Here is a 57,671-nt window from a genome sequence, read left to right on the forward strand (position 1 = left end):
CGAGCGCTTCGTTTGCCGAAGCCCAAAGCCAACCGCAGCGGGCCTGGCCCTGAGCCGGAGATAGCGAAACGCAGGCCAGGGATGGCCTGCGCCGGCGAGTCAGCCATGGATGGCTGACCGAGCCTGGGAGCCATCTCCGGCTCAGGGTCAGGCGGGTTGGCGAAGTCGGCTTTTCGCGACCCTTCGCATCGCGCCGGAGGACTTCACCGCCTCGCGCGTCGGCGAAGAGGCTTGGAACTGTCTTGGCTACAGACGCGCACCGGCGTGCCGCGCTTGTCCGTTCACGGGGGCTGGCGCAGGATGCGCGGCATGACGACATCCGCAGCTGCCTCGCCCCGCGTCGATTTACCCACCTGTGTCATCAACTGCGCGCTGTACAACGCTGAGGGCAAGGTCCGCGACCTGACCCTGGACGAGATCAGCGATGTGCTGGCGGTGGAAGACGGCAGCTTCGTCTGGGTCGGCCTGTACGAGCCGGAAGAATCGGTGCTGCAGAAGCTGCAGGAAGAGTTCGACCTGCACGAGCTGGCCATCGAGGATGCGCGCAAGGCGCATCAGCGGCCCAAGGTCGAGGCCTATGGCCACGCGCTGTTCCTGGCCGCTCATACCGCCCAGGTGGTCGATGAGAAGATCCGCTACGGCGAAACCCAGGCCTTTCTCGGCCAGCGCTTCCTGATCACCGTGCGCCATGGCGCGTCCTTGTCCTATGCCGAGGTGCGCCGACGACTGGAGCGCGAACCCGGCATGCTGGCCGAAGGTCCGTCGGTGGGGCTGTACGCGGTGCTGGATTTCATCGTCGACAACTACCAGCCGATCATGCAGGAGTTCCGCGACACGCTCAGCCGGCTGGAGAAGGACATCTTTTCCGACGAGTACAAGCGCAGCGTGGTCACGCGCCTGTACGACCTCAAGCGCGAACTGACCTACATGCGCCTGGCCGTGGGGCCGCTGCAGGACGTGCTGCTACAGCTGGTGCGTGGCAGCAGCCCGCTGGTGCCCGAGGCGATCCGCCCCTACCTGCGCGACGTGCACGACCACGCCCTGCGCACCAACGACGCCATCGACGCGCTGCGCGACATGCTGGGCACCGCGCTCAGCGTCAACCTGTCGATGGTGACTCTGGCCCAGGGCGAGGTGGTCAAGCGCCTGGGTGCCTGGGCGGCGCTGCTGGCCGCCCCGACCCTGATCGCCAGCTGGTACGGCATGAACTTCGCGCACATGCCGGAAACCCAGACCCGCTATGGCTACTGGGTGCTGATTGCTGGCGTGATTGTCATCTGCGTGGGCCTGCACCGGCTGTTCAAGCGCGCGCGGTGGCTGTGACCATCGATGTTGCAGCGCCGCACTAGACCAAAGTGCTACCGCGCGTAACCGGAATATGCGTTGACCCGTTACACGCATGGGTAGACCCTTGTCGCAGTTTCCAAGGGGCTACTCCATGAAAGGGTTCTCGAAGATCGCCTGGGCCGCGCTGGCGGTACTGGGTGCGTTCTGCCTCGGCACCGTGGCCTTGCGGCAAGGCGAGACCGTCAACGCGCTGTGGATCGTGGTGGCCGCGGTGTCCATTTACCTCGTCGCCTATCGCTACTACGGCTTGTTCATCGCCAACAAGGTGATGCAGCTGGACGCCACCCGCGCCACGCCCGCGGTGCTGCGCAACGACGGCCTGGACTTCGTGCCCACCAACAAGCATGTGCTGTTCGGCCACCACTTCGCCGCCATCGCCGGCGCCGGCCCGCTGGTCGGCCCGGTGCTGGCCGCGCAGATGGGCTACCTGCCCGGCATGCTGTGGCTGATCTGCGGCGTGGTCCTGGCCGGTGCGGTGCAGGACTTCATGGTGTTGTTCATCTCCAGCCGCCGCGACGCGCGCTCGCTGGGCGATCTGGTGCGCGAGGAGATGGGTCAGGTGCCTGGCACCATCGCCCTGTTCGGCGCCTTCCTGATCATGATCATCATCCTGGCGGTGCTGGCGATGGTGGTGGTCAACGCCCTGGCCGAGAGCCCCTGGGGCATGTTCACCGTGGTGGCCACCATGCCCATCGCGGTCATGATGGGCGTATACATGCGCTACATCCGCCCAGGCAAGATCGGCGAGATCTCCGTGGTCGGCCTGATCCTGCTGCTGGGCGCCATCTGGGGCGGCGGGCAGATCGCCGCCTCGCCGACCTGGGGCCCGGCCTTCACCTTCAGCAAGGAAGCCATCGTCTGGATGATGGTCGGCTACGGCTTTGTCGCCTCGGTGCTGCCGGTGTGGCTGCTGCTGGCGCCGCGCGACTACCTGTCCACCTTCCTCAAGATCGGCACGATCGTCGCCCTGGCCATCGGCATCCTGGTGGTCATGCCCGACCTGAAGATGCCGGCGCTGACGCAGTTCGGCTCCTTCGGCAGCCCCGAGTACGGCAAGGGCCCGGTGTGGGTGGGCGGCCTGTTCCCGTTCCTGTTCATCACCATCGCCTGCGGCGCGGTCTCGGGTTTCCATGCGCTGATCAGCTCGGGCACCACGCCCAAGCTGCTGGCCAACGAGCGCCACATGCCCTACATCGGCTACGGCGGCATGCTGATGGAATCCTTCGTGGCCATCATGGCGCTGGTCGCCGCGGCCATCATCGAGCCGGGCGTGTACTTCGCCATGAACTCGCCGCCGGCCATCGTCGGTGGCGATGTGGCCACGGTGGCCGCCAAGGTCACCGAGTGGGGCTTTGTCATCACCCCCGACGTGTTGGAAGCCACCGCCAAGGAGATCGGCGAGAGCACCATCCTCAACCGCGCCGGTGGCGCGCCGACCCTGGCCGTGGGCATCGCGCAGATCCTGCACAGCGTGCTGCCGGGCGAGGACACGATGGCCTTCTGGTACCACTTCGCCATCCTGTTCGAGGCGCTGTTCATCCTGACCGCGGTCGATGCCGGCACGCGCGCGGGCCGCTTCATGCTGCAGGACCTGTTGGGCAACTTCGTGCCGGCCCTGCGCAAGACCGAGTCCTGGGGCGCCAACATCATCGGCACCGGCGGCTGCGTGGCGCTGTGGGGCTACCTGCTCTACACCGGCGTGACCGACCCCTTCGGCGGCATCCGCACCCTGTGGCCGCTATTCGGCATCTCCAACCAGATGCTGGCCGGCATCGCGCTGATGCTGGGCACGGTGGTGCTGTTCAAGCTCAAGCGTGACCGCTATGCCTGGGTGACCATCATCCCGGCGGTGTGGCTGCTGCTGTGCACGACCAGCGCCGGCCTGATCAAGATCTTCGACGACAACCCGGCGCAGGGCTTCCTGGCCCAGGCCAGGAAGTTCCAGGACGCCATCGCCTCGGGCACCATCACCGCGCCGGCCAAGGACCTGGGCCAGATGCATCAGATCGTGGTCAACGCCTACGTCAACACCGGCCTGACCGCGCTGTTCCTGTTCGTGGTGGCCGCAGTGCTGGTGTACTCGGTCAAGACGATCCTGGCCGCGCGTCGCAGCCCGCAGCGCACGGACAAGGAGACCAAGTACGTGGCGCTCGAGCCGCACCAGATGGCGGACCTGTAATGGGGACCCAGCTGGTTCCGGTCGGGCAGTTCCAGGCGCACCGCCGCGTGTGGCGGCGGCTGGTGCAGACCGCGCGTCTGTGCTGCGGCATCCCCGACTACGACAACTACGTCCGCCACGTGCTGGAAAAGCATCCGGACCGCACGCCGATGGACTACAAGACCTTCTTCCGCGAGCGGCAGGAAGCCCGCTTCGGCGGCGGCAACGGCTTCCGTTGCTGCTGAGGGCTCGGGCCTGCAGGTGCATCACGACAACGGCGCCGCAAGGCGCCGTTGTCGTTTGACTTAACCGCGCATGCAGTGCGGCCTTGGCGGTTCATGCGGCACCTGCGCCCTCCGCTAGAGTGGCGCCTGGTATAACGGCGATTCAAGGAGAACACGATGCGCAGGCGACTACTGGCACTCACCCTGTGTGCGATCACGGTTTCGGCCACCGCGGCCAGCGCGCGATTCGGCAATCGGCTGGTGACCACCGGCGACAGCGCCGGCAAGGTCAGCCAGGTCGCGGGCACGCCTAACCGCGTGGTGCCGCTGGAAAACAAGTTCAGCGCCAACATCGGCGAGCGCTGGGAGTACGACCAGGAACGCAAGACCATCCAGATCGTCTTCCGCGACGGCAAGGTCGTGGATATCCAGGAGGTCTACGACTGAGGGGCGCGCCCCGCGTTAGCACTCTTGGGCGTACATCGTGCGGCGTACGCCGCCGCCAATGACCCGCTGCACCGTATCAGTGTTGCGTCAGTGTCGCGAAAGGCCCTGCCTTCGCAGATGGAGCATGCCGCGGACGCAACTCGCCCGCCTGGGCATGACATGGCATCGGTAATCGACGTCGATCACCCGGCACCGGCCATGGCGCGCAGGCCGATACCCACCAAGTACGCCAGCACGGTGCCGGTGGCATAGCCGAGCGCGCCCAGCAGCGCGCCCACGGGCGCCAGTGCCGGGTGGAACACCGCCGCCACCACCGGGGCCGAGGCCGGGCCGCCGATATTGCTCTGCGAGCCGATGGCGAAATAGAAGAACGGCACTTTCAGCAGCTTGCCCAGGGCCCAGAGCAAGCCGATGTGCACCAGGATCCAGATCAGCCCAAGCAGGAACAGCCACGGGCGATCCAGCAGCGCGGCGATATCCATCTGCATGCCGATCGAGGCGATGAGGATGTAGAGCAGCAAGGTGCCGATCTTCGAGGCCCCCGCCCCATCCAGCGTGCGGGCGCGGGTGGTGCTGAGCGCCAGGCCGACGCAGGTGGACAACACCACGACCCACACGTACGGCGTATCCAGGCTCATCTGCCGCGCCCAGGCGAAGTTGGCGCCCAGCCAGCCGGCCAGCGATGGGGACATCGCATGCGCCAGGCCGACCACGCCGAAGGCGATGCCGACGATGAGCATCAGGTCGGCCAGCGTGGGGATGCGCTCGTGCTGGGCCTGGTAGGCCGCCAGGCGCTGCTTGAGATCCTCGATGGCGCCGGTGTCGGCGCCGGAACGCGCATCGATGCGCTTGGCGCTGCCGGCCAGGAACATCAGCACCGCCATCCACACGTAGCCGATGCCCACATCCAGCACCACGAACTGGCCGAAGGTGGTCTCATCGACTTCGAATACCTCCTTCATCGCGACCATGTTGGCGCCGCCGCCGATCCAGCTGCCGGCCAGCGCGGCCATGCCGCCCCAGGTGTCGCCTGCGACGGTGGCGGGATGGATCACCCCCATCAGCCAGAACGCGACGAAGGCCCCGATCATCACGCTGACCGAGGCGCCCAAATACATGGCCAGCAGCTTCGGCCCCAGCTTCAGCACGCCCTTGAGGTCGATGGTCAGCGTCAGCAGCACCAGCGCGGCCGGCAGCAGCACGCGGCTGGCGATGGGGTTGTAGAGCTGGCTGTTGGCGCCGTCGATCAGGCCCAGGCTGTTGTAGAGGCCGGGCAGGAAATAGCACAACAGCAGGGGTGGCACCACGCCGTAGAACTTCGCCCAGAACCCGCTCTTGCGGGAGGAGGTCCAGAACACCAGCGCCAGGGTGGCGGCAATGAGTCCGAACAGGACGATGTCGTTCTGGATCAGCGCGGAAGACTTGGGCACCACGACCTCGGGTTTTCTTGGACTGCAGCGACGAAATTACCCGACCTGCCCTGCGCACGCATCCGCGCGCAGGGCAGCGATCGCCCGGGCCCGCTTCCTTATTGTCCGATGTGCTGCTTGAGCCAGTCGTTGACCGTGTCGTGCCACAGCACGCTGTTGGCCGGCTTGAGCACCCAGTGGTTCTCGTCGGGGAAGTAAAGGAACTTGGACTCCACGCCCTTGCGCTGGGCCGCGGTGAAGGCCGCCAGCCCCTGCTCGACCGGGATGCGGAAATCCAGCTGGCCGTGGATCACCAGCATCGGCACGGTCCAGTCCTTGACGTGGTTGACCGGGTTGAACTTTTCGTACTTCTCGACGTTGTCCCAGGGCGTGCCGCCGTTCTCCCATTCGCTGAACCACAGCTCCTCGGTGCTGTAACCCATCATGCGGTTGTCGAACACGCCATCATGGTCGACCAGGCACTTCCACGGCTTGTTCCAGTTGCCGGCCATCCAGTACACCATGTAGCCGCCGTAGCTGGCGCCCAGCGCGCAGGCCTTGTCGCCGTTGAGGAACGGATACTTGCTCTGCGCCGCCGCCCAGCCCTTCTGCAGGTCTTCCAGCGGACGGTCGCCCCAGTGCTGGCTGATCGCATCGGTGAAGGCCTGGCCATACCCGGTGGAGCCGTGGAAATCGATCATCACCACCGCATAGCCCTGCCCTGCGTAGGTCTGCGGATTCCAGCGGTAGCTCCAGCCGTTGCCGAAGCTGCCCTGCGGGCCGCCGTGGATCAGGAACGCCACCGGATAGGTCTTGCCTTCCTCGTAGTTCCACGGCTTGACCACATAGCCATGCACGGTCTCGTTGTTCCAGCCCTTGAACTGGAACTGCTCGGCCTGCCCGAACTTCACCTCAGGCAGCAGTTCGCTAGCGCTCTTGGTGATCGCGCGCATCTGCGCGGCTGCGTCGGCGCCGCGATCGCCGACCTGCGAGGTGAACAGCTGGTTGCCGGTCTGCAGCGAGTTGGTCATCACCGCCAAGGTGCCGCCCTTGACGTCGAATTCGGCCACGCTGCTGCCGCCGACGAGCTGCGACACGCTGCCGGTGGCGATGTCCACCTCGAACAACGGGTGCTGGCCCAGTTCCTGCGCCGGGACGTAGAGCGTCTTGCCATCGGCCGAGACCTGCAGGCCGTCGGCCGAGCGGTCCCACTTGGGCGCGATCTCGCGCGACTTGCCCGAGGCCAGGTCCAGCGCCATCAGCCCGAAACGGTCGGCCTCGAAGCCCGGGCGTTTCATCGCGCGGTAGTACAGGGTCTTGCCTTCGGCGCTGAACACCGGGCCAGCGTCCCAGGCGGGGTTGGAAGCGGTCAGGTTGACCGGGCGTGCCTTGCCGGCCGCATCGAGCCGATACAGGTCGAAGTTGGTCGACCAGGGCTCGTCGTTGCCCGGCGCCTTGCCGTGCGGCCGGGGGATGCGGACGCTGGCCACGAGGGTCTTGCCATCGGGCGACCAGGTGTAGTCTTCGCCACCGCCGAAGGGCTTGCCCGGCACGTCGCCGGCGAGCGTGGCGCTGATCGCCGTGGCGCCCACCACCGGCTGCGCACCGGCCGCCGGCAGCGGCGCGACGAACAAGGTATTGCGGCGGCCGTCGTTCCAGGTATCCCAGTGCCGCACGAACAGCGCATCGTGGACCACGCCGGAGGCAGGCTTCTTGCCGTTGGCTTCCACGCGCTTGGCGGTGCAGTCCAGGTCGGCGCCGCAATCCTGGTAGACGCTGGCGCTGAAGGCGATGCGGTCGTCCTTGGGCGAGACGTGGTAGCTGTCCACATCCACGGCCATGCCGGTCAGCGCGCGCGGTTCGCCGCCGGCCAGCGGCATGGCGTAGAGCTGCTGGCTGCCGGACTTGGCGCTGAGGAAGTACACCGTGCTGCCATCGGCCGACAGGCTGGGCGAATTGACGTTCCAGCCTTCCGGCGTCAGCCGGCTCGGCGGGGCCAGGTCGCGCGTGCGCAGGTTGCGCTGCCACAGGCTGGTGGTGGCCTTGCTGCCATCGGGCTGCACCTCACGCTTGGCGAAGATCACCACAGCGCCGTTGGGCGTGAGCACCGGCGAGGACACCCGCTCCAGGGCCACCATGTCGCGCACAGTGAAGCCACGCGATTGCGCCGCGGCCGGCAGGGCCGACAGCACGGCAAGCGCCAGGGTGGCAGGAATGGCAAGACGCTGGGACAGCTTCATCTGCAGGCTCCGCAAGACGATCGGGAAAGCCGCCGATGGTAGGCCGCGGCCCGGATCGGGGCAAAGGCCTGAAGTCACAGGCCAACGTACGAGCCCATCAGACGCGGTGCGCGTTCAAGTCTCTTGTGGGAGCGGATTCATCCGCGAAGAGGCTTGCCCCGGGGCACTACGGGCTGAGTGCCTGAGCATTTCACGGCGGGGTTCGCCTGAAAGTCGATCTGCTGCGGATCACCTCCCTGGCGGCGCGGAACCGCTCTGTCGACCATGTGACAGGTACCTCGCCGAAATGAGGAACGGTGAGAACTCCCCGAGGCGATCTGGATGGTCGCAAAAAGCTGGCTCCGCTACTTAGCCCGGGCCCGAGCCGGGCATGGCTCCTCGGCTCGGTCAGCCATCCATGGCTGACTCGCCGCCGCGGGCCATCCTTGGCCCGCTTTCCGCCATACCCGACTCGGGCCCGGGCTCGCGACCTGATGGTTTTGGACTGCTTCCAAGAAAGCATCTCGCCTGAGGCGTGCAGCGTCGAGCCGGCGGTGGGTAGCTGCGGCAAGCGAGACAGTGAGCCAAGCGCCTGGATGCCCTGACCGAGGGAAGAGCGGCCACCGCCCTCCGGATGCTGCCGCTCCGAAGCCGCGATCCCCACACGCCTCGCGCCTCTCTCCCGTCTTCACGAAGAAGCGCCACAAAAAAGGGCGACCCGCGGGCCGCCCTTTCAATCTCGCGCCGAACGGACGATCAACGCTTACGCGCCCTGCTCACCCTTCCTGCCGGTGCGGTACAGCAGCCAGCCGACCAGGAACAGCAGGGCCAGGCCGAGCCACTGCGCGGCCGGCAGATGGAACGGCAGCGCCAGCGCGTCGGCACGCCCGGTGACCACGATGGGCACGGCGATGGCGATCCCCATCAGCGCCTCGCCGGTGATCAAGCCCGCGGCGAACAGCACGCCAGGCTTGTGCACGCGGTCGCGGCCCTCCTCGTCGTCGGCGCGCACCTTGTGGAAACGCTCGACCAGGTGCGAGATCAGGCCGCCCAGGAACACCGGCACCATCAGCTCCAGCGGCAGGTAGATGCCGATGGCCGCGGCCAGCACCGGCACGCGGAAACGGAAACCGCGCGCCTTCAGCCAGCTGTCGAAGGCGATGATGACCGCGCCCAGGACCGCGCCGATGCCGATGAAGGTCCACGGCAGCGCGCCGCCGAACAGGCCCTTGGCCACCGAGGCCATCAGGTTGGCCTGCGGCGCGGCCAGCGCGTTGGGATGCAGCTCGGACTTGACGCCGATGCCATAGGCGGTCGCCAGCAGGTTCAGCACCGGCGCCATGATCAGCGCGCAGGAGAAGGCGCCGATGCCCAGCATCAGCTGCTGCTTCCAGGGCGTGGCGCCGACGATGTAACCGGCCTTGAGGTCCTGCAGGTTGTCCCCGCCCACTGCCGCCGCACAGCACACCACCGCGCCGATCATGATCGCGGCCACCGCGCCCAGCGGCGCGCCGCCGCTGCCGACCGGCATCAGCCCATCCTTGCCCAGCAACAGCACCAGCACCGCCGACGCGAACAGGATGGTGGAGATGGTGATGCCCGAAACCGGGTTGTTGGACGAGCCGATCAGGCCGGCCAGGTAGGCCGACACCGACACGAACAGGAAGCCGGCCACGATCATGATCAAGGTCATCGGGATCGACACGTGCCACTGGCCGACGATGGCCTGGTACAGCGCCAGCAGCGGCAGGGTGAAGGCCACCAGCGCCACCAGCATCCACTTCATCGGCAGGTCGCGCTCGGTGTGGGCCAGCACCGGGCCACCGCTCTTGCGCGCGGCGGCAAAACCGCTCTTGATGCCGCCCAGCAGGGACTTGCGCAGCGAGATCAGGGTCCAGATGCCGCCGATCAGCATCGCGCCCACGCCCAGGTAGCGCATCTTCGCGCCCCAGATGGCGAAAGCCGCCTCGGTCGATGAGGCGCCAGCGATGGACGCTGCCAGCGCCGGGTCCGAATCGACGAAGAAGGCCTGGTACAGCGGGATGGCGATATGCCAGGTCAGGATCGAACCGGAGACCACGACGATGCCGACGTTGAGGCCGACGATGTAGCCCACGCCCAGCAGCGCCGGGGACAGGTTGGAGCCGATGAACGCGGTGACCCTGGACCCGCCGACGTAGGCCGAGGTCGCCCAGGCATCGGGAATCAGGCGCAGGCCGCTCTCGGCGGCCAGCTTCACGAAGGCACCGATCACCGCCGACACGCCCAGGATCTTCAGGCCCGGGCCGGGGTTCTCACCGGCCTTGAGCACTTCGGCGGCCGCCTTGCCCTCCGGGAACGGCAGCGGATCCTCCACGATCATCGAGCGCCGCAGCGGCACCGAGAACAGCACGCCCAGCAGGCCACCCAAGCCGGCGATGCCCAGCACCCACCAGTACTTGAAGTCCGGCCAGTACCCCATGATCACCAGCGCAGGGATGGTGAAGATCACCCCGGCGGCGATCGACGAGCCGGCCGAGGCACCGGTCTGGACGATGTTGTTCTCCAGGATCGATCCACCGCCCAGCACCCGCAGCACACCCATCGAGATCACCGCGGCAGGAATGGCGGTGGCGATGGTCAGACCCGCGAACAGGCCCAGGTAGGCATTGGCGGCGGACAGGATCACCGCCAGCACCACGGCCAGGACGACCGCGCGAATGGTGAGCTGCGGAGGGGAAGAGGCGGACATGCGGGCACCAGGGCGAACAGAATCGGACAACGCTACCCCAAGCGCTTGGGCGCGGAAAGTGGCCGCCGGGACTGGCGCGCACGCCTGGCTATACTCGCGGCGATGAATCCGGGAGCTTCCTCGTTGGCCCACAGTGCTGCTGCCTCTGCCCGCCACGGCGACTTCCTCGGACACCCCAAGGGCGTCTACGTGTGCTTCTTCACCGAGATGTGGGAGCGCTTTTCCTTCTATGGCATGAAGGCGCTGCTGCTGCTGTATCTCACCAAGTACCACCTGTTCGGCGATCGCGCCGGCCTGGACCTGCTGGGGGCCTATGGCGGCCTGGTGTACTGCATCCCGGTGATCGGCGGGCTGCTGGCCGACCGCTGGCTGGGCATGCGCAAGGCGGTGGTGTTCGGCGGCGTGCTGCTGGTGCTGGGTCACATCGGCATGGCCTTCGAGGGCACGGCGGCCACGCGCATCGGCGGCACGCTGGTGCGCGACGAGCGCGCGCTCAACATCACCTACCTGTCGCTGGCGCTGATCATCATGGGCGTGGGCTTCCTCAAGCCCAACATCTCCACCATCGTCGGCAAGCTGTACCCGGAGGACGACCCGCGCCGCGATTCGGGCTTTTCGCTGTTCTACGCCGGCATCAACCTCGGCTCGCTGTTCGCCTCGCTGGTGTGCGGCTACATCGGCGAGGCCTATGGCTGGAAGTACGGCTTCGGTGCGGCCGGCATCGGCATGCTGGCGGGGCTGGCGATGTTCCTGTGGGGCCAGCGTTATCTCGATGGCCACGCCGAACCGGCCGACCCGGACGCCTTGCGCGCCTCGGTGGGCGGGCTGCGCCGGGAGTGGCTGATCTACCTGCTGGCCATCGTCGGCGTGGTGCCAATCGCCTGGCTGATGTGGGCCGCGGCCAATGGGGCCTTCGCGCTGGGCGGGGACGTGTCGTTGGCCCTGCTGCTGATGCTGGTGGTGCTGGGCGGCGTGCTGCTGTGGTTCGCCTGGTTCACCGGCACGCGCTGCACGCCGCAGCAGCGGCGGCAGATGTGGGCGCTGATGGCCTTGATCTTCATGGCGCTGGTGTTCTTCACCCTCTACGAGCAGACCTATGGCTCCTGGGTCACCTTCACCGACCGCCTGCTGACCAAGGACCTGGTGCCGGCACTGGTGATCCGCCAGGGCACGCCGCTGCCCTGGTCGATGCTGTCCCTGTTGCTGGCGCCGGCCGCCTTCGTCCTGGCCGCGCGCATGTCCGAGCGCGCGCCGGGGTCTTCCGCGCCCAAGCGGATGTTCGGCGGCGCCATCGCCCTGATCCTGGTGCTGCTGGTGCGCGACTGCCTGGTGCTGCCGCAGACCGCCGGCTCGCTGACCTACCTGGGGGCCTTGTTTCTGGTGCTGCTGGCGCCGCTGTTCGCCGGGCTGTGGGCCTGGCTGGACCGACGCGGGCTGGACCCGTCCAAGCCGACCAAATCGGCCTGGGGCCTGGTGCTGGGCGGGCTGTCCTTCGTGCCGCTGGCCCTGGCCGCGCAGCAGGTGGGCAGCACCGGGCAGCTGGCCAGCGTGTGGTGGCTGGTGGGCGCCTACCTGGTGCTGGAGATCGGCGAGATGTGCCTGTCCCCGGTCGGCCTGTCGGCGGTGACCGAGCTGGCGGTGCCGCGGGTGATGAGCCTGATGATGGGCGCCTGGTTCCTGGCTACGGCGTTCTCCGAGACCCTGGCCGCGCTGTTCGGCAAGCTGGCGGCCATCGAGGTGCCGGAGGGCGAGACGCTCAACCTGGCCGACGCCGCCGCGCGCTACGCGCACCTGTTCTGGCTGCTGATGTGGATCGGCATCGGCTGCGGCGTAATTGCGATGCTGGCCGCGCCGCTGCTGCGGCGGCTGATGCAGCCGCACCGCTAGCCCGCTGACTGACCCGCCGGTCGCGCAACACGTTTTTGGCGCGCGATCGGTCCGCGGCCTGTCCTGCGCCAGCGCGCGCCACTCAGACGTGTGGGCGCTGGAACTTGCCAGCCTCAGTCCGGCTTTGCGGCCACCGCGCCGGTGCGGCCGATGTGACGGTCCAGGAACGCCAGCAGCCGTGTGTAGAAGGCTTTCTGATGCTCCTGGGTGTAGAAGCCGTGGCCCTCGGTCGGGTAGTACAGCGTCTCCACCGGCACCCCGGCCGCGCGCAAGGCCTTTTCCATGCGTTCGCTGTGCTTGATCGGCGCCACCTCGTCCTCGCCGCCGGCCGCCAGGAACACCGGCACCTTGATGCGGTCGGCCAGCAGGTTCGGCGAGACCGCGGCCAATTCCGAGGGTTTGCCGACCCAGTCGTCGGCCCAGTTGCCCAGGCGCACGCTGCGCTTGGAATCTTCCTTGACCATCATCGGCAGGTCGTACACGCCCACGTAGCCGGCGGCGCAGCGATAGAGAGCCGGCTCCTTGGCCGCCCCCATCAGCGCGGCGTAGGCGCCGTAGCTGGCGCCGTAGATGCAGATGCGGCCGGGGTCGGCGATCTTCTCGGCGATGGCCCAGCGCGTGGCGTCGGTCAGGTCGTCCTGCATCGCCAGCCCCCAGCCCCGGGCACCGGCCTGCAGATAGGCCCAGCCATGCTGGCCCGAGCCGCGATAGTTCAACTGCAGCACCGAGTAGCCGGCTTGGGCCAGCAGTTGCACTTCCTGCGCGAAACCCCATTGATCGGCGATGCCGAAGGGTCCCCCGTGCGGCAGCACCACCAGCGGGCCCGCGGCCGTGGCATTGGTCGGACGCGTCAGCAGGCCGTGCAGCTGCATCCCATCGCGCGCCTTGAAGGCAATGGTGCGCATGGGGGCCATCGCGGCGGGGTCGATCCACTCGCGCCGCGCCAGCACGAACTGGGCCTGCTTGGCGGCGTTGTCGAACAGGAAATAGCTGCCGGGCTCGCGGTCGGAGGACACCAGGATCAGCGACAGCGCGCCATCGTCGCTGACCGAGCTGACCCGCACCGCCATGCCCGGGAAGGATCGCTCCAGCCGTCGCTGCATCAGCGCATCGGGGCCCTTCTCATCGAAGAACGCGGTCCGCGGCGCGCCATTGCCGAACTCCACGCCCACCGGCATCAGCGAGGCGCCATGCGCGGTGATGAAGCGCGTGGGGTCGCTGACGGCATCGCGCATCAGCTCGCGCCGCTGTCCGGTCTGGGTGTCGTACGCCACGATGGCGTCGGGCCCCTCCGGCATCTCCACCTGCAGGTAAGCGGTGCGGTTGTCAGCGGCAAAGCCGATCGGGAATTCGCGACGCTGGGTCTGCGCCGCGTCATGGATCAACGTCCACTCGGCCGTGTCGTTGGGCCGGTGGTAGAGCTTTCCGACATTGTCCTCGGCCGAGCCGGTGACCATGCGCACCACCCCGGCATTGTCGGTGTAGAAGCGCGCATCGCGGATCGGCGCCCGCGCCACGATCACGCGACGGGCGTTCTCCACGTCCATGCGGTCCACGCGCGACCAGGTCTCGCGCCGGGAGTACGGCGACACGGTCACCAGCACGTTGCGCGTATTGCCGGGCAAGCGCTGCACCGACAGCGCCGCCAGCTCGTCCGAGCGCCCGGCACGTCCGACGCTGGCATCGCCGGAGCGGTAGCCGATCAGCGGCTCGGGCCGGCTCTTGCCCAGGTCCAGCGCCAGCAGTTCGCCAGTCTCGCGCGGCTGGTCCAGCTTGCCGAGCTTGCGCTGGGTGGTCATCAGCAGGCGGGTGTTGCTGGCCCACATCAGCTCGCCGACGTGTTCGTCCTTGAGCAGCTTGAAGGCGCTGACGATCTGCTTGTCCGAGCGGCGCATGATCGCCAGCCCGGTGCGATCCTCCTGCGCCACGGTCACCGCATAGTGGGAGCCGTCGGGAGAAATCACGATGTCGTTGTACGCGCTGCGCTTGAGCAGGCCGTCCAGGTCGGCCGCGCCCACGGCCGACGCCCACACCCCCATCGCGCAGCCCAGGATGGCTGCGATCCGCTGCTTCATTCCTTGTCCCCTGCCTGTCCTGCACCGGCCATGGCGGCCGCCCCTGCCGCGATGCGGCTCGCCGGATCCTACGCCAGCCCCACGCGCGCACGCCAGATGCGACGCAGCACGCGCCCAGGGCCGCGCTGGCACTCAATCCGCGATCGGCAGGCTCAAGGTTTCCTTGACCTCCTCCATGACGATGTAGCTCTTGGACTCGCGCACGTGCGGCATGGTCAGCAAGGTGCTGCCGAGCAGCTTGCGGTAGGCGGCCATCTCGTTGATGCGCGCCTTGATCAGGTAGTCGAAATCGCCCGACACCAGGTGGCATTCCAGCACGTTGGGCAGCTTCATCGCCGCGCGGCGGAACTCCTCGAAGATGTCCCCGGACTTGTAGGCCAGGCTGATCTCCACGAACACCAGCAGGCTGGCCTTGAGCGCCTGCGGGTCCAGCCGCGCGTAGTAGCCGGTGATGACCCCGTCGCGTTCCAGCCGGCGCACGCGGTCGGTGCAGGGGGTGGTGGACAGTCCGACCCGCTCGCCCAGTTCGGTGAACGAGATGCGCCCTTCCTGCTGCAGGATGCGCAGGATCCTGCGGTCGATCTTGTCCAGCTCGCGGCGTACGGCCATGGCGGTCTTGTCCGGCGTGTCGTTTTTGGTGGAATCCACTGCCTGAGGCGGCCAAATCAGGAAATCGTCCTGAGAGGCGGCCCATATACTGTGGCGATCAAGGTGTCCTGCCACCAGTTTGCAGGAAAAGTTGCCGCGGAGGCTGCATGCACGTTCTGGTCCTGGGAAGTGGCGTCATCGGGGTGTCCACGGCGTGGTACCTGAGCAAGGCCGGGTTCGAGGTGACCGTGGTCGATCGCCAGCCCGGTGCGGCCCGCGAAACCAGTTACGCCAATGCCGGCCAGCTGTCCTTCGGCTATGTCTCGCCCTGGGCCGCGCCGGGCATTCCGCTCAAGGCGATGAAGTGGCTGACCGAACGGCATGCGCCGCTGGCGATCCGCCCCGGCACCGACCCGCGTCAGTACCGCTGGATGGCGCAGATGCTGGCCAACTGCACCGCCGAGCGCTATGCGGTGAACAAGGCGCGCATGGTGCGCATGACCGAGTACAGCCGGGACTGCCTGGACGCACTGCGCGCCGAGACCGGCATCGAATACGAAGGCCGCCTGCTGGGCACGCTGCAGCTGTTCCGCACCCAGGCGCAGCTGGACGCGGCGGCCAAGGACATCGCGGTGCTGGAGGATTTCAACGTGCCGTACGCGCTGCTGGACCGCGCCGGCACCATCGCCTGCGAGCCGGCGCTGGCCGCGGCGCAAGCGCCCATCGTCGGCGCCCTTCGCACGCCCAAGGACCAGACCGGCGACTGCTACCTGTTCACCACGCGCCTGGCCCAGATGGCCCAGGCCGCTGGCGTGACCTTCCGCTACGGCTGCAACATCGAGCGCATGGAGCGGCAGGGCGATGTGGTCACCGGCGTGCGCATCGATGGCCGCCTCGAGACCGCCGACGCTTACGTGATGGCGCTGGGCAGCTATTCGCCCGGCCTGATCGAACCGCTGGGCCTGCCGCTGCCGGTGTATCCGCTGAAGGGCTACTCGCTGACCCTGCCGATCACCGATGCGTCCATGGCACCGACCTCCACCGTGCTGGACGAAAGCTTCAAGGTGGCCGTCACCCGCTTCGACGACCGCATCCGCGTGGGTGGCATGGCCGAGGTCGCAGGCTTCGACCTGTCGCTGTCCCCGCGCCGCCGCGCCACCCTGGAGATGGTGGTCAACGACCTCTATCCGCGCGGCGGAGACCTGCGCGCGGCCGAGTTCTGGACCGGCCTGCGCCCGGCCACGCCGGACGGCACGCCGATCGTCGGCGCCACCCCGTTGCGCAACCTGTACACCAACACCGGCCACGGCACCCTGGGCTGGACCATGGCCTGCGGTTCGGGCCGTTTCGTCGCCGACCTGGTGGCCGGGCGCGCGCCGGAGATCGACCCTTCCGGCCTGTCCATCGGCCGCTACCTGCCCGGCGGGCGTCGCTGATGCGGCCTGCGCGCGCGTGGATCGACCTGGACGCCCTGCGCCACAACTACCGGCAGGCCCGGCAGCTGGGCGGCGGACGGGCGCTGGCGGTGATCAAGGCCGATGCCTACGGCCATGGCGCGGTGCGCTGCGCGCAGGCGCTGGAGGCCGAGGCCGATGGCTTTGCCGTGGCCTGCATCGAAGAAGCCATGGAGCTGCGCGAGAGCGGCATCCGCGCGCCGATCCTGTTGCTTGAGGGCTTCTTCGAACCCGAGGAACTGGCGCTCATCGAACGCCTGGGCCTGTGGACCGCGGTGGCCTCCGATTGGCAGGTCGAGGCCCTGGCGCGCCATCCAGGCGCCGCGCCGATCAACGTTTGGCTGAAGCTGGACACCGGCATGCATCGCCTGGGGCTGTCGCCAGCGGCTTTCCGCGCCGCGCATGCGCGCCTGTCCGCGCTGCCGCAGGTGCGCGTGCAGGTGATGATGAGCCACTTCGCGCGCGCCGATGAAACCGGCTGCCAGCGCACCACCGAACAGGCCCAGGTGTTCGCCCAGACCATCGCCGGTCTGCCGGGCGACACCAGCCTGTCCAACTCACCGGCCCTGCTGGCCTGGCCGCAGGTGCGCGGCCACTGGGCGCGGCCTGGCCTGATGCTCTACGGCGCCACGCCGCTGCCGGTGGGGGCTGCCCTGCCGGTGGAACTGAAGCCGGTGATGCACGTGCACTCGCGCGTGATCGCCGTGCGCGACCTGGCCGCCGGCGAGCCGGTCGGCTACGGCGCGCGCTTCGTCGCCCAGGCGCCGGTGCGCGTGGGCGTGGTGGCCATGGGCTACGCCGATGGCTATCCGCAGTTCGCGCCCAATGGCACGCCCATCCAGGTCGATGGCGCGATGACGCGGGTGATCGGCCGGGTGTCGATGGACATGCTGACCGTGGACCTGACCGACCTGCCCAACGCCGGGGTCGGCAGCGAAGTGCAGCTGTGGGGCGATGCGCCCAGCGCCAGCGTGCTGGCCCAGCACTGCCAGGTCAGCGCCTACCAGCTGCTGTGCGGGCTCAAGCGCGTGCCGCGGTCCTATCGCTAAGCACCAGCCTTAAGCGCGCTGCGGCGATCTGTCCAGCAAGCTGCGGATGCGCGCGGCGTCCGCCGGCCCGGTGGGCGAGTACACCACCATGCCCAGATCCGGACGCCCATCGACCGAGAAGGCCGAATACTCCAGCGACAGTCGGCCCGCCACGGCGTGCAGCAGCACCTTGCTGCCTTCGCCGTGGGCGCGCACGTCGTGGTCGCGCCACAGCGCCTGGAACTCGGGGCTGCGCCGACTCAGGTCCTCGACCAGCGCCGCCACCTGCGGCAGGTCGCCGGCGCGCGCAACATCGGCGCGGAAGGCGGCCACCACGAAACGCGCCACGCCCTGCCAATCCGGCTGCGCAGCGCGCACGCGCGGGTTGCAGAAGATCTGCCGCAGCACATTGCGCTCGCCGGGCGGCAGCTGGCCGTAGTCGGTCATCACCACCGAGGCGGCGCGGTTCCAGGCCAGCACGTCCCACCACAGGGTCTTGATGAAGGCCGGACTGGTGTCGAGCGCATCGAGCACGCGCTGCAGGCGCGGGGTGACGCCGGAGGCGCCACGCACGGCCATGCGCTCGGGCGGGCGGCCCAGGCCGAGGAAGAACAGATGCTCGCGCTCGACATCGGTCAGCATCAGCGCCGCTGCCAGGCGCTCCAGCACCGGCGCCGACGGCGCACCGCCGCGCCCCTGCTCCAGCCAGGTGTACCAGGTGGCACTGACGTGGGCGCGCTGGGCCACCTCCTCGCGGCGCAGGCCAGGCGTGCGCCGGCGCGCGGAAGGAAAGCCCAACGCCGCCGGATCCAGGCGCTCGCGCCGGTCGCGCAGGAAGGTGCCCAGTGGACTTGCATGAGCGGCCATCGACGATTCCGTTGGATGATCCCGTTAGTGGCTATACCCGGATAACGCCACGTATTTACCCGTATCTTCGCACGCCCCAGGCTGGCCGTCCTTTTTCGCTTCAGGAGCTCGACCATGCGTGTGTTCGTCACTGGCGCCACCGGCTTCATCGGCTCGGCCGTCGTGGACAACCTGCTCGCCGCAGGCCATCAGGTGCTCGGCCTGGCCCGCACCGACGCGGCCGCGGCGCAGCTGGCCGAACGCGGCGCTGCCGCGCACCACGGCAGCCTGCAGGACCTGGGCAGCCTGCAAGCCGGCGCCGATGCCTGCGATGGCGTGATCCATACCGCTTTCATCCACGACTTCGGGGACTACCAGGCCAACTGCGAGATCGACCGCCATGCCATCGCCGCGATGGCCCAGGCGCTGCGGGGCTCGGCGCGCCGGCTGGTGGTGACCTCCGGCACCATCGTCGCAGGCGGCAAGGTGGCCCTGGAAAGCCAGGCCGCGCCGCAGACCGGCGCAGTGCCACGGGCGGCATCGGAGGCCGCCGCGGCCCAGGCGGTGGCCGAGGGCGCCGATGTGGTGCTGGTGCGCCTGCCACCCTCGGTCCACGATGCGGGCGACCACGGCTTCGTGCCGCACCTGATCCGGCTGGCGCGCGAGCGCGGGGTTTCGGCGTACATCGGCGATGGCTTCAACCGGTGGCCGGCGGTGCATCGCCGCGATGCGGCGGCGTTGTTCCGCCTGGCGCTGGAACGCGGCCAGCGCGGCGCGCGCTACCACGGCGCCGCCGACAGCGGCGTGCCCTTCCGCGATATCGCCAGCCTGATCGGCCGGCATCTGCAGGTGCCGGTCAAGGCGCTGCAGGACGATGCGGTGCACGGGCACTTCGGCTGGTTCGCGCACTTCGCCGGGGTCGACAATCCCTGCTCCAGCACCTGGACGCGCGCGCAGCTGGGCTGGCAACCCACCCATCCCGGCCTGCTTACCGATCTGGACCAGCCGCACTACTTCCAGGATTGAACCGATTCGACAGTCACGGCCGCGGCCCTACACTGCGGCCCCATGACCGAAGAATCCCCGAACGATCTCGCCCGTCGCCCGCTCGCCTGCGGCCGCACGCTGCGCCTTGCCTGCGGCCCCCTGGAAGTGCTGGTTGCGCCGGAGGCCGGTGGCCGGCTGGCCCAGGTGATCCACCAGGGCCAGCCCTGGCTGATCGGCCCGGACGATGGCTATGCGGCCGCCGATGCCTGGGGCGCATTCCCGATGGTGCCGTGGTCCGGGCGCGTGCGGCACGGGCAGTTCCGTTTTGACGGGAAGCCCCACCAGCTGCCGATCAACCTGGGCGACCACGCGATCCACGGTTTCGGCTTCGACCGGCCCTGGCAGATCGAAGACCTCGGGCCGCAGCACTGCGTGCTGACCCGCGACATGCCGCAGGACGCGGCCTGGCCGTTCGGCGGCCGTGCCGAGCATCGCATCGCCGTGGACGAGGACGGCCTGCATCTGACGCTGTCGCTCACCGCCGGCGCGCACGCGATGCCGGCGCCAGTGCTCGGCTGGCACCCGTGGTTCCGCAAGCCCGATGGCGTGCACTTCACCCCCGAGGCGGTCTATCCGCGCGATGCCGAGGGCATCGCCACCCTGCCCACGCAGCCGCCAACGCCGGCGCCCTGGGACGATTGCTTCATCAACCATGCACCGGTCCAGGTCGCCCTGCATGGCGCAACGCTGGAGCTGACCGCCGACTGCGACCATTGGGTGGTCTACGACACGCGCCCGTACTCGACCTGTGTCGAACCGCAGACCGGCCCGCCCGATGGCTACAACCTCTTTCCCGAGGCGCGCCTGCCGGCTGGCGCCACCGCGACCGCACATTTCCACTGGCGCTGGCGCTGATTGCCGCGCCGGCCGCGTGCCGCGCGTCAGCCCCGCTCCCACTTCCGCATCGGAGACGTTCGATATGACTTCCCGCATCGCCTGCGCGCTGTTGCTCGCCACCCTCTCGCTGTCCGCGCTCGCGCAGGCGCGCCAGCCCGTCCAGAGCGCGCCCCAGGCCGCACGCCTGGACAAGGCCCGACTGGCGCGGCTGGACGGCGCGCTGCAGGGCTATGTCGATGACGGTCGCATCGCCGGCGCGGTGGCGCTGGTGCTGCAGGACGGCAAGCCGGTCTACCAGCGCGCCGTGGGCTGGAGCGACAAGGAAGCCAGGCGGCCGATGCGCGAGGACACCCTGTTCCGCATCGCCTCGCAGACCAAGGCCATCACCAGCACCGCGGTGCTGATGCTGGTGGAGGAAGGCAAGCTGACGCTGGAAGAGAAGGTCAGCAAGAAGATCCCCGCCTTCGCCCACACCACAGTCATCGGCGAGGACGGCAAGACCGTGCCGGCCAAGCGCGAGATCACCGTGCAGGACCTGCTGACCCACACCGCCGGCATTTCCTACGGCACCGACGCGCGCGTGGCCGAGGCCTACCGCGCCAAGGCGCTGGGCCCGGCCGCCGGCTGGGGCTGGTACACCGCGGACAAGGACGAGGACACCTGCACTTCGATGGAGCGCCTGGCCTCGCTGCCGTTCGTCTCCCAGCCGGGCGAGAAGTGGGTCTACGGCTACAACACCGACATCCTGGGCTGCGTGGTCGAGCGCGCCTCGGGCATGTCGCTGGAGGCCTTCATCCGTACCCGCATCACCGGGCCGCTGGGCATGAAGGACACCCAGTTCTTCCTGGACCCGGCCCAGCGCGAGCGGCTGGCGGTGGTGTACGCCAGCGACGCCGACGGCCACGCCGTACGCGCGCCGGACGGCAGCAAGGGCCAGGGGCACTACGTGGATGGCCCACGCCGCAACTTCGCCGGCGGGGCAGGGCTGCTGTCGACCGCCCGCGACTACGCGCGTTTCCTCGAGGCCCTTCGGCGCGGCGGCACCCTCGATGGGGTGCGGCTGCTGTCCCCGCGCAGCGTGCAGCTGATGACCCATCGCCAGACCGACACCTATCCGGTCGATGGCCGCGGCTTCGGCGATGGTTTCGAGATCACCGAGCGCCCCGGCGGCAATGGGCTGGACGGGGTGGGCGCGTTCGGCTGGGGCGGCGCCTATGGCACCACCTACCGGGTCGACCCGCAGTCCGGACTGGTGCTCCTGCTGATGATCCAGCAGCTGCCCAACGCAACGGATATCGGTGCGGTGTTTCCAGCGTTGGTGTACCAGGCGCTGGATTGAGCTGTCCTCAGCGGGTGTAGGCGCCTTGGACTTCCCGCGAAACGCTCCCTCATCCGCCCTTCGGGCACCTTCTCCCGCAAGCGGGAGAAGGAAGGTGGGTCGGTTTGCGCGCGCGGGCTGCGACGGCGGGTTCGTCGGTCGCGCTGCATGGTGGGAAACTCCGGCCGCTCGGTTTGCGCTTTAGAGATTGCAGTTTGCAGTTTCCGGCTTTCGCGCTGGTCGTCGTTTGTCGTTCCAAGCGTCGGATGACTGAGTGGGCGCTGATCGTCCAACGATGGCGCTAGCGTCGACCCTCTATGGAACGCGTCATTCCCCTGCCGGCCTTTCATTCCTGCCTGGGAGAGAGGGGACTCGGACTGATCCCCTGCAGGCAATCTTGCCCACCGCAGTGCAGCGCGACTCGCGTCCCTTCTCCCGCGTGCCGGAGAAGGTGCCAGAAGGGCGGATGAGGGCGCATGCGCGCGCGCCCTGCTCGACCGCATGAACGCCCCTCATACCCTCCGGTCTTGCTGCGCTGCAATTTGTATTACAAATTCAATCGAATTAGGCTCGATGAGTCTTGGGGAATCGAGCGGATGCCGGCGCATGAAGATGCTGAAGGGGTTGCTGTTCGCCGCGACGTTGTCCGTCGCCACGCTGTCGCAGGCCAAGCAGCCGGATCCGCCAGGACAGGTGGCCCCGGGCGAGAGGCCGGTCAACGAGGCCTACCTGTTCGCGCACATGACCCACGCCGACTACGGCCGGCTCTACTACAGCGTCAGCCTCGATGGCCTGCACTGGTCGCGCCTCAACGACGGCAAGCGCATCACCGATGACTACCGGGGACATCCGGATATCGCGCAGGGGCCGGATGGCACCTACTACATCGTCGGCAACCAGAGCGATGCGGCCACCGCCATCGACCTGTGGTCCTCGCGCGATCTCATCACCTGGTCGCGCTTTGGCAGCTACACGCCCGACCTGAAATCCACGCCCGGCTACGCCAACGCGCTGCAACGCATCGGCGCGCCCAAGCTGTTCTTCGACAAGGCCTCGGCGCAGTTCGTCCTGACCTGGCACACCCCGCACCTGGAAGGCACCGAGGAAGACGGCGAGCGCTACTGGGCCAGCCAGCGCACGCTGTATGTCACCTCCAAGGACCTGAAGACCTTCTCCGCCCCGCCCAGGCGCCTGCTGGACTGGGAGATGGGCACGATCGATGTGTTCCTGCGCCACGAGGAAGGCAAGTACTGGGCGATCCTCAAGGACGAGACCTACCCCACGTTGCAGTGGGTGACCGGCAAGACCATCCGCATCGCCAGTTCCGATTCGCTGCTGGGGCCATACAAGGACTTGAGCCCGCCGATCAGCCCGAACTTCCGCGAAGCGCCGATGCTGATCCCCTCGCCCAACGGCAAGGCCTGGTACCTGTACTACGAGCAGTATCCCGGCGTGTCCTACGGCCTGTCGGTGTCGGAGAAGCTGGGTGGCCCGTGGTACCAGATCTCCGGCTATACCTTCCACGACGACTGGGACAAGTACGGGCTGCCGCCCAAGGTCCGGCACGGCACCATGATCACCCTCTCGCGCGCGCAGTACGACGCCCTGGTAAAGAAGTTCGGCATCGAAACATCGCAGCGCTGACCTACAGCGCCGCAGCAGGGCGCCGCGCGCCGCGTCGGTCGCGCACCTCCGCCCCTTTCGCCTCCGACGCACCACACGCTGGGACGCGTCTGGCATCCGGCGCCGTGGACCGTCTGGAGAAGCACATGACCCTGCATGCCCACACCGCTGGTGCGGTCCGCCCGATCCGGCCGCGCCTGTGGCCACTGGCGCTGTCGCTGGCCGCGCTGTCGCTGGCGCTGCCGCTGGGCGCGCAGCAGCAACGCGCCCAAACCGTCCCGCGACAACCGGTCGATGGAGCCAGTCCGCTGGTCGGCACTGCGCCACTGGACCGCCAGGACCTGATCGGCAACGCGCCGCCCCCGGGCGAGCCGCTGTACTCGGGCATCACCTCCCCGGGTGCGCGTCTGCCGCACAGCGCCACCGAGGCCGCGCCGGTCAACGTCAACCTGGAGTTGAGCTACCCCACCGGGGTGCCCACGCCCTACCACTACCCCAACCCCACCATGTTCGCCTTCACCGGCGGCGGCGGTTCCTCGTATGGCGGCCGCGCCGAGCCGATGATCATGCCGGTGGTGGGCGACTGGACCGTGCCGCCGGTCTACACCGCCGCGTCCTACGACAAGTCGCGCGAAACCGCCTCGCCCGGCTACTACGCCGTGCACCTGGATACCTTTCGCACCCAGGTCGAACTCACCGCGACCGCGCGCACCAGCCTGATGCGCTTCACCTTTCCGGAAAGCCAACGCGCCAACGTCATCCTCAACCTGCGCCGCAAGGGCGGCCAGGTGGAGGTGGTGGATGCGCGCACCATCCGCGGCATGTCCGCCAGCGACGGCGCCAAGGAGCGCAGCGAGGACGGCCCCTACTTCGTCGCCGAGTTCTCCAAGCCCTTCGCCGCGCTGGGCACCTTCAGCTCCAACCAGCAGCACGTGGGGTGGGGCATCGGCGACAAGGACGTGGCCCCGGACCGCCGCAGCGTGTCCGGCCAACACGCCGGCGCCTACGTCACCTTCCACACCAAGGCCGGCGAGCAGGTGCTGGTCAAGCTGGCGCACGGGCACAGCTACGCAGAGGCCGAACAGCGCCTGCGCGCCGAGAGCAAAGGCTGGGACTTCGATGGCGTGCGCGCGCAGGCCCGCCAGGTGTGGGCCAGACTGTTCGACCGCGTGCAGATCAGCGGCGGCACCCCGCAGCAGCGCCGGATGTTCTATTCCACCCTGTTCCAGTCCTTCGCCAGCCCGCGCCTGGTCGCGCACAAGGGCGAGCGCTTCACCGACCGCAACGGCAAGGTGCAGGTGGCCCAGCACGACCGCTACGGGCCGGTGCCGTTCTGGGACACCGGGCGCAACCAGATCGTCCTGATGATGCTGCTGGAACCGGACGTGGTGCAGGACGTGATGCGATCTGAGCTGGAGATGGCGCGCGAGCGCGGCTACATGAACACCTCCTTCCATGGCGACCACGCGATCTTCCTCTACAACGGCGCGCGCCAGCGCGACATCGACTTCGATTACGCCGACGCTTACACCTACCTGCGCAGGAACGCGACCGACCCGGCCGGTCCGCGCGGCTATCTGGAGGAGTACGACAGGCAGGGCTGGATCTCCGACATCGTGCCCGAGGGCAACCCCAGCCCGCCCTATGCCGGTGGCAAGGCCGGCGCCGACAAGACGCTGGAATACGCCTGGGACGATCACGCCCTGGCTGACTATGCCCAGGCAATGGGCAAGCGGGACGATGCGCAGCTGTTTTCCCGGCGCGCGTCCAACTACCGCAACGTGTTCGACGCCTCGGTCGGCTTCATGCGCGGCAAGACCGCCGATGGCCAGTGGATCTCACCGTTCGATCCAGGCGAGCCCTACTACAACTTCATGATGAAGGAGGCCTCCGGCTGGTCCACCGTGTGGCTGGTGCCGCACGACGTGCAGGGCCTGATGCAGCTGCTGGGCGGGCGCGAGGCGTTCAACCGCAAGCTCGACGCCTTCTTCTCCACGCCCTACGCGCCCAAGGGCATCTGCCGCGACTGCACCGGCATGATCGGCCAGTACGTGCACGGCAACCAGCCCGACCAGCACGCGCCCTATCTCTACGCCTGGAGCGGCCAGCCGTGGAAGACCCAGGCCCTGGTGCGGCAGATCCTGCGCGACATGTACGGCAGCGATGCCAGCGGCAACGGCTATGCCGGCATGGACGACCAGGGCGCTACTTCGTCCTGGTACGTGCTCAGCGCGATGGGCTTCTACCCGGTGGATCCCTCCAGCCCGGACTACATCATCGGCAGCCCGCTGTTTGACGCGGCCAAGCTGCGCATGGGCAATGGCAAGCTGCTGGAGGTCGTCGCGCGCAACAACAGCGAGGCCAACCGCTACATCCAGTCGGCCACGCTCAACGGCAAGCCGTGGACCAAGCCGTGGTTCAGCCACAAGGACATCGCCAATGGAGGCCGGTTCGAGTTCGTCATGGGCCCCGCGCCGAACCAGGACTGGGGCAGCGCCCCGGGCGCCGCACCGCCGTCGATGTCACAGGCCCCGGTGGGTTCGGAAGGCTGAGCGAGACGCGCAGCCAGCGGCTTGGGTCCAGGCTGCTCAGCGAAGTCAGCGCACCGGAGCGCAGACATGGATCGACGCGTTCGCGTCACCGCGCTCACGCCACATTCCAACAAAAAACCCGCTTCCGAAAGGAAGCGGGTCTTTGTTGTTCAGGCCTGAAGACGCAGGCTCAGAACGGAATGTCGTCGTCGGCGAAGTCGTCCATCGGTGCCGGCTGCTGCGCCGGTGCCTGGCGACGCGGCTGCTGGCCGCCGCCCTGGTTGCCGCCACCGTAACCGCCGCCACCGCCGCCGTAGTTGTCGCCGCCGCCGCGCTGGCCGCCGCCACCGCCACCGTACTCCTGGCGCGGCGCACGCTGCGGGCGATCCCCGCCCATGCCACCACCGCCACCGCCGCCATCACCGCGGCCGCCCAACATCTGCATCTCGTCGGCGACGATGTCCGTGGAGTACTTCTCCACGCCATCCTGGCCGGTGTACTTGTCGTAACGGATCGAGCCTTCGACGTAGACCGAGCTGCCCTTGCGCAGGTATTCGCCGGCGATCTCGCCCAGCTTGCCGAAGAACACCACGCGGTGCCATTCGGTGCGCTCCTGGGTGTTGCCCTCGCGGTCCTTGCGCACGCTGGTGGTGGCCAGGCTGGCGCGGGTCACGGCCATGCCGCTCTGGGTGTACTTGGTTTCCGGGTCATTGCCCAGGTTGCCCACCAGGATGACCTTGTTGATGCCACGCGCCATGAGAAAAGTCCCGTCAGTCAGCGATTGGCCTGCGGGAAGCAGGCTGAGAACAGTGAATTATACCCGCTCGCGATGCGGGCATCGGCCGTCCTCCCGCCCGCGGGTCAGAAAAGCCCCAAGCGCCTATAATCCGGCGACATTCCCCGGCGCCCGATGCATGTCCGCTGTCCAGATTTCCCGCTCCGCCCTGGCCCTGCCGCAGATCCAGGCGCTCGCCGCCCCGGACATGGAGGCCATCGACGCGCTGATCCGTCACCGGCTGGCCTCGGACGTGGTGCTGATCAACCAGATCGCCGACCACATCATTTCGGCCGGCGGCAAGCGCCTGCGCCCGATGCTGGTGGCCCTGGCCGCCCGCGCCTGCGATACGGACAACGCGCGGCACCACCAGCTGGCGGCCATCGTCGAATTCATCCACACCTCCACCCTGCTCCACGACGACGTGGTGGATGAGTCGGACCTGCGCCGCGGCCGCAGCACGGCCAACGCCCTGTGGGGCAATGCCCCCAGCGTGCTGGTCGGCGACTTCCTGTATTCGCGCAGCTTCCAGCTGATGGTGGAGCTGGACAGCATGCAGGTGATGCAGATCCTGGCCGACACCACCAACCGCATCGCCGAGGGCGAGGTGCTGCAGCTGCTGCACGTGCACAACCCCGACACCGACGAGGCCGCCTATCTGCGGGTGATCGAGCGCAAGACCGCGGTGCTGTTCGCCGCGGGCACCCAGCTGGGCGCCCTGGCCGCCAACGCCGACCCGGCCACCCAGCAGGCGCTGTACGACTACGGCATGCAGCTGGGCTATGCCTTCCAGATCGCCGACGACGTGCTGGACTACACCGCCGACGCGGCCGACCTGGGCAAGAACCTGGGCGACGATCTGGCCGAGGGCAAGGCCACGCTGCCGCTGATCCACGCCATCCGCCACTCCGACGCCGCCACCCGCGAGCGTCTGCGCAGCATCGTGCAGGATGGCCAGGGTGATGCCATGCCCGAGGTGCTGGCTGCGATCCAGGCCACCGGCGGGGTCGAGTACAGCCGGGCCAAGGCGGTCGAATACGCCCGCGCCGCCGAGCGCGCCCTGCAGGCCCTGCCGGACAACGACGCCACCGCGGCCCTGCACGGCCTGGCCCGATACGCGGTCGAGCGCCAGCACTGAGTCGTCCTTTCATGGATCGTTTCAGCAAGGCCGAACGCGCCGTATTGCTGGCGGTCAAAGGTGTCGGCCCCACGGTGGTCCAGCGACTTGAAGAGCTGGGCATCAACACGCTGGCCCAGCTTGCCGTGCTCGATGCGCAGGCCCTGACCCAGCAGGCGTCGGCCATGCTCGGCAGCACCTGTTGGCGCAACAGCCCGCAGGCCCGCGCCGCCATGGCCGCGGCCATTGAAGCGGCGCGCGCCGCCCAGCCCTAGTCGCGCGTCGCGCACGTGGGATGGACAACGCGAAGCTTGTCCGCCGAGGCGTCCGGCGACGGACCAGCCCGCGACGCCGCCACGCCGCCACGCCCACGTTGCTCCGTTTCGCGGATGGTGGATGAAAGAGCGTCATCCACCCTACGTCGGGTGGACAACGCGAAGCTTGTCCGCCAAGGCGTTCGGCGACCGCCGAGCCTGCGACACCGCCACGCCCACGTTGTTCCGTTTCGCGGAGGTGGTGGATGAAGAAGCGTCATCCACCCTACGTAGGGTGGACAACGCGAAGCTTGTCCACCAAGGCGTCCGGCGACGGCCGAGCCTGCGACACCGCCACGCCCACGTTGCTCTGTTTCGAGGGGGTGGTGGATGAAGGAGCGTCATCCACCCTACGTAGGGTGGACAACGCGAAGCTTGTCCACCAAGGCGCCGGGCGACGGCCGAGCCTGCGACATCGCCACGCCCACGTTGCTCCGTTTCGTGGAGGTGGTGGATGAAGGAGGGTCATCCACCCTACGTAGGGTGGACAACGCGAAGCTTGTCCACCAACGCGGCCGGCGACGCCACAGCGCGCCTCAGGCGATGCCCAGGCCCGGAATGGCGACGATCGATTCGGGGTCGAACCCGCCCAGCGCGGCGAAATGCTTGCCGCGGGCGACGTAGTCCTTGTAGGCGCCATAACTCGGCGCCCCGGGCGAAAGCAGCATCACCCCGGTCTCACCCAACCGCGCGCGTGCCTGCTGCACGGCCGAGGCCAGCGTGTCCGCTTCCAGCAGCTGCAGGCGCCCCTGCTCGGCCAGGGGGCGCAGAAGCGCGTGGATCCTCGGGCCGTTCTGCCCCATGGTGACCACCACCTCGGGACAATGCGTGGTGACCTGCTTGGCGAAGTCGTCCCAGTCCAGGCCGCGGTCGTGCCCGCCCAGCAGGATGGCCACTGGCTGGCGGCCATCGGCCACGCACTCCAGCGCTGCCAGGCTGGCGTGCGGGGTGGTGCTGATGGAATCGTTGATCCAGGTGATGCCCTCGCGCGTGCCCAGGGTCTGCAGCCGGTTGGGCAGCGGGCGGAAGGTGGTCGCGGCGGCGGCCAGCGCCACGCCATCCAGGCCCAGCGCCTCGATGGCGGTCAGCACCGCGCACAGATTGCTGCGGTTGTGACGCCCGGGCACCGGCACCGTGGTGGTGTCCAGCACGAAGCGCTCGCCGCGATGGAGGTCGTTGCCGCGCAGGTGCCAGCCCTGCGGCTGGTTGAACCAGTGCACCTGGCTCTGCGGCAGCACCAGCGTGGACAGCAGCGGATCGGCGGCGTTGAGCACGGCGATGCGCGGATGGGCCACCGTCACCAGCGCCAGCTTGTCCTCGATGTAACGCTGCTGGCTGCCGTGCCAGTCCAGGTGCTCGGGAAAGAGGTTGAGCACGATGGCCACCGCCGGCGCGGCGCCGGACAGGGCGACATCGCGGGTCTGGTAGCTGGACAGCTCCACCGCCCAGTCCTGCGGCGGCGGCTGCGGGTCCAGCACCTCCAGCAAGGGCACGCCGATATTGCCCACCAGCGCGGTGCGTCGCCCGGCCGCGCGCAGCAGGTGCGCCAGCAGCGCGGTGGTGGTGCTCTTGCCCTTGGTACCGGTGACGGCCACGGTGTCTTCGACGATGCCCTGCGCGTTGGCGCGCTCGCCGAACCACAGCGTGCTGCCGCCGATCAGCGCGGTGCCGCGCGCCACGGCATGCGCGGCCGCCTCCCCGTAGGGACTGATGCCGGGCGATTTGACGACCACCTCGAAGGCCGCCAGCGCTTGGCCCGTGGCCTCCAACCGCACCTGCAGGGCCGGATCGGCCAGCGCGGCGACCTCATCGGCCTCGGCGGCGCTGCAGAACAGCGTCAGCGGCTGGGTCGGAAAGCGACCGCGCAGGACGCGATAGGCCGCGCGGCCCTCGCGCCCCCAGCCCCACAGGGCCAGCCTGCGGCCTTCAAGCTGCGAAACGCGCACGCAGGCGTTCCCACAGCGCGGCCGGGATGCGGTGCTCGCCCTGCGGTTCCAGCAGCGCTTCCACCGCCAGCTCGGTCGGGTCCAGTTGCGGCCGGATCTCGCGGTTGAAGCGCGCCACCAGCACGTCCTCCTTCCACTCCGGGCGCTCGCCCAGGGTGGCCATCGCCGCGCGCGATTCGCGGCCTTCGCCGACGCATTCGAACGGCTTGTGGTCCTGGTACTCCAGCAGCGCATCGAAGCCGCCGACCTGGCCGGCATCGTCCAGCAGGTTGCGGCCGAAGATCTTCACCAGCCGGGTCTTGGGCATGAACGGGGCCAGCGCCAGGTAGACGAAGTGGCACTTGGGGCACATGCCGCACCAGCGGTTCACCGGGCGCTCGCCGAGGATATGGAAGTTGCGGTTGCAGCTGGAGAAATGCGCGTCGTAGTGGTCGGTGCGGGCGAACTGCCGGGCCACGGCCAGCTCCGACAGCGGCCGCAGCAGCGAGTAATACTTCAGGTCCGCGGCCAGGTGCCGTTGCACGTAGTCGGCCAGCGCCGTCTCGAAGGCCCAGCCCTTGGACCACTGGTGGTTCACCTCGCCGGTCCCGGGGATGATGCTGCCGTAGCTGGCCGAGCGCTCGTTGGAGAACACCACCTGGTCCATGTCGTGCAGCAGCGCGGCCATCAGCAGGATCGAGGAGTTCACCGCGGTAACCGGGATATGCCCGTTCCAGGCGCCCTGGCGGTTGAGCTCGAACAGCTCCGGCGCCAGCGCGCGCCCGATCTGCAGCGAGGCCAGCCCCGTGCGTGCCGCACAGGCGGCGATCAGCTGCGAGCCGCCTACCCAGGTCACCGTCTGCTCCACTCCCAGCGCGCGCAGCGACTCGATGGACACCAGCGAGTCCTTGCCGCCGCCGATGGCCACCAGCGCATGCGCGCGCAGGCCCAGCGCCGGCGCGGGCGCTTCGTCGTTGGCGGCCGCGCGCGGGAATTTGATCCGCCCATGCAGGTCCAGCCCGTTGCGATAGGCGAACTCGCCCAGCCCGTTGAGGTAGACCTGCTCCAGCCAGTCGGCGGTGTCCGCATCCAGCGGCTCGCCCTCCACCAGGATGGTCTGCGGCACGCCGGCCTTGTAGTAGCTCACCCCGGCCATCAGGTGCAGCAGGCGCAGGGCGCGCTGCACCGCGGCCGCGCGCTCGGGCGACAGCGCGAACGGCGCGCCCGGGAAGGTCACCGTCTCCACCAGCTCCGGCCCCTGGTCGAAGGCATAGCGCAGCTTGGCCACGCCGGTGTCGGCATCGAAGGCGCAGCCGACGAAGCGGAACGCCTGCACGGCATCACGCTGGAACTTCCACTCAGACATCGAGGACCTCTTCCTTCGGCAGGTCGCGCTGGTTGTAGGTGCTGGCCATGCTGTAGCCGTAGGCGCCGGCGTCGGAAATCAGCATGACATCGCCCGGTGCGGTGGTGGCGGGCAGCTTGCGGCGGCGGCCGAAGACATCGGAGGACTCGCAGATCGGGCCGACCACGTCGAAGCTGGCGGTGTCCTGCTCTTCCAGGCGACTCAGGTTGGCGATGTCGTGCCAGGCGTCGTACAGCGCCGGGCGGATCAGGGCGTTCATGCCCGCATCCAGGCCGACGCGACGGATGCCGTCCTTCTCGATCACCTGGGTGGCCGCGGCCAGCAAGACGCCGGCCTCGGCCACCAGATAGCGGCCGGGCTCGATGGCCAGGCGGAAAGCCGGGTGCACGGCCTTGACCTCTTCCAGGCCCTTGGCCCACGCGTCCAGGTCGAAGGGCTCGTCGTCGGCGTGGTACGGGATCGGCAGGCCGCCGCCGATGTCGATGATCTCGATGGTGCCGATGCGGCGCGCGAAGCCGGCCAGCTCATCGCACATCAGGCGCCAGTGGCCCTCGGCCTCCACGCCGCTGCCGAGGTGCGCATGCAGGCCGGTGAGGGTGATGTCCAGGGCGCGCGCGGCGGCGACGAACTCATCCACGCGCGCGGCCGACAGCCCGAACTTGGAGGCCTTGCCGCCGGTGTTGACCTTCTCGTGGTGGCCATCGCCATGGCCCAGGTCCACGCGCAGCCACAGCGTGCGGCCGCGGAACACCTCCGGCCAGCGCTGCAGCGCTTCGACATTGTCCAGGGTCACGGTCACGCCCAGGCCGAAGGCGGCCTCGTACTCGGCGCGCGGTGCGAAGCTGGGGGTGAACAGCACGCGCCGCGGGGACAGCTCCGGCACCGCTTCGAACACGCGTTGCAGCTCGCCGTAGGACACGCACTCCAGGCCGAAGCCCTCCTCCACCAGCGTGCGCAGCAGCATCGGATGCGAGTTGGCCTTGATCGCGTAGTAGCGCTGGTCGATGGGGGCGATCGCCGCCAGTGCACGGGCGCGCTCGCGCACGGTGGGCAGGTGGTAGACGTAGCGCGGCGTGCCCGCCTGGGCCAGCTCCAGCAGTCGGCTGCGCTGGACCTGCCACCACGGCGTGGCGCGCGGACGCACCGCGCCGTTGATCTCACGCCAGCGCGGACCGAACACGGTGTCGTCCTCCACCGGCATCGCCCCGCTGTCGATCAGCTCGCCGTGCAGGATCGGCAGCAGGCCATCGGCGTCGGCCTCGTCGATCACGAAGGTCAGGTTCAGGTCGTTGGACGACTGGCTAATCATGTGCACGCGCTCCTTGCCGAAGGTGGCCCACACGTCCGAGAGCTTGTGCAGCAGCGAGCGCATGCCGCGGCCGACCAGGGTGATGGCCGCGCAGGGCGCGATCACCTTGACCCGGCAGATCTCCGACAGGTCGGCCGACAGGGCGGCCAGCACATCGGTGTTGACCAGGTTTTCGGACGGGTCCAGCGACACGGTGACGTTGGTCTCGGCCGAGCCGATCAGGTCCACCGACAGCCCGTGCTTCTTGAACAGCGCGAACACGTCGGCCAGGAAGCCGACCTGCTGCCACATGCCGATGCCTTCCATCGACACCAGCACGATGCCGTTGCGGCGGCTGATGGCCTTCACCCCCGGCACCGGCTCGACGCTGCCGTCGATGCTGGTGCCCGGCAGCTCGGGACGCTCGGTGTCCAGGATCGCCATCGGCACGCTGGCATCGCGGCAGGGCTTGATCGAGCGCGGGTGCAGCACCTTGGCGCCGGTGGTGGCGATTTCCTGCGCCTCGAAATAGTCCAGGCGGGTGAGCAGACGCGCATCGGGCACCTCGCGCGGGTTGGCGCTGAACATGCCGGGCACGTCGGTCCAGATCTCCACGCGGCGGGCCTTGAGCAGCGCGCCGAAGTACGCGGCCGAGGTGTCCGAGCCGCCGCGGCCGAGGATGGCCGTGCCGCCGTCGGCGTGGCGGGCGATGAAGCCCTGGCTGATCAGCACGCGCGTGGGCTGCTGCGAAAACGCAGCGCGCAGTTCCTCGCTGCCTTGCGCATCGCAGGACACCGACAGGCGCTGCGACCACGCGCTCTGGTTGGGGATGGCCAGGGCGCTGAGCCACTGGCGCGCATCGCACCAGCCGATCTCCAGCCCCTGCCCGGCCAGGTAGGCCGCACCGATGGTAGAGGAAAGCAGCTCGCCCTGCCCCAGCACCTCGGCCTGCCAGTCCAGCGCGCGGCTGCCCGCGCGCGGATCGCTGCCCAGCGCGCGCAGCGCCGCCAGGCGCTCGCCCAGGACCGCCTCGGCATCCAGCTCCAGCTCCGCCAGGAACTCGCGGTGGCGCGCCTCCAGCGCGGCGATGCGCTGGGCGCTGTCGGCCGCGCCGTCGGCGATGGCGGTCAGCTCGTTGGTCACGCCCGACAGCGCCGACACCACGATCACCACGCGGGCCTGGTGTTCCTCGGCACGTTTTTTCGCCAGCTTCCCAATCGTGTCCCAGCGATGACGACGCGACACCGAGGTGCCGCCGAACTTGAGGACGATCCAGCGATCGTGGGGATGGGAAGCTGACATTTTGAGTGGGGTTTACGATGTGGGGAAAAAGCCCGAAAGCCCGGGCGGAACCGCCGATTCTAAAGGAACACGCCCCATGGCACCGCCCCGCGCATGAGCACCTACCGCTATCTGCAACTGGATGTCTTCGCCCAGACCCGCGGGGCGGGCAACGCGCTGGGCGTCATCCTGGACGCCAGCGACCTGCACGGGCAGGACATGCAGGACATCGCAGCCTGGCTCAACCTGCCCGAGACCGTGTTCCTCGTGCCGCCACCGGAGGGCGCCGACCTCCACATCCGCATCTTCACGCCACGCTGCGAGCTGCCCTTTGCCGGCCACCCCAGCGTCGGGGCGGCCTGGGCGGCCGTGCACACTGGCCTGGCCAGGCCACGCCAGGGTGCCTTGCTGCTGGGCTGCGCCGCCGGCCTGTTGGCGGTGGAGATCGACGGCGAAGGCCACGGCCGCCGGGTGAGCGTGCGCGCCCCCCAGGCCACCGCCCAGCCCTCGCACGGCCACCAGGCCCTGCTGTCCGCCGCGCTGGAAGGTGTGGACACCGTCGGTGAGGCCCCGACGCTGTGGAACAACGGGCCGGGATGGTGGCTGGCAGAACTGCCCGATGCCGATGCGGTGGCGATGCTGGCGCCCAGGTTTGCCGAGATCGCCGCGTTGTCCCGCGCCAGTGGCGCCATCGGCCTGGCCGTGTTCGCCTTGACCGAGATGGACGGGGTGGTGGTGCGCGCCTTCTGTCCCGCCGACGCGCCGGCCACGCCGGAGGATCCGGTCACTGGCAGCGCCAATGCCTGCATCGCCGCCTGGCTGCATGCGCAGGGTCGCCTGCCCGGCGCGGACGGCGGCTACGTCGCGCGGCAAGGCATGCAGGTCGGGCGCGAGGGCCGTGTCCATGTGCGGGTGGATCCGGACGGGGCGGTGTGGATCGGCGGACAGGTGCGGCAGGTCATCGACGGCACGCTGGACTGGTAGCGGCGCGCGCGTAGCGATCCGGTGCGGCGTGCCGGCCTGATACCCTGCGCGCCCCACGTTCCTGGTATGCCCCATGACCTCGCGTCGCTTCCTGCAAGTGGATGTGTTCTCGCCCCGCCCCGGCTGCGGCAACCCCCTGGCGGTGGTGCTGGATGCGCAGGGCCTGGGCGAGGCGGACATGCAGGCCATCGCCCGCTGGACCAAGCTGCCGGAGACCACGTTCGTCTTTCCTGCGCAGGACGAAGGCGCCAGCTACCGCATCCGCATGTTCGCGCCGCAGAAAGAAGTGCCCTTCGCCGGCCATCCCAGCGTGGGCACCGCCTTCGCGGTGATGCAGGCCGGTCTGGCCCAGCCCCGCGATGGCCTCCTGGTGCAGGACGGCATCGCCGGCAGATTGCCGTTGCGCGTGGAGCGGGTGGAGGGCGTGGAACAGATCTCCATCCGCGTGCCGCGCGCCAGCGTGGCCGAAGTGGTGGATGCCGATGACCGGCGCCTGCAGCCGGTCATCGGCCACTGGCCGCTGGGCGCGCTGCCACCGGCGCTGATGGATGGCGGTCGCAAGTGGTGGCTGGTGGAGCTGGCCGACGAGGCCGCCCTGCGCGGCCTGGCCCCGGACTGGGACGCGATCGCCGCCCTGGCCGAATCCACCGGCGCGATGGGCGTGTTCGCCTACGCGCGCGCCAATCCGGGGCAGCCCTTCGCGCTGGCCGTGCGCGCCTTCGTCGGCAATGGCCGACGCTTCGAGGACGCCGCCTCCGGTGCGGCCAACGCAGTGCTGGCGGCGTGGCTGGACCACCGCGGTGCGTTGCCCGGCCAGGACCGGCGCTATGTCGCCAGCCAGGGGCGTGAGGTCGGCTTCGACGCGCTGCTGGCGCTGCAGGTCGATGCGCAAGGCGAGGTGTGGTCCGGCGGACAGGTGCAGTGCGTGGTGCGCGGCGAGCTGGCCTGGGGCTGAGGCGAGGAGTGAGTGAGGAGTGAGTAGTGAGGAGTGAGCGGAAGCGGGAAGCCGCTGGCGTTGCTCACGCTGGCGCGAGGTTGCGCTCTGCTTGATTGCTGGCTCACTAATTAGAGAAGGGGCCTTGCGGCCCCTGTGGGTTGGTCCCCCGAAAACCCGAGTCGAGGCGGTGCGATCAATCGGGCTGCGGCGTCACATCGACACGGACGCGGATGCGATCGCCGGGGTGATGATCGGTTCGCGTGCGGAAGCTGCGGCCCATGTATTCGTAGGTGACGTCGTAGCCATCGACCTGGCCTTCATCGTACGCGGCACCGTAGGAGGAGACCGGGCCGGGGTCACAGACCCGGACCTGCCCACGCTGGGCCTGCTGGTTGCGCTGGTTGGCGTCGTAGATCGAGCGCCCGGCCAGACCACCGGCCGCCGTGCCGACCGCGGTGCCGACCAGCTGCCCGGAGCCGCCACCAATGCGGCTGCCCAGCACTGCACCGGCGATGCCGCCGACGACCGTGGCCACCGTGCGCCCGGTTTCGCTGCCGCGCTGCACACCCTGTCCGACATACCCGCTGTCGTAGCCGTCGTCGACATAACCGTCCCCACCGCGACCTGCGTAGACGTCGTCGGCGTCGCGGTAGTAGCAGTGCTGGCGCACCTGCCTGCTCTCATAGCGCGGCGGCGCGATGATCGGATCCACCCGCACCACGCGGGCGTAGTCGTAGAGCTCGCGCTGCGACTCGTAGCGATCGCGGTAGCGGTCCTCGACGGTCGAATAGGATTGCGCGAATGCGGACGCCGGCAGCATCGAAGCCAGGGCGGCCAGCAGCAGGCAGCGTGAGAGGCAGGACATGGGCGCGCTCCGGCGAAGTGACGGCTCGCATCATGCGCGCCGTAGCCGCAAACCCGCCCTGAACATGACGGCCGTGCGCAGGAGCGTTTAGCAGGGGGACAGCCGGCGCCGCGTGGGCGCCGACCGTATGTCGCGACTTAAACGAACTCGACTTCCAGGCTGATCGGCACCGCCTTCAGCGCCTGCGAGACCGGGCAGTTCTCCTTGGCGTCCTCGGCGATGGCCTTGAACTTGTCCGCATCGATACCCGGCACGCTGCCCTTGAGCTTGAGCCGGATCTGGGACAGCTTCGGGCCGCCCTCCATCGACAGATCGACGTCGGCGCGCGTGTCCAGCGAGGTCGCCGGCGAGCCGGCCTCGGCCAGCTTGTTGGACAGCGCCATGGTGAAGCAGGCCGCGTGCGCGGCGGCGATGAGCTCTTCCGGGTTGGTGCCCTTCTCATCGCCGAAACGCGAGTTGAAGCCGTAACGCACGTTGTCCATCAGACCGCTCTGCGGGGTGCTGATGACGCCCTTGCCCGACTTCAGATCGCCTTCCCAGTGCGCGGTGGCGTGACGCGAGATGCCCATGACCAGACTCCTGTGTTGAGGGATGCCGGCAAGGTACGGGGCGACCCGTTACGCGCTCGTCTTGTGTCCTGCGCACCGCGGCACCCCGCCCCTATTTTTGGGCGCCGATGCCGGCAAGAGCGGCCCACGCCGCCACACTCAGACCAAAGTCCCGTAAAAAACCGGGTTTTCCCGCGTTTTCCTCTTCACTCTCGACGCGTGTTCGCCTACATTTCGCGTGCCGACTGGATCGGCCCGAATCACCACCTCATACGGTACACAGGACAACTCAATGGCAAAGACCGCTAAGAAGGCCGTCGCTAAGAAGGCCCCCGCAAAGGCCCCCGCGAAGAAGGCTGCAAAGCCGGCCGCCCCGAAGATCATCAAGGAAACCCTGACCAAGTCGGGTCTGGTCGCCCACATCGCCGAGACCTCGGCGGTCGCGCCGAAGGACGTCAAGGCCGTGATGGCCGCGCTGGAAGGCGCGATCACCGCGTCGCTGTCCAAGAAGGGCGCCGGCTCGTTCGTGCTGCCGGGCCTGCTGAAGATCAAGACCGTCAACGTGCCGGCCAAGCCGAAGCGCAAGGGCATCAACCCCTTCACCAAGGAAGAGCAGTGGTTCGCCGCCAAGCCGGCCACCACCAAGCTCAAGCTCAACGGCCTGAAGAAGCTCAAGGACGCCGCGCTCTGAGCGCAGTTTCCTCATCGCTTCACCGATTTGGGACGGCAATGCCGTCCCAAATCGTTTCCGGACCCCGCCGATGCGGGAAGACGGCAAGCCTCGATGCGACGCCTTTCTTCGAAAACCGGACGCGCCGGGCCGCGCACGTGAACCCAGGTGTCCGGGAAGCAGCGGCTTCCACCCTGCTGACGTGCCCATCCTCTGCGGAGGCCGTGGTTTGAACACGCCATCGCCCGAGCCGCGCAGCAGACCCACCACCGCCCTGCGCCTGCGTCGCTGGCTGCTGCGTCTGTGCATTTTGGTGGCCCTGGGCCTGGTCGCCACCTGGGCCTGGCACCAGCCTTTCCTGGCCACCCCGCGCGCGGTGTGGTCGCTGTATCGACAGCCGCCGCCGACCTCGCTGGTCGTGCCCGTGCAGGGCGTGCGTGCGCGCCAGATCGCCGACACCTTCGGCGCGCAGCGCGGCGCCAGCCGCCGTCATGCCGGCGTGGACATCTTCGGCAAGCGCGGCACGCCGGTGCTCAGCGCCACCGCGGGCGTGGTGGCCTCCATCCGCGAAGGCGGGCTGGGAGGCCGGCAGGTGTGGATCCTCGGCCCGGCCGGCGAGCGCCACTATTACGCACACCTGCAGGACTGGCGTCCAGGGCTGGAGGAGGGACAGATCGTCCCGGCCGGCACGGTGCTGGGCTTCGTCGGCGACAGCGGCAATGCCAAGGGCACCCCGCCCCATTTGCACTACGGCATCTACGGCAAGGACGGCGCCTACGACCCCTTGCCGCTGCTGCGCGCCACGCGCTGAGCCTGGAACGATTCATCGCACCCCTGGCGCTGATGGGCGCGCTTGGCGCGCCTAAGGTGATCGCCACGATCGCTGCCTACCACCGCCATGGAAACCCCGCGCCGCTACCGCATCACCGTCACGCCGCTCGAGCCCGACGGCCTGCCCTGCTACGACCGTTGCAGCCTGGAGTTCGATCACAGCCAACCCGGCGATCTGATGCGCCGGGTCGAAGCGGCCAGCAGCGGCCGCGTCCTGGCGGGCGACGAAGCCACCGCCCTGGTGCTGGGGCTCTCGCTGTTGGAGGCCCTGGCCTTGCACGGCTCGGCCACCACCCAGGCGTTGCTCGCCCCGCTGTCGGCAGCGCTACAGCAACAGGCCGAGCGAACCTGGAATCGCACGCTTCCCTGATGGTCGCCCCTGTGCGGACGCGCTAGGCTCTGCGCAGCCTCCCGGAGCCTGGCGATGCGCCCGACCACACCCCATCCAGCGCAGCCCGGCATTCCGATGCCAGGCACACGGCGGCTCGCCTTGGCCAGCGGGCTGCTGCTGCCGTTGATCCTGGTGTCCTGCACCTGCGGCCGCCCACCCGCCGCAGCGATCGGTACCGCTCCCACCGCCAAGGCGTCCAAGACCGCCGACGCGGCCCAGCCTGCCCCCAGCGCGACTGCCAGCGCGGCCTCGGCCGCGCAGACGCAACAGGCCGCACGCATGGGCGAGGCCGCCTCGCTGGTGCACGCCTACCTGGGCGCGCTGGCTGCTGGCGATCGCACGCGCGCCGACGCGTACTGGCGCAACGGACACCCGCCGCCGGTCGCCGACGACGCCCTGCTGCGCAATCTTCCCGGACTGCAGTCGGTGCAGATCCGCAACACCGCGCCGGTTGCGCTGGACAAGGCCGTTCCCACCGGCGCAGTGGAAGTGCCGGTCACCCTGCGCATGGTGTCCCCGCAGGGGCAGGTGATGCATTACGTCGGTCGCTACCGTCTGGCGCGCTCGCTGGACGACACGGGCTGGCAGATCAGCTCCGCCTCGGTCCATGCTCGCGTGGATTGACCTGCGATTCACCCACGCGCGTTAGGGTGGCCTTCTTTGGCCTGCACCCTGACCGATGCCGCTGCCACGCCGATGGTTCATCCCGATGTTCGCGCTGGCCCTGGTGGGCCTGGCTTGCCTGTCTGCAGCTATGGCGTCGGCCCAGACGACTGCCAAGGACGAGATCGCCATCCCCGGCGAACGCGTCCAGGGTTACATCGCCGGCGAGGTCCCACGCGATTTCGAACTGCTGGGCGGCCTGCTGGTGGTCACCACGCGCGAGCCCGACCTGCAGATCCCGCACGACGGCGACCGGGTGCGGATGACGCTGCATGCCAGCGTCGGCGCGCCCGGCTATGCCGCCGCGCAGCCGCTGGGGCGGGTGGAGATGAGCAGCCGCCTGCGCTATGACGAAGCAGCCCAGGCGCTGTTCCTGGACCAGCCGCGGCTGGAGCGCTTCACCCCTGACCAGCCGGGCCAACAGCTGGATGCCCAGACCCGCGAAGCGCTCAACCTGTGGCTGCAGGACTACGCCCGCACCCAGCCGGTGTATGCGCTGGACCCGCAGCTGCTGGCGCAGTTCGGCTCGGTGAAGGTGCGCGCCGTGCGCGTGGCGCAAGGTGCGATCATCGTCCAGTTCAACCAGCCGGTCGGCATGCCCGATCTCGACGATACCCCCTGACCCACCATGCGCTCACATACCCTGCCCCTTTGTCTTTGCAGCGTCCTGGTGCTGGCGGCCTGCCAGCCACCGCCACAGGATCCGGCCACGCGCAGCGAACCAGACACCAAGACAGTGGCCGCGCAGCGAGCGACTGCGCCAGCGCCCGCGCCAGCACCTTCTGCAGCGACCAGCGAAGCGGCCGAGCCTGGCATTCCCCTTGAACACTCGCCAGCAGCGGCGGCGCCACCGGCCGACGCGGCCGCAGCAGCGACCCTGGTGCGCGACTACTACGCGGCGATCAATGCCAAGGACTACGCGCGTGCCTACGGCATGTGGTCCGAGCAGGGCAAGGCCAGCGGACAGACCGCCGAGCAGTTCGCCAACGGCTACGCCAGCACCGAACGCGTCCAGGCGGACGTCGGCATGCCGGGCAATGCCGAGGGCGCGGCCGGCTCGCGCTATCTGCAGGTGCCGGTGACCGTGCACAGCGTCCGCAGCGGTGGCGAGCAGCGGACCTACGCCGGGCACTTCGTCCTGCGCGCGGTGGTGGCCGACGGGGCACCGGTCTCGGCGCGGCAGTGGCATCTATACAGCGCCGAGCTGCAGCGCAAGACGCCTTGAGTCGGCCGCGCTGACGGGCCGACCGAAGGTCCGTTCGACGATTCGCCCGTTGGGGCGGCCCCGGTGGCCTGAAGCCATCGACTGCGCAGGGGCTTTCCCAGGAAGGCCCCCTCGCGGCTGAAGCCGCTCCCACAGATGAGGTCGCTCCCACAGAATGCTTTGAGGGAGGACTCGAGGTTCGTTTAGGCGGCCTTGCGACGCTTGGGCTGCAGCATGGTGCCGGTGCAGTTCTTGGAGCCGCAGCGACAGGCCCAGATCTTCTTCAGGCGCGCTGTGTGCGGCTCGGCCAGGGTGATGCCGTAGTTGTAGGTCAGCTCCTGGCCCGGCTTGATCGCCTTGATCGCCTCGATGAACACCTTGTCCTTGCTGCGGTCATCGCCCTCGGCTTCCTCGATCACCGCCTCGCAGTTGGGGCTGCAGCTGTGATTGATCCACTTGGCCACGTTGCCGCGCTTGGTCGCATCGATCACGTAGTCGTCGTTGAGGGTGAACAGGAAGGTGTGCCCGGATTCCACGTCGCCGTTGTCGTCGGCGTCCACTTCTTCATGCGTACGCAGCTGCCCGCGGTACTGGATGATGCGCTCGCCCTTGGCGATGGCGTCGGTGGCGAACACGCCGTTGCCATGGATGGGCGACTTGCGGGCTTCGATCTTGCTGGGCATGCGGTATCCGGAAAGTTGGGAAAGGCCTTGCGGCGATTCTCACCTACCGGCCCGGCAATCCCAAGTGCTGCGCTCGATCGACACCAGTGTCGGCCTGCATGAACGCCCGCTCAGGCGGCAGGTTGGCTCGCGGCGGATGAAAAGCGTACAATTTCGGTCCTGATTTGAACGCACCGCCCCCTGCCATGCTCCGCGTCACCAAACTCACCGATTACGCCACCGTCGTGCTCACCGTCCTGGCCGCGCGTCCGGGCGAGGTGGCCAGCGCCAGCGACCTGGCCGAGCAATCGGGCCTGGAGTCGCCCACGGTCAGCAAGCTGCTCAAGCCGCTGGCGCAGGCAGGGCTGGTGGAGGGCCTGCGCGGCGCACATGGCGGCTACCGCCTGGCCCGCGCGGCCGATCGCATCACCCTGATCGAGATCGTCGAGGCCATGGAAGGTCCGCTGGCCATCACCGAATGCAGCCTGCACGCCAACCAGTGCGGCATCGCCACCCGCTGTGGTGCGCGCGCCAACTGGCGCCTGATCAACGACGTGGTGGCCGATGCGCTGCGCGGCGTGACCCTGGCGCAGATGCTGCAACCGCCGGCCGCGCATTCCCCTTCCACCCCACGCCCGCGCACGCTCGACGTGCAGCTGGCCCGTTGACCCGTAGGCAGCCACATGGCCACCGAGCTCGCACCCCCGCAGAACGCTGAAATCATCGAACGCCTTGGCCGTCGCTACGACGCCGGCTTCATCACCGACATCGAGACCGACTCGCTGCCGGCCGGCCTGGACGAGGACATCATCCGCGCCCTGTCGGCCAAGAAGCACGAGCCGGAGTGGATGACCGACTGGCGCCTGGCCGCCTATCGCCACTGGCTGAAGATGCCGATGCCGGAATGGGCCAAGCTGAAGATCGCGCCGATCGATTTCCAGGCGCTCAGCTACTACTCCGCGCCCAAGGGCCCCAAGTACAAGTCGCTGGACGAGGTGCCCAAGGAGCTGCTGGACACCTACGACAAGCTCGGCGTGCCGCTGCACGAGCGCGCCAAGCTGGCCGGCGTGGCGGTCGATGCGGTGTTCGATTCGGTCTCCGTGGGCACCACCTTCCGCAAGGAACTGGCCGAGAAGGGCGTGATCTTCTGCTCCATGTCCGAGGCCATCGCCGAGCATCCCGAGCTGGTCCGGCAGTACCTGGGCAGCGTGGTGCCGGTGGCGGACAACTATTTCGCAGCGCTGAACTCGGCGGTGTTCTCCGATGGCAGCTTCGTGTTCATCCCCAAGGGCGTGCGCTGCCCGATGGAGCTGAGCACCTATTTCCGCATCAACTCCGGGCATACCGGCCAGTTCGAGCGCACCCTGATCGTGTGCGAGGAGCAGGCCTACGTGTCCTACCTGGAAGGCTGCACCGCGCCGATGCGCGATGAGAACCAGCTGCACGCGGCAGTGGTCGAGCTGGTGGTGCTGGACGATGGCGAGATCAAGTACTCGACCGTGCAGAACTGGTACCCGGGCGACGAGGAAGGCCGCGGCGGCATCTACAACTTCGTCACCAAGCGCGCCGAGTGCCGTGGCGCGCGCAGCAAGGTCACCTGGACCCAGGTGGAGACCGGCTCTGCCATCACCTGGAAGTACCCCTCCTGCGTGCTGCTGGGCGACGATTCCTCCGGCGAGTTCCACTCGGTGGCGCTGACCCATCACCGCCAGCAGGCCGATACCGGCACCAAGATGATCCACGTCGGCAAGCGCACCAAGTCCAAGATCGTCTCCAAGGGCATCAGCGCCGGCCGCGGCCAGAACACCTATCGCGGCCTGGTCAAGGTGGAAAAGGGTGCCGACGGCGCGCGCAACTACACCCAGTGCGACTCGCTGCTGATCGGCAAGAAATGCGGCGCCCACACCTTCCCCTACATCGAGGTGAAGAACCCGGGCGCCACGGTCGAGCATGAGGCCACCACCTCCAAGATCAGCGACGACCAGCTGTTCTACTGCCGCGCCCGCGGCATCAGCGAGGAAGACGCGGTATCGCTGATCGTCGACGGCTTCTGCAAGCAGGTGTTCCGCGAGCTGCCGATGGAGTTCGCCGTGGAGGCCAAGAAGCTGCTGGAAGTCTCGCTGGAAGGCAGCGTCGGCTGAGAAGGCCGGGATTGGGGATTGGAGATTCGGGATCGGCGATGCCTCCCGCTCCTGCCCTGTTCCGCTCGCCCACGCTTTTTTACGAATCCCCAATCCCGAATCCCCAATCCCATGCTCAAAATCGACAACCTCCACGCCTCCGTCGCCGGCAAGGACATCCTCAAGGGCCTGTCGCTGGACGTGAAGCCGGGCCAGGTGCACGCCATCATGGGCCCCAACGGCGCCGGCAAGTCCACGCTGGGCAACATCCTGTCCGGGCGCGATGGCTATGAAATCACCGACGGCACGGTGCTGTTCGAAGGCGCCGACCTGCTCGCGCTGGAGCCCGAGGAGCGCGCCGCGGCCGGTGTGTTCCTGGCCTTCCAGTACCCGGTGGAAATCCCGGGCGTGAACAACACTTACTTCCTGCGCGCCGCGCTCAACGCCCAGCGCAAGGCACGCGGCGAGAGCGAGCTGGACTCGATGCAGTTCCTCAAGAAGGTGCGCGAGAAGCTGGCCGTATTGCACCTGAAGGACGAGCTGCTGCACCGTGGCGTCAACGAGGGCTTCTCCGGCGGCGAGAAGAAGCGCAACGAGATCTTCCAGCTGGCCGTGCTGGAGCCGAAGCTGGCGATCCTGGACGAGACAGACTCGGGCCTGGACATCGACGCGCTCAAGAACGTCGCCGACGGCGTCAACGCGCTGCGCTCGCCGGAGCGCTCCTTCATCGTGGTCACGCACTACCAGCGCCTGCTGGACTACATCAAGCCCGACGTGGTGCACGTGCTGGCTGACGGCCGCATCGTGCAGAGCGGCGGCCCGGAGCTGGCGCTGGAGCTGGAAGAACGTGGCTACGCCTGGATCCGCGACCGCGTGGCGCCGGGGACGGTGGTCTGATGTCCGCGCTGCTCGACTCCCTTGCCGAAGGCTTCACCGGCGACGCCGCCAGGCGCGAGGTGCTTGAACAGGCGCTGCGCAGCGGCCTGCCCGGCTCGCGCGAGGAAGCCTGGCGCTACACCTCCCTGCGGCCGCTGGAGCGTCGGCGCTTTGCCGCGGTGGCAGCCGCGCCCCAGATCGATGCGCAGCGGCTCGCCGCCATTCCCGCACCGCGCCTGGTGTTCGCCAACGGCCGCTTCGTCCAGGCGCTGAGCGATGTGTCCACCCTGCCGGCGGGCGCGACGCTGCGCTCGCTGGGCCAGGCGCTGGCGGCTGGTGAGGACAGCGCGCGCTTCCTGCAGCGCCGGTTCGAGCGCAGCGACGAGGTCTTCGCCCAGCTCAATGCCGCGCTCGCCAGCGACGGCGTGCTGCTGCAGGTCGAGGCCGACGCCGTCATCGAAACCCCGATCCACCTGGTCTTCATTGGCGCGGCAGATGCCACCGACCGCGCCTGGCACCTGCGCAACCTGATCGACCTGCGCAACGGCGCCAGCCTGACCCTGGTGGAACACCACCTGGCCGAGGGCGAGCACGCGCATTTCTCCAACGTGCTCACCCACGTGCATCTGGGCCAGCAGGCCAGCCTGAAGCATGCGCGCGTGCAGGACGAGGCCGATCGCGCCACCGCGCTGTTGCGCACCGATGCGGTCCTGGCGCGCCAGGCGCAGTACCGCCGCCTGGACCTGGAGCTGGGCGCGGGCCTGTCGCGGCATGAGCTCAACGTGCGCCTGGAAGGCGAGCAGGCCCGGCTGTCGGCCAATGGCGTGCTGCTGGCCGGCGGTCGGCGTCACCTGGACACCCGGCTGGGGATCGACCACATCGGCCGCGACACCGCCTGCGAGCTGACCTGGCGCGGCCTGGGCGCCGGGCGCGGGCGCGCGGTGTTCCATGGTGGCATCCTGATTCGCGAAGGCGCCGACGGCGCCGATGCCAACCTGTCCAACAAGAACGTCCTGCTCAGCGATACGGCCGAGATCGACACCCAGCCGGTGCTGGTGATCCACGCCGATGAGGTCAAGGCCGCCCACGGCGCCACCGTGGGCCAGCTCGATGCCAATGCGCTGTTCTACCTGCGCTCGCGCGGCCTGTCGGTCGATGACGCGCAGCGCCTGCTGACCGCCGCGTTCTGCCGTGCGCCGCTGGCCGTGCTGGAAGACCAGGCCCTGGGCGCGCAGCTGGCCGAATCCATCGATGCGGCGCTACGCCGCGCGGGGGCGGCATGAGCGGCGTGGAGAACCTGGGCGCGGCCAGCATTGCCGCGGCCGAACAACAACAGGCGCAGGCAGTGGACTGGGAGCGTATCCGCGCGGACTTCCCGCTGCTCACGCGCGCGGTCAACGACAAGCCGCTGATCTACTTCGACAACGCCAACACCGCGCAGAAGCCGGTGCAGGTGGTGGCCGCGGTGGACATGTTCTACCGCCGCCACAACGCCAACGTCAGCCGCGCCGTGCATGCGCTGGGCACCGAGGCCACCGAGGCCTACGAGGGCGCGCGCAAGACCCTGGCGCGCTTCATGAAGGTGCGCGGCGAGGAGCTGGTGCTGTGCAGCGGCACTACCTTCGCGATCAACCTGGTGGCGTATTCCTGGGCCCTGCCCAGGCTGAAGGCCGGCGATGTGATCCTGGTCTCGCGCATGGAGCACCACGCCAATATCGTGCCGTGGCAGCTGGTGGCCGAGCGCACCGGCGCCACGGTGCAGGTCGCCGAGATCCTGCCCGACGGCAGCCTGGACCTGGACGCGCTGGACAAGGCGATGACGCCGCGGGTCAAGCTGCTGGCGCTGGCGCATGTGTCCAACGTGCTGGGCACGGTGAACCCGGTGCGCGAGATCTGCCGGCAGGCGCGCAAGCGCGGCATCGTCACCGTGATCGACGGTTCGCAGGCCGCCCCGCACCTGCCGCTGGACGTGCCAGCGCTCGGCTGCGATTTCTACGCCGTCACCGGCCACAAGATCTGCGGTCCCACCGGCACCGGGGCGCTGTGGGCGCGCCGCGAGCTGCTGGAGGCGATGCCGCCCTTCATCGGCGGCGGCGAGATGATCAAGGAGGTCAGCTTCGAGAAGACCACCTTCAACGACATCCCGCACAAGTTCGAGGCCGGCACGCCCAACATCGCCGGCTTCGTCGGCCTGGGCGCGGCGCTGGACTACCTGGACGGCATCGGCATGGAGGCCATCCGTGCGCGCGAAGGCGAGCTGCTGGCGCACCTGACCGAAGAGCTGGACAGAATCGAGGGCCTGCGCATCTTCGGCACCGCCCCGGACAAGGCCGCGGTGGTGTCCTTCCTGATCGATGGCGCCCACGCCCACGACCTGGCCACGCTGCTGGACCTGGAGGGCGTGGCCGTGCGCTCGGGCCAGCACTGCGCCCATCCGCTGCTGCAGTACTACGGGGTGGCCGCCACGCTGCGTGCCTCACTGGCGTTCTACAACACGCACGCGGAGATTGAGTCCTTCGTTGCGGCCTTGCTGAAGGCCCGCAGGCTGCTGGGATAGTGGTAGGAGTGAGTGAAGAGGGGTGAGGAGTGAGTAAGGGCGCTTGGCCGACTTTCGCTTCTTCTGCTCACTTCCCGTTCGTGCCGATGCCGGGCTCGGGCTATTGCTGGCGTCTTGGCGGAGCCGGAACGCCTGGCCTGGCGCATGGGCCAGCCGAAGGCAGCTCTTGCCGCTCCTCACTTCTCACTCCTCTCCCCTCACTCCTAGAATAAAGCGATGAGCCAGCTAGCCTTCCGCCACGCCACCGAAGCCGACCTCGACGCCATCGTGGCGCTGGTCACTTGCGCCTATCGTGGCGATGCCAGCCGCGTGGGCTGGACCACCGAGGCCGACTTCCTCGATGGCAACCGCATCGACCGCGAGGTGCTGCGGGCCGACATCCTGCGGCCGCGCAGCGTCGTGCTGCTGGGTGAGCGCGATGGCCAGCTGCTGGCCTGCGCGCATGTGGCCGAGCAGGACGGTGCCGGCTATTTCGGCATGTTTTCGGTGCAGCCCGCTTTGCAGGGCGCCGGCGTGGGCAAGGCGATGATGGTCGAAGCCGAACGCATTGCACGCGAGGAACTCGGGCTGGCGGTGATGCGCATGACGGTGATCGACGTGCGCGAGACGCTGATCGCCTTCTACGAGCGCCGTGGCTACGTGCGCACCGGCATCAAGAAGCCGTTCCCCTATGGCGACGAGCGCTTTGGTACGCCGCTGCGCGATGACTTGCGCTTCGAGGTGCTGGAAAAGCCGCTGGCAGGAGCGGCGGCATGAGCGAGACCTGGACCTTCGTCTGCGCCGAGGCCGAGCTGCTGCCGGGCGAGATGCGTAACGCCTGGGACGAGGTCACTGGCGCGGGCATCGTGGTGTTCAACCTCGATGGCGAGCTGTACGCGCTGGAAGACAAGTGCAGCCACGCCGATTTCGAACTCTCGGCGGCTGGCGGTTTCGATGCCGAACATCGCAGCATCGAATGTGTCCTGCACGGCGCGCGCTTCGATATTCTCAGTGGCCAGCCGCTGTGCGCACCGGCGTACTCGCCCGTGCCGAAGTTTCCGACCAAGCGCGAGCATGGCGGCATCTGGGCCAGAGACGACCGCGACTGATCGTCCGGCTGCGGGCTCCCCGCCCTGCTGTTGTGGGAGCCGATTCATCGGCGAAGAGGCTTGCCCGGTAAAGCCCCTTCGCGGCTAAAGCCGCTCCCACATGGAAGCCACTCCATAGCGCGAAGCTGCTAATCAGGATACGTGGCCACCTGACATGCCAGTCTGTCGGACCGCGCCCTGTGAGAGCCGATTCATCGGCGAAGAGGCTTTCCAGGTGAAGCTTCTCTGCGCCCGATGGCCTGCGGCCATCTCGAGCCGCTCACACCAGATAAAACAAGTGCGGCGGGACTGCCCGCGCGCTCAGCTGACGCAATGCGCGCGTGGACGTGACGTTCGCGCAAGGTAGGCAGTCCTGCAGCTAAATGCGAAGAACTCTTATTTACAAATAACAACGAGAGTTGTTAACGTTTAGCGATGGCTGACACTCGTTGGCCAGTGGAGTGATCCGGTCTTGTCTGCGCACCACGCCCTGCTGGGCAGAAATCGCATCTCGCGGCTCATGCGGGCCATGCGCGCGTGGGCGGCCCGTGGTGTGTTCGCGCTGGCCGTGCTGATCGGCCTGCAGTTGCTGGCCGCCACTGGCATGGTGTCCGCACAACCGGGCACCGAGCGCTCCCAAAGCGGAAGCCTGCCCGGCCAGGCCGAACCGGAGCCGGAGACCCCTGACGTCCGCGCGGAACAGGACGCGCTCAAGCAGCGCCGCAGCGTGGGCGTGCGCCACGTGGTGGATCGCAAAACAGACACCTCCACCGCGATTGGATTCCCTGCTGCGGCCGTCGCCGCGCCGCGCGCCTGCGCGCGTGCCTGCGCATGGGGCAGTCAACACCGGCACCTGCCCGCGGGTGATCCACTGCGGCGCCTGCAACGCAGCCATGCGCCGCCGGCTCCCACGCTGAGCTGACGGGCCGACCACCGCGTCGGCACGTCCTGCGGCCCCGCCGCACGTTGCACGTCTCTTCCGCCTTCACCCGTGCCGCGCCCCGCGTGGCGGCGGCGTGTTGTGCGCGCTCCCTCGCCTGGCCGCCCGCGGCCTGCCCACATCACGATCCGAGCCCCCCATGTCCCTCGCACGTACTCCGCTCCGTTCCGCCCTGACCTGCGCCCTGTTGTTCTCCCTGGCGACCCGCGCCGCCCTGGCCCAGTCCGGCCCCAGCGACATCGATCGCACCGCCTCCACGCTGGACACCGTGGTCGTCACCGCCGCCGGCTTCGAGCAGAAGATCACCGACGCGCCGGCCAGCATCAGCGTGGTCACACGCGAGACGCTGAGCACGCGGCCCTATACCAACCTGGTCGACGCGCTACGCGACATGGAAGGCATCGACGTGGGCATGCAGAGCACCGACAAGAACGGCATGGGCACCATCAGCATGCGCGGCCTGCCCTCGGACTACACCCTGGTGCTGATCGATGGACGCCGCCAGAGCAACGTCGGCGACCTGTACCCGAACAACTTCGGCGGCGGGCAGTTCAGCTTCATCCCGCCGCTGGATGCAGTCGAGCGCATCGAGGTCGTGCGCGGGCCGATGTCCACGCTGTACGGCTCGGACGCGATGGGCGGGGTGATCAACATCATCACCCGCAAGGTCGCCGACACCTCGACCGGCTCGGTGACCATGGCGCACACCTTCCAGCAGGACGACCAGTTCGGCGATGACGACAAGCTGGACCTGTTTCTGCAGGGACCGCTGGTCAAGGATCTGCTCGGCCTTGCAGTGCGTGGCAGCTGGTACGACCGCCAGGCCTCCAGCCCGGAATGGCCCGACCTGCCCCTGCCCTCGCCGCCGAATGACCCCGGCAGTACCTGGAGCCGCGACATCGGCTTCGGCGCCGGCGGGCGTACCGTTGCCGCCACCAACTGGAATGCCGGCTTCCAACTCTCGCTCACGCCCAACCAGGACCACGACATCACCCTGGACTACGACGTGTCGCGCCTGAAGTTCGACAACAGCCAGGGCCAGACCGGCACGCTGGACAGCATCGGCAGCATCTGGCGCGCGGCCAATGCGGTCATTCCCAACCCCAACTTCAACCCGGCCCTGCCGGCTGGCCCCGGCAATCCGGCGACCATCACCCGCCGCGTGGTGCAGCCGCGCGTGGGCTATACCGCCTACCAGCGCTACGAGCGCGAACAACTCGCCTTGACCCACATCGGCCGCTGGGACATCGGTACCAGCACCACCAGCCTGATGCACGGCACCAGCAACAACCTCGGCCGCTCGCTGCCGCTGACGGTGGACGAACGCGCCGACGTGCAGGCGCTTTGGAACGCGGCCTGCGCGGCCGGCGGCGCCGCGCCCTACTGCGCCAACGCCAGCCGCGCCAACCTCAACGCGACGCAACGCGCGCAGCTGGAAGCCCTGCTGCCGCGGCCGCTGCGCGCGCTGGAGATCGAGGCCTGGGTGCTGGACAGCAGGCTGGATATGGAACTGGGCCAGTCGCACAAGACCACCGTCGGCGGGCAGTTCAATCGCGCGGAAATGGAAGATGGCGTGTTCGGCATGTACGGCGATGGCTTCCGCGACGGCACCACCCAGCTGCACCGGCAGTGGGCGCTGTTCGCCGAGGACAACTGGAGCCTGACCGACGCGCTGGTGTTCACCTACGGACTGCGCTACGACGACCACAACATCTTCGGCGACCAACTCAGCCCGCGCGGCTACCTGGTGTGGACGGCCAATGCGCGGTGGACGGTCAAGGGTGGCGTGAGCACCGGCTACAAGACGCCCAAGCCCAACCAGCTGTTTCCGGGCATCACCGGCTTCGGTGGCCAGGGCGTGTCGCCGATGGTCGGCAGCCCGGACCTGCAGCCGGAGACCAGCACCAACTACGAGCTGGCCGCGTACTACGACAACCAGGACAACTTCAGCGTCAACGCCACGCTGTTCCTCAACCGGTTCAAGGACAAGATCGCCACCGGCACGGCGATTCCCAACTGCGAGATCGTCGCGGCCGGCGTGGACTGCGTGGACATCGGCCCGGGCTGGGCGGCGCTGGGCTATTCCACCTTCAGCCAGAGCACCAACATCGACCGCGCCGAGACCCGCGGCGTGGAGCTGGCCGCGGCCCTGCAGCTGCCGGGCAACTTCGCGCTGCGCGGCAACTACACCTACACCAAGTCCGAGAACAAGAGCGGCGGCGCGCGGGGCCAGCCCATCGCCGGCAACCCTGCCGAGCACATGGGCAACGCGGTGCTGGAATGGCGCGCCAACGATGCGCTGAGCTTCAACCTTACCGCGGAGGGCCGCTACGACCGCTACAACGGGATCAGTACGGTGAGCGGCGAGCACCTGTACTACAAGGACTACACGATCTTCCACCTCGGCGGCACCTGGCGGGCCAATGACTTCCTGACCTTCAATGCCCGCATCAACAACCTGACCGACAAGAACTTCATCTCCCAGACCTGCGAGCTGGCGGTGACCCAGGATGCCTACGCCTGCACCGACGACTACCTGATCAAGGACCAGCGCCGCAATGTGTGGGTGTCGATGAATTTCCGCTTCTGAGTCCGCGCAGAGGGCAAGCCCGTGGGAGCGGCGCCGCAAAGGGGCTCTACCGGAGAGCCTCTTCGCGGCTGATGGCCATAGGCCACCCAGAGCCGCTCCTACAGGTTGATTTCGAACCCATAGTCCGCGGCATGGAATGCGCGTTATGGCGAAGGACCGCGATGCCAGCGCGCCAATGGGTCCCCGGCCTGCCGGCCGGGGCCGCAAGATGACTCCACGGTCAGATGACGTTGATGTCAGGAACGGTTCTCATTACTATCTGCGGCGCTGAACGGTGTCATCGACCGCCACGCCTCGCCTCGGCCCATGTCGCCGGGGCCAGCGGGCGGCACGTGCCGTCAACGCCTCCTTAGCCAGATCGCCAGTGGGGGCCTTCACTACCCCAACTGGAACTCCGATGAGCCACATCACCCGTCGCAAGCATGCGCCGGCCGCCCCGCGCGCGACCTGCCTGTCCACCACCCTGTTGACCGGCCTGGCGCTGGGCGCGCCGTTCGCGGCGCTGGCCGATGCGCCCCCCAGCGCCCCTGCCTCGCCCGCCACTGCCGACGCCGCGGCCGCTCCGGCCGACGCGGCCGAGCAGCGCGCGCGCCGCCACGACGATGCGCGCACCCTGGACCAGGTGGACGTGCACGGCTCGCGCATCCAGGCCAGGGCCGTGGCCTCGCCCAAGTTCACCCAGTCCCTGCAGGACACGCCGCAGACCATCCAGGTCATCACCCGCGACCTGTTCAACCAGCAGGGCGCCACCACCCTGACCGAGGCGCTGCGCAACTCGCCGGCGGTGGGCACCTTCTTCGCCGGCGAGAACGGCAACACCAACACCGGCGATGCCATCTACATGCGGGGGTTCGACACCTCCAGCAGCATCTTCGTCGATGGCGTGCGCGACCTGGGCTCGATCTCGCGCGACCTGTTCAATGTCGAACAGGTCGAAGTGCAGAAGGGCCCGGCCGGCACCGACAACGGCCGCACCGCGCCGACCGGCGCGATCAACATGGCCAGCAAGCGCGCCTCCCTGTTCGATGCGGTCGGGGCCACGCTCTCGGCTGGCGATGAAGGCCAGCAGCGCGCCACCGCCGACTGGAACCAGAGCCTGTCCGGCCTGCCCGGCACGGCCCTGCGCCTGAACGCGATGTGGCAGGACAGCGATGTCCCCGGCCGCGACCACGTCAACAACAAGCGCTGGGGCATCGCGCCCTCGCTGGGCTTCAACCTGGATGGCGCCACGCGCTATTTCCTCAACCTGTACTACGTCAAGCAGGACAACATTCCCGATGGCTTCGTGCCGACCATCGGCCTGCCGGGCTGGGTGCCGCAACCCGGCCTGCAGCAGTTGGTGGGCCATCCGGTGAATCCGGAGAATTTCTACGGCACGCGCCAGGACCATGACGACGTGGAAGCCAAGCAGGCGACCTTCATCCTGGAACACGACTTCTCCGACAGCGTGCGCCTGACCAACACCGCGCGCTGGGGGCAGACCACGCAGGACTACCTGCTCAGCGCCTTCATGAGCACCGGCGGTACCGCCGCCAATCCGCTGGCCGGCAACATCCGCTGGACCGACATCAACGACCTGTCCACCTACACCCTGATCCGTGGCAACAACACCTTCAAGGATCAGCGCAACGAGATCCTGACCGACCAGCTCAACCTGCGCGTGGACTTCAGCACAGGCGCCATCGCACACAATCTCAGCACCGGGCTGGAGCTGACCCGCGAGGAGCAGGACGCGCACACCATCGCCAGCACCGGCACCCGGCCTGCGGCCAGTCTCTACGACCCGGACTGGAACGATGCCGGCACCCTGGCCTGGGCGCGCAACGGCACGGGCAGCCACGGTCGCACCGATACGCAGGCGATCTACGCCTTCGACACGCTCAAGTTCGGCGAGGATGTCCTGCTGACCGCCGGCCTGCGCCTGGACCACTACAAGACCGATTACGTCAACACCGCCATCTGCAACAACGGCACCGGCCGCGGCGCGGTGCCCTGTAACGGCGCGCCGGTCGGCAGCGCGGTCACCACGGTGGACACCGACACCAGCGACACGCTGTTCAACTGGAAGCTGGGCGCGGTGTACAAGGTCGGCGAGGCGGTCAGCCTGTACGCCAACTACGCGTTGTCCCAGCAGCCGCCGGGCGGGGCCAACTTCGCCTTGGCCGCCGCTGACGGCGCGGCCAACAGCATCAACGCCGATCCGCAGAAGGCCAAGACCTTCGAGGTCGGCAGCAAGTGGAACGTGCTGGAGAACCTGGCGCTGAACCTGGCGGTGTTCCAGACCGAGGTGAGCAACGAGATCAACAGCAACGTGCTGGACGATTTCGGCAACCCCACCCAGACCGGCGAGAAGGAGGTCAAGGGCGTGGAGCTGTCGGCCGTGGGCAACCTCACCGACAACTGGACGGTCTCGGCCGGGTACAGCCGCATGTCCACGCGGGTGGTGGAAGGCCCGGTGGTCTCGGCCGACCAGACCAGCAACCTGTCCTACACCCCGGACGATGCCTTCACTAGCTGGACCAGCTATCGCTTCCCGTTCGGCCTGACCGTGGGCGGCGGCGCGCGCTACGTGGGCCAGATGCATCGCGGCACCGACGGCGCGGTCGGCACGCCGACATCCATCAAGTCCTACACGGTCTACGACGCGGTGTTGTCCTATGACATCTCCCGTAACCTCTCGCTGCGCCTGAACGGCTACAACCTGTTCGACAAGCAGTACGTGGCGGCGATCAACAAGAGCGGCTACCGCTACACGCCCGGCACCCCTCGGACCTTCCTGCTCAGCGCGGACCTGCGCTTCTGAAGCCGGTGGCTTGCTAGGCTGATCGGCCGCCCGCACGGGAAGGTTGGCGCTTCGCCTTCCCGTGCACCGTCGCAGGAACTCCAAGATGCTGCTGCATATCCCCGACATCCTCGATCCCGACCAGGTGGCCCAGATGCGCCGCGCGCTGAATGCGGCCGACTGGGGCGATGGACGCGCCACCGTTGGCGCGCAGGGTGCCCAGGTCAAACGCAATCAGCAGCTGCCCGACGCTGCGCCCCTGCGCGAGCAGCTGGGCCGGCAGGTGCTGGCCGCACTGGAGCGCAATGCGCTGTACTTCGCCGCCGCGCTGCCACTGCGCACGCTGCCGCCGCGCTTCAATCGCTACGCCGGTGGCGGGGAGTACGGCTTCCACGTCGATGGCGCGGTGATGGCCGCGGGCGACGGGAAGCACGTGCGCTCGGACCTGTCCTGCACCCTGTTCCTGTCGGACCCGGAGGAATACGAGGGCGGGGAGCTGATCGTCAGCGACACCTACGGCGAGCACGAAGTGAAGCTGCCGGCCGGGGACCTGATCCTCTACCCCTCCAGCAGTCTGCACCGGGTCGCGCCGGTGACCAGCGGCGCGCGCACGGCCGCCTTCTTCTGGATTCAGAGCATGGTCCGCGATGAGACCCAGCGCCGCACGCTGTACGAGCTGGACACCGCCATCCAGTCCCTGACCGCCAGCGGTGCCGACCGCGACGCGCTGGTGCGCCTGACCGGCGTGTATCACAACCTGCTGCGGGGCTGGGCCGAGACCTGAGCACGGCGGCTGTCGCCCTTGTCATGCCGGCGACGGGTCGCTAGTTGGGATCAATTCTCATTTCGTGTTGTAATGACGGCTTCCCCGGGGCATCCCATGCGGCGCGTGTCCAGCACTTCTCTCCCGTCTCCCCAAGCCCAGCAGCGCCGCGGTTTCTGGCTGCGCACGCTGCACAGCTGGCACTGGATCAGCTCGGCGATGTGCCTGGTGGGCATGTTGCTCTTTGCCATCACCGGCCTGACCCTCAACCACGCCGCACGCATCGAGGCCAGCCCGCAGACGCGCAGCGCCACCGCGCAGCTCCCCGCCCCGCTGCTGCGCGCGCTTGGCACGCACGAGGAAGGCGATGCGCCGCTACCGGTAGTGGTGCGCGACTGGCTGGACGCCCGCTTCGACATCGCCATCGGCCAACGCCAGGCCGAGTGGTCGGCCAGCGAGCTGTATCTGTCCATGCCCACGCCCGGCGCCGACGCCTGGCTGTCCATCGACCGCGAAAGCGGCAGCGTGGAATTCGAGCGCACCGATCGCGGCTGGGTCTCCTACTTCAACGACCTGCACAAGGGTCGCAATGCAGGGCCGGCCTGGAGCTGGTTCCTGGATGTGTTCGCGGTGGCCTGCCTGGTGTTCTGCATCACCGGGCTGTGCCTGCTGCAGATGCACGCGCGGCAGCGCCGTTCCACCTGGCCGTACGTCGGGCTGGGGTTGGTGGTGCCGCTGATCCTCGCCCTGATCTTCATCCACTGAAGGACTTCCCATGCCGACCTTGCGCGTCACCACCTCCATCACCATCGCCCTCAGCGGCGCCCTGGCCATGCCGGCCTATGCGGCGACGCTGGAGGTCAACGTCGAGGTGCCCAAGCTCGACGTGGCCGAGTACCACCGTCCCTATGTCGCCGTGTGGATCGAGGACGCCAACCAGAAGGCCGCCGCCGACCTGTCGGTGTGGTACCAGATGCGCGACACCGCCGAGGGCCACGGCACCAAGTGGCTGCCCGACCTGCGCCAGTGGTGGCGCAAGTCCGGCCGCAGCCTGAAGGTGCCGGTGGACGGGGTGACCGGCCCGACCCGCCCGGTCGGCAAGCACGCGCTGAGCTTCACCGACAAGCAGCCGCAGCTGGCCAAGCTGGGGCCCGGCAGCTACACGCTGGTGGTGGAAGCGGCGCGCGAAGTCGGCGGCCGCGAGCTGCTCAAGATCCCTTTCACCTGGCCGGCCACCGCCGCGCAGAACGGCAAGTCGCAAGGCAGCGCCGAGCTCGGCGCGGTGACCCTGGCGATCAAGCCCTGATCGGCAGGCCCGATCGGCAACCCCACTTCCCAACGGAAACGACCATGAAGCGTTCGCTCACTTTCGCCCTGGCGCTGGCCGCGGCCACCGTGTCCTTCTCCGCCGCCGCGCACAAGATGTGGCTGCTGCCCTCGGGCACCACCTTCTCCGGCGCCGACCCGTGGCTGTCGGTGGATGCGGCCGTGTCCAACGACCTGTTCTACTTCGACCATGTGCCCATGCGCCTGGACGAGCTGAAGATCACCGCGCCCGACGGCCGCGACGTCACGCCGCAGAACGCGGCCACCGGCAAGTACCGCAGCGTGTTCGACGTGCAGCTGGCGCAGGAAGGCACCTACCGGGTGGCGATCTCGGGCGATGGCCTGTTCGCCAGCTGGAAGGACAAGGACGGCAAGCCCAAGCGCTGGCGCGGCACCGCCGCCAGCTTCGGCGAAGTGCCCAAGGACGCCAAGGACCTGCGGGTGTCGCAGAACGCGATGCGTGTAGAGACCTTCGCCACCCGTGGCGCGCCCACGCAGACCGCGCTCAAGCCCACCGGCCAGGGCCTGGAGCTGGTGCCGGTGACGCATCCGAACGACCTGTTCGCCGGTGAGCCGGCGACCTTCCAGCTGCAGATCGATGGCAAGCCGGCCGCCGACCTGGAGGTCTCGGTGATCCGTGGCGACACCCGCTATCGCAATGCGCAGGAGGAGCTCACGCTCAAGACCGACGCGCAGGGCAAGTTCAGCGTAACCTGGCCGCAGGCCGGCATGTACTGGCTCAACGCCAGCGCCGAGGACGGCAAGACCTCGTTCCCGCAGGCCAAGCAGCGCCGCTTGAACTACGTGGCCACCTTGGAAGTGCTGCCGCAGTAAGCGGTGGCACGGATGCCTTCGGGCAACGCGTGGGAGCAAAAGTCGGCGCCGCGCAAGGAGGTGCGGCGCATCCACCGGAAACGGGCCCCCCCCCCCGCGTGATGCCCGGCGCTGTGGGGCATTCGCGCAGTGCAGTGATGATTGTTCGGAACGACGGAGCCGGCATACGGCGGTGAGGTCGCGCTCCTTCCCCGCGCTATTCGGCCGCGCCCGACACGTGGCGCGC

General features: G+C 68.6%; 49 protein-coding genes. 36 read left to right on the forward strand and 13 right to left on the reverse strand.

Annotation, left to right across the window (positions count from 1 at the left end; all coding sequences use genetic code 11):
• Nucleotides 1-300 precede the first annotated feature (300 nt).
• The 4 genes from EPA99_RS01675 to EPA99_RS01690 all read left to right on the forward strand — a co-directional run bounded on the left by EPA99_RS01675 (nt 301) and on the right by EPA99_RS01690 (nt 4,176).
• Nucleotides 301-1,323 carry a magnesium and cobalt transport protein CorA gene (locus EPA99_RS01675; protein ID WP_129469445.1) on the forward strand — a complete coding sequence of 341 codons (1,023 nt, stop codon included), beginning with the start codon at nt 301-303 and terminating at the stop codon, nt 1,321-1,323.
• A gap of 115 nt (nt 1,324-1,438) precedes the next feature.
• On the forward strand, nt 1,439-3,526 hold the full coding sequence (locus EPA99_RS01680) for a carbon starvation CstA family protein (RefSeq protein WP_129469446.1): 2,088 nt from the start codon (nt 1,439-1,441) through the stop codon (nt 3,524-3,526).
• Nucleotides 3,526-3,750: a YbdD/YjiX family protein gene (locus tag EPA99_RS01685; protein WP_129469447.1), complete on the forward strand. Its 225-nt coding sequence runs from the start codon at nt 3,526-3,528 to the stop codon at nt 3,748-3,750. The genes EPA99_RS01680 and EPA99_RS01685 overlap by 1 nt, the downstream gene beginning before the upstream one ends.
• 156 nt (nt 3,751-3,906) lie before the next feature.
• Nucleotides 3,907-4,176, forward strand: coding sequence for a DUF2845 domain-containing protein (locus tag EPA99_RS01690; protein WP_129469448.1), 270 nt, complete (start codon nt 3,907-3,909; stop codon nt 4,174-4,176).
• Nucleotides 4,177-4,358: 182 nt separating this feature from the next.
• On the opposite strand, the gene EPA99_RS01695 is transcribed toward EPA99_RS01690, so the two are convergent.
• The 3 genes from EPA99_RS01695 to EPA99_RS01705 form a co-directional block, all read right to left on the reverse strand.
• Nucleotides 4,359-5,606, reverse strand: coding sequence for a DUF819 family protein (locus EPA99_RS01695; protein WP_129469449.1), 1,248 nt, complete (start codon nt 5,604-5,606; stop codon nt 4,359-4,361).
• Nucleotides 5,607-5,704: 98 nt separating this feature from the next.
• Nucleotides 5,705-7,825 (reverse strand): S9 family peptidase, encoded by a 2,121-nt coding sequence (locus EPA99_RS01700; protein WP_129469450.1) that lies wholly within the window; start codon nt 7,823-7,825, stop codon nt 5,705-5,707.
• Between the two features lie 742 nt (nt 7,826-8,567).
• Nucleotides 8,568-10,535, reverse strand: a complete 1,968-nt coding sequence (locus EPA99_RS01705; RefSeq protein ID WP_129469451.1) for an OPT family oligopeptide transporter — start codon at nt 10,533-10,535, stop codon at nt 8,568-8,570.
• A gap of 123 nt (nt 10,536-10,658) precedes the next feature.
• Here EPA99_RS01705 and EPA99_RS01710 point away from each other — a divergent pair, with 123 nt between their 5' ends.
• A complete protein-coding gene (locus EPA99_RS01710; RefSeq protein ID WP_241688222.1) occupies nt 10,659-12,422 on the forward strand; it encodes a peptide MFS transporter in 1,764 nt (587 codons plus the stop codon).
• A 113-nt stretch (nt 12,423-12,535) separates the two neighbouring features.
• Here the strand turns inward: EPA99_RS01710 and EPA99_RS01715 are convergent, their stop codons facing one another.
• The gene (locus tag EPA99_RS01715; protein WP_129469453.1) at nt 12,536-14,497 is read right to left on the reverse strand and encodes an alpha/beta hydrolase family protein; all 1,962 of its coding nucleotides are present in this window, start codon (nt 14,495-14,497) and stop codon (nt 12,536-12,538) included.
• 132 nt (nt 14,498-14,629) lie between these two features.
• Entirely contained in the window at nt 14,630-15,106 is a 477-nt protein-coding gene (locus EPA99_RS01720; RefSeq protein ID WP_129469760.1) for a winged helix-turn-helix transcriptional regulator, read from the reverse strand.
• Nucleotides 15,107-15,252: 146 nt separating this feature from the next.
• Here EPA99_RS01720 and EPA99_RS01725 point away from each other — a divergent pair, with 146 nt between their 5' ends.
• Together EPA99_RS01725 and alr are read left to right on the forward strand one after the other, a co-directional pair.
• Nucleotides 15,253-16,521, forward strand: coding sequence for a D-amino acid dehydrogenase (locus EPA99_RS01725; protein WP_129469454.1), 1,269 nt, complete (start codon nt 15,253-15,255; stop codon nt 16,519-16,521).
• Nucleotides 16,521-17,588, forward strand: a complete 1,068-nt coding sequence (alr, locus tag EPA99_RS01730) for an alanine racemase (protein WP_129469455.1) — start codon at nt 16,521-16,523, stop codon at nt 17,586-17,588. Before EPA99_RS01725 ends, alr begins: the two co-directional genes overlap by 1 nt.
• 9 nt (nt 17,589-17,597) lie before the next feature.
• Here the strand turns inward: alr and EPA99_RS01735 are convergent, their stop codons facing one another.
• Nucleotides 17,598-18,434 carry a helix-turn-helix transcriptional regulator gene (locus EPA99_RS01735; RefSeq protein ID WP_129469456.1) on the reverse strand — a complete coding sequence of 279 codons (837 nt, stop codon included), beginning with the start codon at nt 18,432-18,434 and terminating at the stop codon, nt 17,598-17,600.
• Between the two features lie 114 nt (nt 18,435-18,548).
• Here EPA99_RS01735 and EPA99_RS01740 point away from each other — a divergent pair, with 114 nt between their 5' ends.
• The 5 genes from EPA99_RS01740 (at nt 18,549) to EPA99_RS01760 (ending at nt 25,790) form a co-directional block, all read left to right on the forward strand.
• A complete protein-coding gene (locus EPA99_RS01740) occupies nt 18,549-19,439 on the forward strand; it encodes an SDR family oxidoreductase (RefSeq protein ID WP_129469457.1) in 891 nt (296 codons plus the stop codon).
• A 42-nt stretch (nt 19,440-19,481) separates the two neighbouring features.
• Nucleotides 19,482-20,315: an aldose 1-epimerase gene (locus EPA99_RS01745; RefSeq protein ID WP_129469458.1), complete on the forward strand. Its 834-nt coding sequence runs from the start codon at nt 19,482-19,484 to the stop codon at nt 20,313-20,315.
• 64 nt (nt 20,316-20,379) lie between these two features.
• Nucleotides 20,380-21,636, forward strand: coding sequence for a serine hydrolase domain-containing protein (locus EPA99_RS01750; RefSeq protein WP_164978526.1), 1,257 nt, complete (start codon nt 20,380-20,382; stop codon nt 21,634-21,636).
• Between the two features lie 585 nt (nt 21,637-22,221).
• Nucleotides 22,222-23,259 (forward strand): glycoside hydrolase family 43 protein, encoded by a 1,038-nt coding sequence (locus tag EPA99_RS01755; protein ID WP_129469460.1) that lies wholly within the window; start codon nt 22,222-22,224, stop codon nt 23,257-23,259.
• A gap of 125 nt (nt 23,260-23,384) precedes the next feature.
• Nucleotides 23,385-25,790, forward strand: a complete 2,406-nt coding sequence (locus EPA99_RS01760) for a GH92 family glycosyl hydrolase (protein WP_129469461.1) — start codon at nt 23,385-23,387, stop codon at nt 25,788-25,790.
• A gap of 169 nt (nt 25,791-25,959) precedes the next feature.
• Here the strand turns inward: EPA99_RS01760 and EPA99_RS01765 are convergent, their stop codons facing one another.
• Nucleotides 25,960-26,526 (reverse strand): single-stranded DNA-binding protein, encoded by a 567-nt coding sequence (locus EPA99_RS01765; protein WP_129469462.1) that lies wholly within the window; start codon nt 26,524-26,526, stop codon nt 25,960-25,962.
• A gap of 157 nt (nt 26,527-26,683) precedes the next feature.
• On the opposite strand from EPA99_RS01765, the gene EPA99_RS01770 reads away from it, so the two are divergent.
• Both EPA99_RS01770 and EPA99_RS01775 read left to right on the forward strand, forming a co-directional pair.
• Entirely contained in the window at nt 26,684-27,682 is a 999-nt protein-coding gene (locus EPA99_RS01770; protein ID WP_129469463.1) for a polyprenyl synthetase family protein, read from the forward strand.
• A gap of 11 nt (nt 27,683-27,693) precedes the next feature.
• Nucleotides 27,694-27,936: a helix-hairpin-helix domain-containing protein gene (locus EPA99_RS01775; protein ID WP_129469464.1), complete on the forward strand. Its 243-nt coding sequence runs from the start codon at nt 27,694-27,696 to the stop codon at nt 27,934-27,936.
• 575 nt (nt 27,937-28,511) lie between these two features.
• Here the strand turns inward: EPA99_RS01775 and murD are convergent.
• From murD to EPA99_RS01790, 3 genes are read right to left on the reverse strand one after another with little or no spacing between them, the layout of a single operon-like run.
• Nucleotides 28,512-29,921 (reverse strand): UDP-N-acetylmuramoyl-L-alanine--D-glutamate ligase, encoded by a 1,410-nt coding sequence (murD, locus tag EPA99_RS01780; RefSeq protein WP_129469465.1) that lies wholly within the window; start codon nt 29,919-29,921, stop codon nt 28,512-28,514.
• Entirely contained in the window at nt 29,902-31,266 is a 1,365-nt protein-coding gene (murL, locus tag EPA99_RS01785; protein WP_129469466.1) for a UDP-N-acetyl-alpha-D-muramoyl-L-alanyl-L-glutamate epimerase, read from the reverse strand. Before murL ends, murD begins: the two co-directional genes overlap by 20 nt.
• On the reverse strand, nt 31,259-33,856 hold the full coding sequence (locus tag EPA99_RS01790; protein ID WP_129469467.1) for a bifunctional aspartate kinase/diaminopimelate decarboxylase: 2,598 nt from the start codon (nt 33,854-33,856) through the stop codon (nt 31,259-31,261). Before EPA99_RS01790 ends, murL begins: the two co-directional genes overlap by 8 nt.
• Nucleotides 33,857-33,949: 93 nt before the next feature.
• Between EPA99_RS01790 and EPA99_RS01795 the strand changes: the two genes are divergently transcribed.
• On the forward strand, nt 33,950-34,819 hold the full coding sequence (locus tag EPA99_RS01795; protein WP_129469468.1) for a PhzF family phenazine biosynthesis protein: 870 nt from the start codon (nt 33,950-33,952) through the stop codon (nt 34,817-34,819).
• Between the two features lie 73 nt (nt 34,820-34,892).
• Nucleotides 34,893-35,774, forward strand: coding sequence for a PhzF family phenazine biosynthesis protein (locus EPA99_RS01800; RefSeq protein WP_129469469.1), 882 nt, complete (start codon nt 34,893-34,895; stop codon nt 35,772-35,774).
• 175 nt (nt 35,775-35,949) lie between these two features.
• Here EPA99_RS01800 and EPA99_RS01805 read toward each other — a convergent pair whose 3' ends face one another.
• Together EPA99_RS01805 and EPA99_RS01810 are read right to left on the reverse strand one after the other, a co-directional pair.
• The gene (locus tag EPA99_RS01805; RefSeq protein ID WP_129469470.1) at nt 35,950-36,621 is read right to left on the reverse strand and encodes a glycine zipper 2TM domain-containing protein; all 672 of its coding nucleotides are present in this window, start codon (nt 36,619-36,621) and stop codon (nt 35,950-35,952) included.
• Nucleotides 36,622-36,758: 137 nt separating this feature from the next.
• Nucleotides 36,759-37,190, reverse strand: a complete 432-nt coding sequence (locus EPA99_RS01810) for an OsmC family protein (protein ID WP_129469471.1) — start codon at nt 37,188-37,190, stop codon at nt 36,759-36,761.
• A 271-nt stretch (nt 37,191-37,461) separates the two neighbouring features.
• On the opposite strand from EPA99_RS01810, the gene EPA99_RS01815 reads away from it, so the two are divergent.
• The 6 genes from EPA99_RS01815 (at nt 37,462) to EPA99_RS01840 (ending at nt 40,949) form a co-directional block, all read left to right on the forward strand.
• Complete coding sequence (locus EPA99_RS01815) at nt 37,462-37,860, forward strand: HU family DNA-binding protein (RefSeq protein WP_129469472.1); 399 nt, start codon at nt 37,462-37,464, stop codon at nt 37,858-37,860.
• 208 nt (nt 37,861-38,068) lie between these two features.
• Nucleotides 38,069-38,650: a M23 family metallopeptidase gene (locus tag EPA99_RS01820; protein ID WP_241688223.1), complete on the forward strand. Its 582-nt coding sequence runs from the start codon at nt 38,069-38,071 to the stop codon at nt 38,648-38,650.
• Between the two features lie 87 nt (nt 38,651-38,737).
• Nucleotides 38,738-39,040, forward strand: coding sequence for a DUF3861 family protein (locus EPA99_RS01825; protein ID WP_129469474.1), 303 nt, complete (start codon nt 38,738-38,740; stop codon nt 39,038-39,040).
• A 54-nt stretch (nt 39,041-39,094) separates the two neighbouring features.
• Nucleotides 39,095-39,685 (forward strand): hypothetical protein, encoded by a 591-nt coding sequence (locus EPA99_RS01830; RefSeq protein WP_206733660.1) that lies wholly within the window; start codon nt 39,095-39,097, stop codon nt 39,683-39,685.
• 55 nt (nt 39,686-39,740) lie between these two features.
• Nucleotides 39,741-40,346, forward strand: a complete 606-nt coding sequence (locus EPA99_RS01835) for a DUF1439 domain-containing protein (protein WP_129469476.1) — start codon at nt 39,741-39,743, stop codon at nt 40,344-40,346.
• 258 nt (nt 40,347-40,604) lie between these two features.
• Nucleotides 40,605-40,949, forward strand: coding sequence for a hypothetical protein (locus tag EPA99_RS01840; protein WP_129469477.1), 345 nt, complete (start codon nt 40,605-40,607; stop codon nt 40,947-40,949).
• Between the two features lie 182 nt (nt 40,950-41,131).
• Here EPA99_RS01840 and EPA99_RS01845 read toward each other — a convergent pair whose 3' ends face one another.
• Complete coding sequence (locus EPA99_RS01845) at nt 41,132-41,611, reverse strand: SET domain-containing protein (protein WP_129469478.1); 480 nt, start codon at nt 41,609-41,611, stop codon at nt 41,132-41,134.
• Nucleotides 41,612-41,796: 185 nt separating this feature from the next.
• Here EPA99_RS01845 and EPA99_RS01850 point away from each other — a divergent pair, with 185 nt between their 5' ends.
• The 14 genes from EPA99_RS01850 (at nt 41,797) to EPA99_RS01915 (ending at nt 57,445) form a co-directional block, all read left to right on the forward strand.
• Nucleotides 41,797-42,258 (forward strand): SUF system Fe-S cluster assembly regulator, encoded by a 462-nt coding sequence (locus tag EPA99_RS01850; RefSeq protein WP_129469479.1) that lies wholly within the window; start codon nt 41,797-41,799, stop codon nt 42,256-42,258.
• Nucleotides 42,259-42,273: 15 nt separating this feature from the next.
• Nucleotides 42,274-43,731, forward strand: coding sequence for a Fe-S cluster assembly protein SufB (sufB, locus tag EPA99_RS01855; RefSeq protein ID WP_129469480.1), 1,458 nt, complete (start codon nt 42,274-42,276; stop codon nt 43,729-43,731).
• Between the two features lie 111 nt (nt 43,732-43,842).
• Nucleotides 43,843-44,607 carry a Fe-S cluster assembly ATPase SufC gene (sufC, locus tag EPA99_RS01860; protein ID WP_129469481.1) on the forward strand — a complete coding sequence of 255 codons (765 nt, stop codon included), beginning with the start codon at nt 43,843-43,845 and terminating at the stop codon, nt 44,605-44,607.
• Nucleotides 44,607-45,869, forward strand: a complete 1,263-nt coding sequence (gene sufD, locus EPA99_RS01865; protein WP_129469482.1) for a Fe-S cluster assembly protein SufD — start codon at nt 44,607-44,609, stop codon at nt 45,867-45,869. Before sufC ends, sufD begins: the two co-directional genes overlap by 1 nt.
• Entirely contained in the window at nt 45,866-47,143 is a 1,278-nt protein-coding gene (locus tag EPA99_RS01870) for a cysteine desulfurase (RefSeq protein ID WP_129469483.1), read from the forward strand. The genes sufD and EPA99_RS01870 overlap by 4 nt, the downstream gene beginning before the upstream one ends.
• Before the next feature lie 216 nt (nt 47,144-47,359).
• The gene (locus EPA99_RS01875) at nt 47,360-47,899 is read left to right on the forward strand and encodes a GNAT family N-acetyltransferase (protein ID WP_129469484.1); all 540 of its coding nucleotides are present in this window, start codon (nt 47,360-47,362) and stop codon (nt 47,897-47,899) included.
• Nucleotides 47,896-48,231 (forward strand): non-heme iron oxygenase ferredoxin subunit, encoded by a 336-nt coding sequence (locus EPA99_RS01880; RefSeq protein ID WP_129469485.1) that lies wholly within the window; start codon nt 47,896-47,898, stop codon nt 48,229-48,231. The genes EPA99_RS01875 and EPA99_RS01880 overlap by 4 nt, the downstream gene beginning before the upstream one ends.
• A gap of 451 nt (nt 48,232-48,682) precedes the next feature.
• Nucleotides 48,683-49,132, forward strand: a complete 450-nt coding sequence (locus EPA99_RS01885; RefSeq protein WP_129469486.1) for a hypothetical protein — start codon at nt 48,683-48,685, stop codon at nt 49,130-49,132.
• 157 nt (nt 49,133-49,289) lie between these two features.
• Nucleotides 49,290-51,740 (forward strand): TonB-dependent receptor domain-containing protein, encoded by a 2,451-nt coding sequence (locus EPA99_RS01890; RefSeq protein WP_129469487.1) that lies wholly within the window; start codon nt 49,290-49,292, stop codon nt 51,738-51,740.
• A 397-nt stretch (nt 51,741-52,137) separates the two neighbouring features.
• Nucleotides 52,138-54,543, forward strand: coding sequence for a catecholate siderophore receptor Fiu (locus EPA99_RS01895; protein ID WP_129469488.1), 2,406 nt, complete (start codon nt 52,138-52,140; stop codon nt 54,541-54,543).
• An 85-nt stretch (nt 54,544-54,628) separates the two neighbouring features.
• Nucleotides 54,629-55,306, forward strand: a complete 678-nt coding sequence (locus tag EPA99_RS01900) for a Fe2+-dependent dioxygenase (RefSeq protein ID WP_129469489.1) — start codon at nt 54,629-54,631, stop codon at nt 55,304-55,306.
• A 96-nt stretch (nt 55,307-55,402) separates the two neighbouring features.
• Entirely contained in the window at nt 55,403-56,050 is a 648-nt protein-coding gene (locus EPA99_RS01905; protein WP_129469761.1) for a PepSY-associated TM helix domain-containing protein, read from the forward strand.
• A 19-nt stretch (nt 56,051-56,069) separates the two neighbouring features.
• Nucleotides 56,070-56,591 (forward strand): DUF2271 domain-containing protein, encoded by a 522-nt coding sequence (locus tag EPA99_RS01910; RefSeq protein WP_164978544.1) that lies wholly within the window; start codon nt 56,070-56,072, stop codon nt 56,589-56,591.
• A gap of 44 nt (nt 56,592-56,635) precedes the next feature.
• Nucleotides 56,636-57,445, forward strand: coding sequence for a DUF4198 domain-containing protein (locus EPA99_RS01915; RefSeq protein WP_129469491.1), 810 nt, complete (start codon nt 56,636-56,638; stop codon nt 57,443-57,445).
• Nucleotides 57,446-57,671: the final 226 nt, after the last annotated feature.

This window comes from Pseudoxanthomonas composti, assembly GCF_004122095.1.
In the GTDB taxonomy this organism is placed as follows: Bacteria; Pseudomonadota; Gammaproteobacteria; order Xanthomonadales; family Xanthomonadaceae; genus Pseudoxanthomonas_A; species Pseudoxanthomonas_A composti.

Coding starts and splice junctions, on each gene's coding strand:
- EPA99_RS01675 (WP_129469445.1), top strand. CDS start 301: ATGCGCGGCATGACGACATCCGCAGCTGCCTCGCCCCGCGTCGATTTA.
- EPA99_RS01825 (WP_129469474.1), top strand. CDS start 38,738: ATGGAAACCCCGCGCCGCTACCGCATCACCGTCACGCCGCTCGAGCCC.
- EPA99_RS01760 (WP_129469461.1), top strand. CDS start 23,385: ATGACCCTGCATGCCCACACCGCTGGTGCGGTCCGCCCGATCCGGCCG.
- EPA99_RS01700 (WP_129469450.1), bottom strand. CDS start 7,825: ATGAAGCTGTCCCAGCGTCTTGCCATTCCTGCCACCCTGGCGCTTGCC.
- EPA99_RS01830 (WP_206733660.1), top strand. CDS start 39,095: ATGCGCCCGACCACACCCCATCCAGCGCAGCCCGGCATTCCGATGCCA.
- EPA99_RS01705 (WP_129469451.1), bottom strand. CDS start 10,535: ATGTCCGCCTCTTCCCCTCCGCAGCTCACCATTCGCGCGGTCGTCCTG.
- EPA99_RS01890 (WP_129469487.1), top strand. CDS start 49,290: ATGTCCCTCGCACGTACTCCGCTCCGTTCCGCCCTGACCTGCGCCCTG.
- EPA99_RS01875 (WP_129469484.1), top strand. CDS start 47,360: ATGAGCCAGCTAGCCTTCCGCCACGCCACCGAAGCCGACCTCGACGCC.
- EPA99_RS01740 (WP_129469457.1), top strand. CDS start 18,549: ATGCGTGTGTTCGTCACTGGCGCCACCGGCTTCATCGGCTCGGCCGTC.
- sufB (WP_129469480.1), top strand. CDS start 42,274: ATGGCCACCGAGCTCGCACCCCCGCAGAACGCTGAAATCATCGAACGC.
- EPA99_RS01850 (WP_129469479.1), top strand. CDS start 41,797: ATGCTCCGCGTCACCAAACTCACCGATTACGCCACCGTCGTGCTCACC.
- EPA99_RS01770 (WP_129469463.1), top strand. CDS start 26,684: ATGTCCGCTGTCCAGATTTCCCGCTCCGCCCTGGCCCTGCCGCAGATC.
- EPA99_RS01915 (WP_129469491.1), top strand. CDS start 56,636: ATGAAGCGTTCGCTCACTTTCGCCCTGGCGCTGGCCGCGGCCACCGTG.
- EPA99_RS01755 (WP_129469460.1), top strand. CDS start 22,222: ATGAAGATGCTGAAGGGGTTGCTGTTCGCCGCGACGTTGTCCGTCGCC.
- EPA99_RS01750 (WP_164978526.1), top strand. CDS start 20,380: ATGACTTCCCGCATCGCCTGCGCGCTGTTGCTCGCCACCCTCTCGCTG.
- EPA99_RS01805 (WP_129469470.1), bottom strand. CDS start 36,621: ATGTCCTGCCTCTCACGCTGCCTGCTGCTGGCCGCCCTGGCTTCGATG.
- EPA99_RS01880 (WP_129469485.1), top strand. CDS start 47,896: ATGAGCGAGACCTGGACCTTCGTCTGCGCCGAGGCCGAGCTGCTGCCG.
- EPA99_RS01845 (WP_129469478.1), bottom strand. CDS start 41,611: ATGCCCAGCAAGATCGAAGCCCGCAAGTCGCCCATCCATGGCAACGGC.
- EPA99_RS01900 (WP_129469489.1), top strand. CDS start 54,629: ATGCTGCTGCATATCCCCGACATCCTCGATCCCGACCAGGTGGCCCAG.
- EPA99_RS01725 (WP_129469454.1), top strand. CDS start 15,253: ATGCACGTTCTGGTCCTGGGAAGTGGCGTCATCGGGGTGTCCACGGCG.
- EPA99_RS01905 (WP_129469761.1), top strand. CDS start 55,403: ATGCGGCGCGTGTCCAGCACTTCTCTCCCGTCTCCCCAAGCCCAGCAG.
- EPA99_RS01895 (WP_129469488.1), top strand. CDS start 52,138: ATGAGCCACATCACCCGTCGCAAGCATGCGCCGGCCGCCCCGCGCGCG.
- EPA99_RS01775 (WP_129469464.1), top strand. CDS start 27,694: ATGGATCGTTTCAGCAAGGCCGAACGCGCCGTATTGCTGGCGGTCAAA.
- EPA99_RS01745 (WP_129469458.1), top strand. CDS start 19,482: ATGACCGAAGAATCCCCGAACGATCTCGCCCGTCGCCCGCTCGCCTGC.
- EPA99_RS01815 (WP_129469472.1), top strand. CDS start 37,462: ATGGCAAAGACCGCTAAGAAGGCCGTCGCTAAGAAGGCCCCCGCAAAG.
- EPA99_RS01790 (WP_129469467.1), bottom strand. CDS start 33,856: ATGTCAGCTTCCCATCCCCACGATCGCTGGATCGTCCTCAAGTTCGGC.
- EPA99_RS01715 (WP_129469453.1), bottom strand. CDS start 14,497: ATGAAGCAGCGGATCGCAGCCATCCTGGGCTGCGCGATGGGGGTGTGG.
- EPA99_RS01800 (WP_129469469.1), top strand. CDS start 34,893: ATGACCTCGCGTCGCTTCCTGCAAGTGGATGTGTTCTCGCCCCGCCCC.
- murL (WP_129469466.1), bottom strand. CDS start 31,266: ATGTCTGAGTGGAAGTTCCAGCGTGATGCCGTGCAGGCGTTCCGCTTC.
- EPA99_RS01685 (WP_129469447.1), top strand. CDS start 3,526: ATGGGGACCCAGCTGGTTCCGGTCGGGCAGTTCCAGGCGCACCGCCGC.
- EPA99_RS01735 (WP_129469456.1), bottom strand. CDS start 18,434: ATGGCCGCTCATGCAAGTCCACTGGGCACCTTCCTGCGCGACCGGCGC.
- sufC (WP_129469481.1), top strand. CDS start 43,843: ATGCTCAAAATCGACAACCTCCACGCCTCCGTCGCCGGCAAGGACATC.
- EPA99_RS01720 (WP_129469760.1), bottom strand. CDS start 15,106: ATGGCCGTACGCCGCGAGCTGGACAAGATCGACCGCAGGATCCTGCGC.
- EPA99_RS01765 (WP_129469462.1), bottom strand. CDS start 26,526: ATGGCGCGTGGCATCAACAAGGTCATCCTGGTGGGCAACCTGGGCAAT.
- EPA99_RS01795 (WP_129469468.1), top strand. CDS start 33,950: ATGAGCACCTACCGCTATCTGCAACTGGATGTCTTCGCCCAGACCCGC.
- EPA99_RS01870 (WP_129469483.1), top strand. CDS start 45,866: ATGAGCGGCGTGGAGAACCTGGGCGCGGCCAGCATTGCCGCGGCCGAA.
- EPA99_RS01680 (WP_129469446.1), top strand. CDS start 1,439: ATGAAAGGGTTCTCGAAGATCGCCTGGGCCGCGCTGGCGGTACTGGGT.
- EPA99_RS01810 (WP_129469471.1), bottom strand. CDS start 37,190: ATGGGCATCTCGCGTCACGCCACCGCGCACTGGGAAGGCGATCTGAAG.
- EPA99_RS01835 (WP_129469476.1), top strand. CDS start 39,741: ATGCCGCTGCCACGCCGATGGTTCATCCCGATGTTCGCGCTGGCCCTG.
- alr (WP_129469455.1), top strand. CDS start 16,521: ATGCGGCCTGCGCGCGCGTGGATCGACCTGGACGCCCTGCGCCACAAC.
- sufD (WP_129469482.1), top strand. CDS start 44,607: ATGTCCGCGCTGCTCGACTCCCTTGCCGAAGGCTTCACCGGCGACGCC.
- EPA99_RS01690 (WP_129469448.1), top strand. CDS start 3,907: ATGCGCAGGCGACTACTGGCACTCACCCTGTGTGCGATCACGGTTTCG.